The organism is Komagataeibacter sp. NFXK3 (assembly GCF_054182245.1).
This window is the reverse complement of record NZ_JAPIVJ010000006.1, coordinates 1-55,212: the sequence shown is the minus strand read 5'-3', so window position 1 is coordinate 55,212 and position 55,212 is coordinate 1. Positions and strand designations below refer to the sequence as shown.

General features: G+C 65.5%; 57 protein-coding genes (1 of these 57 only partly in view). 34 read left to right on the top strand and 23 right to left on the bottom strand.

What is annotated here, in order from left to right:
• From xdhB to uraH, 12 genes are all read left to right on the top strand, one after another.
• Positions 1-909, top strand: partial view of a xanthine dehydrogenase molybdopterin binding subunit gene (gene xdhB, locus OQZ28_RS08320; protein WP_458135795.1) — the final stretch only. Its footprint begins 1,458 nt before the window's first position; only the last 909 of its 2,367 coding nucleotides appear in the window; the start codon falls outside the window, past its left edge; the stop codon is at positions 907-909.
• Positions 910-913: 4 nt separating this feature from the next.
• The gene (gene xdhC, locus OQZ28_RS08315; protein WP_458135794.1) at positions 914-1,768 is read left to right on the top strand and encodes a xanthine dehydrogenase accessory protein XdhC; all 855 of its coding nucleotides are present in this window, start codon (positions 914-916) and stop codon (positions 1,766-1,768) included.
• Positions 1,765-2,721 (top strand): LysR family transcriptional regulator, encoded by a 957-nt coding sequence (locus OQZ28_RS08310; protein ID WP_061272588.1) that lies wholly within the window; start codon positions 1,765-1,767, stop codon positions 2,719-2,721. Before xdhC ends, OQZ28_RS08310 begins: the two co-directional genes overlap by 4 nt.
• Positions 2,722-2,891: 170 nt before the next feature.
• A complete protein-coding gene (locus tag OQZ28_RS08305) occupies positions 2,892-4,340 on the top strand; it encodes a SidA/IucD/PvdA family monooxygenase (RefSeq protein WP_458135793.1) in 1,449 nt (482 codons plus the stop codon).
• A 42-nt stretch (positions 4,341-4,382) separates the two neighbouring features.
• A complete protein-coding gene (locus tag OQZ28_RS08300; RefSeq protein WP_130730002.1) occupies positions 4,383-4,619 on the top strand; it encodes a DUF4089 domain-containing protein in 237 nt (78 codons plus the stop codon).
• Complete coding sequence (locus OQZ28_RS08295) at positions 4,616-5,989, top strand: AtzE family amidohydrolase (protein ID WP_458135792.1); 1,374 nt, start codon at positions 4,616-4,618, stop codon at positions 5,987-5,989. The genes OQZ28_RS08300 and OQZ28_RS08295 overlap by 4 nt, the downstream gene beginning before the upstream one ends.
• Positions 5,983-7,575: a gamma-glutamyltransferase family protein gene (locus OQZ28_RS08290; RefSeq protein ID WP_130730000.1), complete on the top strand. Its 1,593-nt coding sequence runs from the start codon at positions 5,983-5,985 to the stop codon at positions 7,573-7,575. Before OQZ28_RS08295 ends, OQZ28_RS08290 begins: the two co-directional genes overlap by 7 nt.
• Positions 7,569-8,840, top strand: a complete 1,272-nt coding sequence (locus OQZ28_RS08285) for an allantoate amidohydrolase (RefSeq protein ID WP_458135791.1) — start codon at positions 7,569-7,571, stop codon at positions 8,838-8,840. Before OQZ28_RS08290 ends, OQZ28_RS08285 begins: the two co-directional genes overlap by 7 nt.
• Positions 8,837-10,066, top strand: a complete 1,230-nt coding sequence (locus OQZ28_RS08280) for a pyridoxal-phosphate-dependent aminotransferase family protein (protein WP_458135790.1) — start codon at positions 8,837-8,839, stop codon at positions 10,064-10,066. The genes OQZ28_RS08285 and OQZ28_RS08280 overlap by 4 nt, the downstream gene beginning before the upstream one ends.
• A 20-nt stretch (positions 10,067-10,086) precedes the next feature.
• Positions 10,087-10,998, top strand: coding sequence for an allantoinase PuuE (gene puuE, locus OQZ28_RS08275; protein WP_130729997.1), 912 nt, complete (start codon positions 10,087-10,089; stop codon positions 10,996-10,998).
• The gene (gene uraD / locus OQZ28_RS08270; RefSeq protein ID WP_130729996.1) at positions 10,995-11,522 is read left to right on the top strand and encodes a 2-oxo-4-hydroxy-4-carboxy-5-ureidoimidazoline decarboxylase; all 528 of its coding nucleotides are present in this window, start codon (positions 10,995-10,997) and stop codon (positions 11,520-11,522) included. The genes puuE and uraD overlap by 4 nt, the downstream gene beginning before the upstream one ends.
• On the top strand, positions 11,519-11,875 hold the full coding sequence (gene uraH, locus OQZ28_RS08265) for a hydroxyisourate hydrolase (RefSeq protein WP_130729995.1): 357 nt from the start codon (positions 11,519-11,521) through the stop codon (positions 11,873-11,875). The genes uraD and uraH overlap by 4 nt, the downstream gene beginning before the upstream one ends.
• A gap of 65 nt (positions 11,876-11,940) precedes the next feature.
• Here the strand turns inward: uraH and OQZ28_RS08260 are convergent, their stop codons facing one another.
• The 6 genes from OQZ28_RS08260 to OQZ28_RS08235 form a co-directional block, all read right to left on the bottom strand.
• A complete protein-coding gene (locus OQZ28_RS08260) occupies positions 11,941-12,201 on the bottom strand; it encodes a MafI family immunity protein (protein WP_458135789.1) in 261 nt (86 codons plus the stop codon).
• A gap of 132 nt (positions 12,202-12,333) precedes the next feature.
• Positions 12,334-13,362 (bottom strand): isocitrate/isopropylmalate dehydrogenase family protein, encoded by a 1,029-nt coding sequence (locus OQZ28_RS08255; protein ID WP_110566483.1) that lies wholly within the window; start codon positions 13,360-13,362, stop codon positions 12,334-12,336.
• A gap of 173 nt (positions 13,363-13,535) precedes the next feature.
• Entirely contained in the window at positions 13,536-15,308 is a 1,773-nt protein-coding gene (locus tag OQZ28_RS08250) for a M24 family metallopeptidase (protein WP_458135788.1), read from the bottom strand.
• 26 nt (positions 15,309-15,334) lie between these two features.
• Positions 15,335-15,853, bottom strand: a complete 519-nt coding sequence (locus OQZ28_RS08245; RefSeq protein ID WP_458135787.1) for an N-acetyltransferase family protein — start codon at positions 15,851-15,853, stop codon at positions 15,335-15,337.
• Positions 15,846-16,748 carry a 50S ribosomal protein L11 methyltransferase gene (locus OQZ28_RS08240; protein ID WP_458135786.1) on the bottom strand — a complete coding sequence of 301 codons (903 nt, stop codon included), beginning with the start codon at positions 16,746-16,748 and terminating at the stop codon, positions 15,846-15,848. The genes OQZ28_RS08245 and OQZ28_RS08240 overlap by 8 nt, the downstream gene beginning before the upstream one ends.
• The gene (locus OQZ28_RS08235; RefSeq protein ID WP_458135785.1) at positions 16,749-18,962 is read right to left on the bottom strand and encodes an ATP-dependent helicase; all 2,214 of its coding nucleotides are present in this window, start codon (positions 18,960-18,962) and stop codon (positions 16,749-16,751) included.
• Positions 18,963-19,025: 63 nt separating this feature from the next.
• Between OQZ28_RS08235 and OQZ28_RS08230 the strand changes: the two genes are divergently transcribed.
• Positions 19,026-19,721 carry a JAB domain-containing protein gene (locus tag OQZ28_RS08230; protein ID WP_458135784.1) on the top strand — a complete coding sequence of 232 codons (696 nt, stop codon included), beginning with the start codon at positions 19,026-19,028 and terminating at the stop codon, positions 19,719-19,721.
• On the opposite strand, the gene OQZ28_RS08225 is transcribed toward OQZ28_RS08230, so the two are convergent.
• Positions 19,718-20,410, bottom strand: coding sequence for an HAD hydrolase-like protein (locus OQZ28_RS08225; protein ID WP_458135783.1), 693 nt, complete (start codon positions 20,408-20,410; stop codon positions 19,718-19,720). The two genes, OQZ28_RS08230 and OQZ28_RS08225, sit on opposite strands and share 4 nt — an antisense overlap.
• 83 nt (positions 20,411-20,493) lie before the next feature.
• Here OQZ28_RS08225 and OQZ28_RS08220 point away from each other — a divergent pair, with 83 nt between their 5' ends.
• On the top strand, positions 20,494-21,165 hold the full coding sequence (locus tag OQZ28_RS08220) for a JAB domain-containing protein (RefSeq protein WP_458135782.1): 672 nt from the start codon (positions 20,494-20,496) through the stop codon (positions 21,163-21,165).
• Positions 21,166-21,257: 92 nt separating this feature from the next.
• Here the strand turns inward: OQZ28_RS08220 and OQZ28_RS08215 are convergent, their stop codons facing one another.
• Genes OQZ28_RS08215 through OQZ28_RS08205 form a run of 3 tightly spaced genes read right to left on the bottom strand, consistent with a single transcriptional unit; the run spans position 21,258 to position 23,150 of the window.
• Entirely contained in the window at positions 21,258-22,418 is a 1,161-nt protein-coding gene (locus OQZ28_RS08215) for a 5-(carboxyamino)imidazole ribonucleotide synthase (RefSeq protein ID WP_458135781.1), read from the bottom strand.
• Positions 22,415-22,924: a 5-(carboxyamino)imidazole ribonucleotide mutase gene (purE, locus tag OQZ28_RS08210; protein ID WP_275100946.1), complete on the bottom strand. Its 510-nt coding sequence runs from the start codon at positions 22,922-22,924 to the stop codon at positions 22,415-22,417. The genes OQZ28_RS08215 and purE overlap by 4 nt, the downstream gene beginning before the upstream one ends.
• Positions 22,925-22,949: 25 nt before the next feature.
• Positions 22,950-23,150: a YdcH family protein gene (locus tag OQZ28_RS08205; RefSeq protein WP_061272640.1), complete on the bottom strand. Its 201-nt coding sequence runs from the start codon at positions 23,148-23,150 to the stop codon at positions 22,950-22,952.
• Between the two features lie 159 nt (positions 23,151-23,309).
• On the opposite strand from OQZ28_RS08205, the gene OQZ28_RS08200 reads away from it, so the two are divergent.
• A complete protein-coding gene (locus OQZ28_RS08200; protein ID WP_078526835.1) occupies positions 23,310-23,480 on the top strand; it encodes a YdcH family protein in 171 nt (56 codons plus the stop codon).
• Between the two features lie 52 nt (positions 23,481-23,532).
• Here OQZ28_RS08200 and OQZ28_RS08195 read toward each other — a convergent pair whose 3' ends face one another.
• The 3 genes from OQZ28_RS08195 to rpmE form a co-directional block, all read right to left on the bottom strand.
• Positions 23,533-24,120, bottom strand: a complete 588-nt coding sequence (locus tag OQZ28_RS08195; RefSeq protein ID WP_130729986.1) for a DUF1013 domain-containing protein — start codon at positions 24,118-24,120, stop codon at positions 23,533-23,535.
• 302 nt (positions 24,121-24,422) lie between these two features.
• Positions 24,423-24,929 carry an Hsp20 family protein gene (locus tag OQZ28_RS08190; RefSeq protein WP_458135780.1) on the bottom strand — a complete coding sequence of 169 codons (507 nt, stop codon included), beginning with the start codon at positions 24,927-24,929 and terminating at the stop codon, positions 24,423-24,425.
• 185 nt (positions 24,930-25,114) lie between these two features.
• Positions 25,115-25,345, bottom strand: coding sequence for a 50S ribosomal protein L31 (gene rpmE / locus OQZ28_RS08185; protein WP_061272648.1), 231 nt, complete (start codon positions 25,343-25,345; stop codon positions 25,115-25,117).
• A 249-nt stretch (positions 25,346-25,594) separates the two neighbouring features.
• Between rpmE and mscL the strand changes: the two genes are divergently transcribed.
• Entirely contained in the window at positions 25,595-26,104 is a 510-nt protein-coding gene (mscL, locus tag OQZ28_RS08180) for a large conductance mechanosensitive channel protein MscL (RefSeq protein ID WP_078526841.1), read from the top strand.
• Between the two features lie 237 nt (positions 26,105-26,341).
• Positions 26,342-26,794, top strand: coding sequence for a hypothetical protein (locus OQZ28_RS08175; RefSeq protein WP_458135779.1), 453 nt, complete (start codon positions 26,342-26,344; stop codon positions 26,792-26,794).
• A 74-nt stretch (positions 26,795-26,868) separates the two neighbouring features.
• Here the strand turns inward: OQZ28_RS08175 and secF are convergent, their stop codons facing one another.
• Both secF and secD read right to left on the bottom strand, forming a co-directional pair.
• Complete coding sequence (gene secF / locus OQZ28_RS08170) at positions 26,869-27,819, bottom strand: protein translocase subunit SecF (protein ID WP_130730221.1); 951 nt, start codon at positions 27,817-27,819, stop codon at positions 26,869-26,871.
• A gap of 13 nt (positions 27,820-27,832) precedes the next feature.
• The gene (gene secD, locus OQZ28_RS08165; RefSeq protein ID WP_130729983.1) at positions 27,833-29,383 is read right to left on the bottom strand and encodes a protein translocase subunit SecD; all 1,551 of its coding nucleotides are present in this window, start codon (positions 29,381-29,383) and stop codon (positions 27,833-27,835) included.
• Between the two features lie 292 nt (positions 29,384-29,675).
• On the opposite strand from secD, the gene OQZ28_RS08160 reads away from it, so the two are divergent.
• Positions 29,676-30,677 carry a Gfo/Idh/MocA family protein gene (locus OQZ28_RS08160; RefSeq protein ID WP_458135778.1) on the top strand — a complete coding sequence of 334 codons (1,002 nt, stop codon included), beginning with the start codon at positions 29,676-29,678 and terminating at the stop codon, positions 30,675-30,677.
• Here the strand turns inward: OQZ28_RS08160 and OQZ28_RS08155 are convergent.
• From OQZ28_RS08155 to OQZ28_RS08145, 3 genes are all read right to left on the bottom strand, one after another.
• On the bottom strand, positions 30,665-32,491 hold the full coding sequence (locus tag OQZ28_RS08155) for an ABC-F family ATP-binding cassette domain-containing protein (RefSeq protein ID WP_458135777.1): 1,827 nt from the start codon (positions 32,489-32,491) through the stop codon (positions 30,665-30,667). The genes OQZ28_RS08160 and OQZ28_RS08155 overlap by 13 nt on opposite strands.
• A gap of 53 nt (positions 32,492-32,544) precedes the next feature.
• Positions 32,545-33,924 (bottom strand): alpha,alpha-trehalose-phosphate synthase (UDP-forming), encoded by a 1,380-nt coding sequence (locus OQZ28_RS08150; RefSeq protein ID WP_458135776.1) that lies wholly within the window; start codon positions 33,922-33,924, stop codon positions 32,545-32,547.
• Positions 33,925-34,049: 125 nt separating this feature from the next.
• The gene (locus OQZ28_RS08145) at positions 34,050-34,790 is read right to left on the bottom strand and encodes a response regulator (protein ID WP_061272669.1); all 741 of its coding nucleotides are present in this window, start codon (positions 34,788-34,790) and stop codon (positions 34,050-34,052) included.
• 139 nt (positions 34,791-34,929) lie between these two features.
• Between OQZ28_RS08145 and OQZ28_RS08140 the strand changes: the two genes are divergently transcribed.
• The 11 genes from OQZ28_RS08140 to thiL all read left to right on the top strand — a co-directional run bounded on the left by OQZ28_RS08140 (position 34,930) and on the right by thiL (position 46,277).
• Positions 34,930-35,409, top strand: coding sequence for a sigma-70 family RNA polymerase sigma factor (locus OQZ28_RS08140; protein ID WP_458135775.1), 480 nt, complete (start codon positions 34,930-34,932; stop codon positions 35,407-35,409).
• A gap of 105 nt (positions 35,410-35,514) precedes the next feature.
• Positions 35,515-36,087, top strand: coding sequence for a sigma-70 family RNA polymerase sigma factor (locus OQZ28_RS08135; protein ID WP_130729978.1), 573 nt, complete (start codon positions 35,515-35,517; stop codon positions 36,085-36,087).
• A gap of 148 nt (positions 36,088-36,235) precedes the next feature.
• Positions 36,236-36,418, top strand: a complete 183-nt coding sequence (locus OQZ28_RS08130) for a hypothetical protein (RefSeq protein WP_061272675.1) — start codon at positions 36,236-36,238, stop codon at positions 36,416-36,418.
• Entirely contained in the window at positions 36,419-38,224 is a 1,806-nt protein-coding gene (locus tag OQZ28_RS08125) for a sensor histidine kinase (RefSeq protein WP_458135774.1), read from the top strand.
• A 98-nt stretch (positions 38,225-38,322) separates the two neighbouring features.
• Positions 38,323-40,038: a thiol reductant ABC exporter subunit CydD gene (cydD, locus tag OQZ28_RS08120; RefSeq protein ID WP_458135773.1), complete on the top strand. Its 1,716-nt coding sequence runs from the start codon at positions 38,323-38,325 to the stop codon at positions 40,036-40,038.
• Positions 40,035-41,732 carry a thiol reductant ABC exporter subunit CydC gene (gene cydC / locus OQZ28_RS08115; protein ID WP_458135772.1) on the top strand — a complete coding sequence of 566 codons (1,698 nt, stop codon included), beginning with the start codon at positions 40,035-40,037 and terminating at the stop codon, positions 41,730-41,732. Before cydD ends, cydC begins: the two co-directional genes overlap by 4 nt.
• Before the next feature lie 134 nt (positions 41,733-41,866).
• Positions 41,867-42,241, top strand: coding sequence for an OmpA family protein (locus tag OQZ28_RS08110; protein ID WP_130729974.1), 375 nt, complete (start codon positions 41,867-41,869; stop codon positions 42,239-42,241).
• 23 nt (positions 42,242-42,264) lie between these two features.
• Complete coding sequence (recQ, locus tag OQZ28_RS08105) at positions 42,265-44,097, top strand: DNA helicase RecQ (RefSeq protein ID WP_458135771.1); 1,833 nt, start codon at positions 42,265-42,267, stop codon at positions 44,095-44,097.
• 47 nt (positions 44,098-44,144) lie between these two features.
• Positions 44,145-44,651 carry a transcriptional regulator NrdR gene (gene nrdR / locus OQZ28_RS08100; protein WP_130729972.1) on the top strand — a complete coding sequence of 169 codons (507 nt, stop codon included), beginning with the start codon at positions 44,145-44,147 and terminating at the stop codon, positions 44,649-44,651.
• A gap of 72 nt (positions 44,652-44,723) precedes the next feature.
• Positions 44,724-45,269 carry a transcription antitermination factor NusB gene (gene nusB, locus OQZ28_RS08095; protein ID WP_130729971.1) on the top strand — a complete coding sequence of 182 codons (546 nt, stop codon included), beginning with the start codon at positions 44,724-44,726 and terminating at the stop codon, positions 45,267-45,269.
• A 21-nt stretch (positions 45,270-45,290) separates the two neighbouring features.
• A complete protein-coding gene (gene thiL, locus OQZ28_RS08090) occupies positions 45,291-46,277 on the top strand; it encodes a thiamine-phosphate kinase (RefSeq protein WP_458135770.1) in 987 nt (328 codons plus the stop codon).
• 254 nt (positions 46,278-46,531) lie between these two features.
• Here thiL and OQZ28_RS08085 read toward each other — a convergent pair whose 3' ends face one another.
• Positions 46,532-47,692 (bottom strand): hypothetical protein, encoded by a 1,161-nt coding sequence (locus OQZ28_RS08085; protein WP_458135769.1) that lies wholly within the window; start codon positions 47,690-47,692, stop codon positions 46,532-46,534.
• Between OQZ28_RS08085 and OQZ28_RS08080 the strand changes: the two genes are divergently transcribed.
• The 3 genes from OQZ28_RS08080 (at position 47,691) to glk (ending at position 49,876) form a co-directional block, all read left to right on the top strand.
• On the top strand, positions 47,691-47,852 hold the full coding sequence (locus tag OQZ28_RS08080; protein ID WP_458135768.1) for a hypothetical protein: 162 nt from the start codon (positions 47,691-47,693) through the stop codon (positions 47,850-47,852). The genes OQZ28_RS08085 and OQZ28_RS08080 overlap by 2 nt on opposite strands.
• Entirely contained in the window at positions 47,849-48,646 is a 798-nt protein-coding gene (locus tag OQZ28_RS08075) for an SDR family NAD(P)-dependent oxidoreductase (protein WP_458135767.1), read from the top strand. Before OQZ28_RS08080 ends, OQZ28_RS08075 begins: the two co-directional genes overlap by 4 nt.
• 255 nt (positions 48,647-48,901) lie before the next feature.
• Positions 48,902-49,876, top strand: coding sequence for a glucokinase (gene glk / locus OQZ28_RS08070; protein WP_458135766.1), 975 nt, complete (start codon positions 48,902-48,904; stop codon positions 49,874-49,876).
• 119 nt (positions 49,877-49,995) lie between these two features.
• Here the strand turns inward: glk and OQZ28_RS08065 are convergent, their stop codons facing one another.
• Positions 49,996-50,454: a hypothetical protein gene (locus tag OQZ28_RS08065; protein WP_130729966.1), complete on the bottom strand. Its 459-nt coding sequence runs from the start codon at positions 50,452-50,454 to the stop codon at positions 49,996-49,998.
• Between the two features lie 319 nt (positions 50,455-50,773).
• Here OQZ28_RS08065 and OQZ28_RS08060 point away from each other — a divergent pair, with 319 nt between their 5' ends.
• Positions 50,774-52,474, top strand: coding sequence for a thiamine pyrophosphate-binding protein (locus tag OQZ28_RS08060; RefSeq protein ID WP_458135765.1), 1,701 nt, complete (start codon positions 50,774-50,776; stop codon positions 52,472-52,474).
• A gap of 39 nt (positions 52,475-52,513) precedes the next feature.
• On the opposite strand, the gene OQZ28_RS08055 is transcribed toward OQZ28_RS08060, so the two are convergent.
• Positions 52,514-53,011, bottom strand: coding sequence for a hypothetical protein (locus tag OQZ28_RS08055; RefSeq protein ID WP_458135764.1), 498 nt, complete (start codon positions 53,009-53,011; stop codon positions 52,514-52,516).
• A gap of 168 nt (positions 53,012-53,179) precedes the next feature.
• Between OQZ28_RS08055 and OQZ28_RS08050 the strand changes: the two genes are divergently transcribed.
• Positions 53,180-54,004 carry a hydroxyethylthiazole kinase gene (locus OQZ28_RS08050; RefSeq protein WP_458135763.1) on the top strand — a complete coding sequence of 275 codons (825 nt, stop codon included), beginning with the start codon at positions 53,180-53,182 and terminating at the stop codon, positions 54,002-54,004.
• A 1-nt stretch (position 54,005) separates the two neighbouring features.
• Here the strand turns inward: OQZ28_RS08050 and hpxZ are convergent, their stop codons facing one another.
• Together hpxZ and OQZ28_RS08040 are read right to left on the bottom strand one after the other, a co-directional pair.
• Positions 54,006-54,395 (bottom strand): oxalurate catabolism protein HpxZ, encoded by a 390-nt coding sequence (gene hpxZ / locus OQZ28_RS08045; RefSeq protein WP_130729962.1) that lies wholly within the window; start codon positions 54,393-54,395, stop codon positions 54,006-54,008.
• A 28-nt stretch (positions 54,396-54,423) separates the two neighbouring features.
• Positions 54,424-54,876, bottom strand: a complete 453-nt coding sequence (locus OQZ28_RS08040) for a hypothetical protein (protein WP_130729961.1) — start codon at positions 54,874-54,876, stop codon at positions 54,424-54,426.
• Between the last annotated feature and the right edge of the window lie 336 nt (positions 54,877-55,212).

Below are 55,212 nucleotides of genomic sequence, written 5' to 3'. Positions count from 1 at the left end.
CACGGCGGCACCGAGATGGGCCAGGGCCTGCACACCAAGATGGTGCAGGTGGCCATGCGCGAATTCGGGCTTGGCCCCGATCAGGTGCGCATTACCGCCACAACCACCGGCAAGGTGCCCAATACATCGGCCACGGCAGCCTCGAGCGGGGCGGACCTCAACGGCATGGCGGTGCTTGATGCCGTGCGCCGCATCAAGCGCAGGCTGGTGGAATTCGCCGCCAGCCACTGGAACGTGGGCGAGGACGAAGTGCGTTTCGCGCCCGATGGCGTGCATGTGGGCCATAAGGTCATCGCGTTTTCGCACCTGACCCGGCAGGCGTATTTCGCGCGTGTGTCCATGTCGGCCAACGGGTTCTACAAAACGCCCAAGATCTCGTGGAATGGCGATACGGGGCAGGGGCGGCCCTTCTATTACTTCGCCTACGGGGCCGCATGTTCGGAGGTGGTGATCGACCTGCTGACCGGCGAGACGAAGATCGACCGCGTGGACATCCTGCATGATGCAGGCCAGTCGCTGAACCCCGCCCTCGACATCGGCCAGATCGAGGGCGGCTTCGTGCAGGGTGCGGGCTGGCTGACCTGCGAGGAACTGGTGTGGGACGATGCGGGCCGCCTGCGCACCCATGCGCCCAGCACCTATAAAATCCCCGCCTGTTCCGACCGCCCGCGCGTGTTCAATGTCGAGCTGCTGGAAAACGCGCCCAACCGCGAGCACACCATTTTCCGCTCCAAGGCGGTGGGCGAGCCGCCTTTCGTGCATGGCGTGTCCGTGCTGCAGGCGATATCGGATGCGCTGGCCAGCCTTGATGGCTACCGCACCTGCCCCCGGCTCGATGCCCCCGCCACGCCGGAGATGATCCTGCGCACGGCAGATCGCCTGCGCCGCGGCCAGCCCCCCGCCTGCTGAACCCATGGGCACGGACATGCGCGCCGATCTGGCCCGGTGGCGGCTCATGGGCCAGCCGGTTGCCCGGATCAGCGTGTCAGCCGCGCGCGGCTCCACCCCGCGTGAGGCCGGTACCTTCATGCTGGTGACAGCCACGGAGCAGTCCGGCACGGTGGGCGGCGGGGACCTGGAATGGAACGCCATCCACCACGCCCGCGCCCTGCTGGCCACGGGTAGCGGGACGCAGGACCTGCGCATCGACCTTGGCGGCCACTCCGGGCAGTGCTGCGGGGGTGAGGTGATGCTGTGCATCGATGTGCCCGAGGGCAGGGGGCTGGACGCCGTCATGGCGGAACTCGAGCGCCAGCGCAGCGAGGCCCCGCTGCTCCTGCTGTTCGGGGCGGGGCATGTGGGGCGCGCGCTGGCCCATGTGCTGGCCCCGCTGCCGCTGCGGCTGGCCTGGTGCGATTCGCGCCCGCATGAATTCGGCCCCGTCATTCCCCCCGGCGTGGCGGTGCATGATGATGGCGACTGGCAGCGCCTTGTAACCGATGCGCCCGCTGGCTCCGGCGCGCTGGTGCTGACACAGAGCCACGCGCTTGACAGCCTGATTGTTGCATCCATCCTCGAACGGGGCGACTTTCGCTATGTGGGCCTGATCGGCTCGCACACCAAGCGCCGCCGCTTCGAGATGGCCTTCCGCGCGCTCGGCCTGCCCGAAGACCGCATCAATGCCATGGTCTGCCCCATCGGGGGGGAGGGCGTGCGCGACAAGCGGCCCCCGGTCATCGCGGCGCTGGTGGCGGCGGAAATTGTCACGCGCTTCCTGCACGCGCCGCGGGGAGAGGGTGATGCAGATGGGGATGAGAGACGCTTATGAACGATCCGCTTTCGCGCACGCCCCGCATGATGCGCCTGCATGCGCGGGGCATTTCCTACTTCAATGCGGTGCGGGAATGCCGCTCCATCCGCGAGGCGGCGCGCAGGCTCAATGTCACGCCCTCGGCGCTGACGCGCCAGCTTGCGCAGATGGAGGCCGAAATTGGCGCGCCCCTGTTCGACCGCCTGCCCGAAGGCATGGTCCTGACCGAGGTGGGCACCATCATGGCCCGCCATATCGTGACCGTGATGCAGGATGCCGCCCGCACGGAGGAGCAGATCAACGCCCTGTCCGGCCGGCATGACGGCAGGCTGCGCATCATGGCGGTGGAAGGCATAGCAGGCCAGCTCCTGCCCGCGCTGCTCGAGCGCATCATCTCCGCCTTTCCCACCGTTGAGCTGCATGTGGAGGTCGGCGCGCCCAAGACCATCGTCTCGGCCCTGCAGGATGGGCGGGTTGACCTTGGCATTGCGTTCTCGCTGGCCCTTTACCCCGAATTGCGGCGGGTGGCGGTGGGGCATTTTCCCGTTGGTGCCGTGGTGCGGGCCGACCACCCGCTGGCGCACCTGCGCACCGTGACGGTGGAGGAATGCGTGGCCTACCGCCTGATCCTGCCCACGCGCACGCTCTCGCTCTACCGCGTGATGGAGCCGATGCTGCGCCCGTGGCAGGACCGCCTGAACGTGGTGCTGCATACCGGCTCGATCGAACTGACCAACCGCATGGTGCTTGCAGGCGCGGGGCTGGCCTTCCAGTCGCCGCTGGCCGTGGGCGTGCAGCCCGGCCAGGACAGCCTGCGCCACGTGCCGTTGCGTGACACCCGCGCCGTGACCGATCTCGGGGCGTATGTGCGCGAATCCCGCTGGCTGCCGCCCCTGCTGGAAACCGTGATCGAGGAGCTGCGCCTTGAGCTGCGCCGCGTGCAGGGCGTGAGTGACGAACGCGCGGTCTGACCTCTGTTGCGATTTAAGCAACGGAACGATGAAATCATTCTACTGGACGAAACAGCCTGCGGGCTGATTAGATCAACCCATCGTGGTGCGGTTGGGGGATATCCGTATGGCGTCGGGGGACGTCATACGGGGCTGCATCAGCCAGACAGAAAACAGATGGGGACCCGCAGATGGATACCAACATGCAGCCGAAAGACGGGGGGCTGGCGGCACTCGATGCAGCCGTGCGCCGTGACCTGGAAATCATCCGCTACCCGCGCAAGGAATGGATTCCCCCCATCGAACGCGATGGCCGGCGCGTGCTTGACGTCGCGATCATCGGCGCGGGGCAGGGCGGGCTTGCCACGGCCTTTGCGCTCAAGCGCAACAACATCACCAATGTGCGTATTTTTGACCGCGCCGCGAAGGGCGGCGAAGGCCCGTGGGTGACATTCGCGCGCATGATCACGCTGCGCACCCCCAAATACGTGACCGGCCCCGACCTGGGCGTGCCCTCGCTCACCCCGCGCTCATGGTATGAGGCGCAGTACGGTGCCACCGCGTGGGAGAAGCTGGACAAGATCCCCCGTGGGGACTGGCAGGCCTATCTCGACTGGTACCGCGACATCCTCGACCTGCCGGTGGCCAATGACCACGAGTTCACGGGTGTTACGTGGGAAGACGGCCTGCTGCGCCTGACCTTCCGCCGCCCCGATGGCACGAGCCACGTGCATTATGCCCGCAAGCTGGTGCTGGCCACCGGCATCGAGGGCTGCGGCACGTGGCACGTGCCCGACTTCATCCGCAACGACCTGCCGCGCGAGCGCTATGCCCATACATCCGAGGCGATCGATTTCGCGGCGCTGAAGGGCAAGCGCATCGGTGTGCTGGGCGCCGGGGCCTCGGCGTTCGATAACGCCGCCACGGCACTCGAGGACGGTGCCGGCAGCGTGACGCTTTGCCTGCGCCGCAAGGAAATCCCCTCCATCAACCCGTATCGGTGGATGGAGAATACCGGCTTCCTCGCCTACTACCCCGCTCTGTCCGATGAGCTGCGCTGGGGGTTCATGCGCCGTATCTTCGAGCTCAACCAGCCGCCGCCGCAGGATACGTTCTGGCGGTGCCGCCGGCATGAAAACTTTTCCTACCGCACCGGCTGCCCCTGGACGGGCGCCCGCATGGAGGGTGATGAAATCGTTGTCGATTCGCCCACCGGCGAGATGCGCTTTGACTTCGTAATCATTGGCACGGGCTTCGCCACCGACCTGTCCCGCCGGCCCGAGACCGCATCCTTCGCCCCCTCCGTCTCCCTGTGGGGCGAGCGCTACAAGGCGCCCGCAGGGGCCGAGAGTGCGGTGCTGGAAAGCTATCCCTACCTGGGCGACTGCTACCAGTTCCTGCCGCGCGAGCCGAATGACCCGCTGGCGCCCATGCTGGCCAACATTCACAATTTCACGTTCTCGGCCACGCCCAGCATGGGGCTGTCGGGGGCTTCGATCAGCGGCATGCGCTTTGGCGTGGAACGCCTGGCCCACGGGCTGGGGCGTGACCTCTACGTGGCCGATGGCCAGCAACACCTTGAAAGTCTGCTGTCCTATGACGTGGCGGAACTAGTCAGTCTCGATCCTCCTGTTGCATGATACGCCCCGGGTAGATTTATCCATTCGGGAGAGAGTGAGTAGATGAGCAGCGCTGTAAGCCTTTCACCTTCCGCGCCGGGTGTTGCCGGCGCGGGGGCAAGCAATGACCACAAGGTTCCCCCCGTGGCAGACATGGCCCGGATCATCGGCCTGAGCATTCCGGTGGCCTGCCTGCCCGATGTCGTGGCCAATACGGCGTTGCTGCATGGCTATGCCGACCTCGTGGCAGGCTTCGTGCTGCCTGATGACTGCGAGCCAGCCTACGAGTACGCGCCATGACCGCCCACGCCATGGGCGCAGCGCTTGGCATCGCCGCTGACATACGCGCAGGCCGCCGCAACGCCGTGGGCGTGGTCACGGCGGTCATTTCGGATATCGAGGCGCGTGACACCCGCTTCAACAGCGTGACCCGCATCCTTGGCCCCGCCGCCGTGGCGCAGGCCGAGGAAGTGGACAAGGCCATTGCCGCAGGCCGCGACCCCGGCCCGCTCGCCGGTGTGCCCTTTGGCGTCAAGGACCTGTTTGACGTGCGCGGCGAGGTGACCACCGCAGGCTCCATCGTGCTGCGCGACAACCTGCCCGCTTCCGAGGATGCAACCGTCATCGCCCGCCTGCGTGCCGCCGGCGCCGTGCCGGTGGCTACCCTGAACATGGATGAGTTCGCCTACGGCTTCTCGACCGAGAACGCGCATACCGGCACAACCCGCAACCCGCATGATCACGCCCGCCTGGCCGGTGGCTCGTCGGGCGGGTCGGCTGCGGCCGTGGCGGCGGGGCTGCTGCCCTTTACGCTGGGGTCGGACACCAATGGCTCGATCCGCATCCCCTCCGCGCTGTGCGGGGTGTGGGGGCTCAAGCCCACCTATGGGCAGATGCCGCTGCGCGGGGTCTATCCGTTCGTTGCCAGCCTCGACACCGCAGGCCCCATGGCCGATACGCTCGAGGACCTGATGGCGGTGTACGGCATCATGTCGGGGCGGGACGTGTCAGCCCTGCCCGATGTGGCATCCGTAAAAGTGGCGCGGCTGGGGGGCTGGTTCGCCCGCAATGTCAGCCCCGAGCTGACGGCTGCGATCGATGGCGTGATGGCGCATCTGGGCCATGACCCTGTCATCGAGCTGCCCGAGGTGGCGCGCGCGCGGGCGTCGGCCTTCCTCATCAGCGCTGCGGAGGGCGGCAACCTGCACCTGCCCCGCCTGCGCAGGCGTTCCATGCAGTACGACCCCGCCACCCGCAGCCGCCTCATGGCAGGCGCCATGCTGCCTGCCGCAACCTATCTGCAGGCGCAGCGCTTCCGCCGGTGGTTCCGCGCCCAGGTGCACGCGGCCTTCACGCAGGCCGATGTGCTGGTGGCGCCCACCACGGTGGGTGTCGCGCCGCGTATCGACCAGCCTTCCATCATGGTGGATGGCAGGAGTGTTTCCGCGCGGGCCAATCTGGGCATCTATACCCAGCCCATCAGCCTGGCCGGGCTGCCGGTGCTCGCAACTCCCCTGGCCGTGGACGGCCTGCCGCTGGGCGTCCAGCTGATCGGCGCGCCGGGGGCCGAGGCAAAACTGTTTGCCGTGGCCGCCGAACTGCAGCGTGCGGGCCTTGCCGCCTGCCGCCCGCTTGATGCGGGTTACGCGCGGAAGGAAAAGGCATGCTGAACACGCCGCGTTCATGCCGGGGGATGGTCACATCCCCCCACCACCTTGCCAGCCAGGCCGGGCTGGACGTGCTCAAGGCAGGCGGCACGGCCATCGAGGCCGCTGTCGCTACCGCCGCGGCACTGGCCGTGGTCTATCCGCACATGACCGGCATTGGCGGTGACGCCTTCTGGCTGACCATGTGGCCCGATGGGCGGGTCGAAACCATCGATGCCTGCGGGGCAGCCGCAGGCAAGGCGGATGCCGCATTCTATCACGCGGCGGGCCATGACACGATTCCGTGGCGCGGCCCGCTTGCGGCCAATACGGTCGCGGGCACGGTATCGGGGTGGGAGATGGCCCTGTCATGGAGCCACGCCATGGCGCCGGGCCTGCCGCTTGGCCGTGTGCTGCGCGATGCGCTGTACTATGCCGAGCAGGGCGTGCCCGTTACTGCGGGAGCCGCCGAGATCACCCGCCAGAAAGTGGAGGAACTCAGGAACGTGCCCGGCTTTGCCGCGCAGTTCATGCCCGGCGGCAAGCTGCCGCAGGCAGGCGACATCCTGCACAACCCGCGCCTGGCCACGACCTTGCGCCAGCTGGCCGATGAAGGACTTTCCAGCTTCTATCGCGGCACGGTGGCGCGTGAACTCGCCGCCGACCTGGAGGCCCTTGGCAGCCCGCTTACCCTGGCCGACCTGCAGGCCCACAAGGCGACGCACCAGCCAGCGCTCCATGCCCGCATTCACGGCGCGGACCTGTACAACATGGCCCCCCCCACGCAGGGCGTGGCCTCGCTGCTGATCCTGGCGCTGTTTGACCGGCTCAAGGCCGCGAACGCGGATGATTTCGATTACCTGCACGGGCTGGTTGAAGCGACCAAGCAGGCTTTCCGCTATCGCGACACGCATGTGGGCGATCCCGCCTACATGACCGTGCAGGCGCAGGACATCCTTGATGACCGCAAGGCGCTCGACCGCATGGCAGCGAGCATCGACCCCAACAAGGCGGCCCCCTGGCCGTGGCAGTCGCAGCAGGGCGATACGGTGTGGCTGGGCGTGATCGATTCCGACGGGCTGGCCGTGAGCATGATCCAGAGCCTGTATTTTGAATATGGCTCGGGCGTGGTGCTGCCGCGTACGGGTGTGGTGTGGCAGAACCGGGGCACCAGCTTCGGCCTTGACCCGCAGGGGTGGAACGGGCTGCAGCCGGGCCGCAAGCCTTTCCATACGCTCAACCCGGCGGGCGCGCGCTTCGAGGATGGCCGGACCATGGTGTACGGCACCATGGGCGGCGAGGGCCAGCCCCAGACACAGGCCGCCCTGTTCACCCGCTACGCGCGCTACGGCATGCCGCTGCAGCGCGCGATCACGGCGCCGCGCTGGCTGCTGGGCCGCACATGGGGGGAATCCAGCGTCAGCCTGAAATATGAGGACCGCTTCGACCCCGAGGTGATTGCCCGCATGAGTGCCGCAGGCCACCAGATGGAACGCGTGGCGCCGTTTTCCTCCATCATGGGGCATGCGGGCGCGCTGGTGCGCCATGAATCCGGCCTGCTGGAGGGGGCGACCGACCCGCGCAGCGATGGGTGTGTCGCAGCATGGTAAACGCAGGAGGCAGCATGGATCAGCCTTCGGGCCAGCGCGCGGTGGCGCGGTGCGCCGAACTGGGGCGCGCGCCGTATTCCGAGATGGAGGGCGGGCTGTTCCGCCCCTATCTCGGCCCATCCTACCGCGCCACCTGCGACCGGCTGGCCACGTGGATGCGCGCGGCAGGCATGACCACGCGCATGGATGCGGCAGGCAACCTGCTGGGCCGCTATGAGGGCCAGACGCCTGATGCCCCGGTTCTGCTGCTCGGCTCGCATATCGACAGCGTGCGCGATGGCGGCTTTTTTGATGGCATGCTGGGCGTCATCCTTGGCATCGAGGCCGTGGCCCATTTCGCGGCAGCGGGCAGACGCTTCCCCTTCGCGCTTGAAGTGATCGGCTTTGGCGATGAGGAGGGCTCGCGCTTTCCCTCGGGCATGCTGACCTCGCATGCCGTGGCGGGCGTGCTCGAACCCCCTGACCCCGCCATGAGCGACTGGGCCGAGACGGCAACCCTGGCCAGCGCGCTGGAAGGCTTCGGGCTGGATGTGGGCCAGATGCACAAGGCATCACGCAGGGGCGAAAACGTCCTCGCCTATGTCGAGGCGCATATCGAGCAGGGGCCGGTGCTCGAGGCCGAGGGCCGGGCCCTTGGGGTGGTCAGCGCCATTGCCGCCCAGCACCGCTACCGCATGACCCTGCGCGGCATGGCCGGGCATGCGGGCACCGTATCGATGGACCTGCGGCGCGACGCGCTGGCAGGTGCCGCCGAGATCATCCTCGCCGCCGAGCGCATTGGCCGCGCGGGCACCGACGGGCTGGTGGCCACCGTGGGGTCGCTTGACGTGATGCCGGGTGCGGCCAACGTGGTGCCGGGCGAGGTGGTGTTCACCCTTGACGTGCGTGCTGGCACCAATGCCGTGCGTGACCGCGCGGCACGCGAAATCCTTGCCGTGGCCCAGGCCGTGGCAAAGGCGCGCAGGCTGGAGCTCGCCATCAGCATGCAGCAGGATCTCGACGCCACCCCGTGCGACCCGCGCCTGACATCCTTCATGGAACAGGCCGTGCGCGACGTGACGGGTGCTGACCCGCGCCTTGTGGTCAGCGGGGCCGGGCATGATGCCATGATCATGGCGCATCTGGCCCCGGTTTCCATGCTGTTCATCCGCTGCGCGGGCGGCATCAGCCATAATCCGGCGGAATCCGTAACCGATGCGGATACGGATGCGGCGCTGCAGGCCATGATTGCCTTTATTGGACTTTTTGAGAGACCTTTCGGATGACCCAGACATTTTTCGGCCAGATCAACCCTCCCGCCCGGCTGCTCATGGGGCCGGGGCCGGTCAACGCGCATCCGCGCGTGCTGCGCGCCATGGCCGCCGACATGCTGGGCCAGTTCGACCCCGAAATGACCGACTACATGAACCAGACGATGGACCTCTACCGTCAGGTGTTCATGACCAACAACCGCTGGACCATGCTGGTCGATGGCACGGCGCGCGCGGGCATCGAGGCGGCCCTCGTCTCGCTGGTCGAGCCGGGCATGAAGCTGCTGATCGTGCGCGCGGGGCGTTTTGGCCTGCTGCTTTCCGAGATCGCCCAGCGCATAGGCGCCGAGATCGTGACGCTGGACCTGCCCTGGGGCGAGGTGGCCAGCCTTGACCAGATCGAGGAGGCCATCATCACCCACCGCCCGCATGTGCTGGCGTGCATTCATGGCGATACGTCCACCACCATGGCCCAGCCGCTCGATGGGGTGGGGGCGCTTTGCCGCAAATACGATGTGCTCTCCTATGTCGACACCACGGCAACGCTGGGCGGCATGGAAGTGGCCACCGACCGCTGGGGCGTGGACGTGGTGAGTTCGGGCCTGCAGAAATGCATGGGCGGCCCGCCGGGCTCGGCCCCCATCACCATCTCCGACCGCGCGGCCGAGCACATCTTCGCCCGCCGCCATGTCGAGGCCGGCATTCGCGGCAGCGACACCACGGACGGCACGCGCGCGCGTATTCCCTCGAACTATTTCGACCTGGCCATGATCATGGATTACTGGTCGGAAAAGCGGCTGAACCACCACACCGAGGCCACCACCATGCTCTACGGCGCGCGTGAAGCCGCCCGCGTGGTGCTGGAGGAAGGGCTGCAGGCCCGTTTCGCCCGCCATGCCAAGGCATCGCGCGCGGTGTGCGCCGGGCTGCGCGCCATGGGGCTGGAACTGTTTGGTGGCGACGAACACCGCATGACCAACGTGACCGGCGTGTACATTCCCGAGGGCATTGATGGCGAAAAGGTGCGCGGCCGCATGCGCGAGGATTTCGAGATCGAGATCGGCTCCGCCTTCGGTCCGCTGCAGGGTAAAATCTGGCGCATTGGCGCCATGGGCTACAATGCCGAGAAGCACAAGGTGCTGCTGACCATGGGCGCACTCGAAACCGTGCTGCGCCATGAGGGCCACGGCTTTGGCGCAGGCGCAGGCGTTGATGCCGCCCTCGCCGCCTATAACGACTGATGACAGGAGACCACGGCGTAATGTCTGATACAGGTGCCTATCCGCGCGACATGGTTGGTTATGCGGGCAACCCGCCAGATGCAAAATGGCCTGGCGGGGCGCGGATCGCGGTCCAGTTCGTCATCAATTACGAGGAGGGGGCCGAGAATTCGGTTCTCCATGGTGATCGTGGGTCGGAGGCATTCCTGTCCGAGATGGTGGGGGCGCAGTCCATTCCCGGCGCCCGCGCCATTGCGATGGAAAGCCTGTATGAATACGGTTCGCGTGCCGGGTTCTGGCGGCTGCACCGCATCTTTACGCAGCGCAAGCAGCCGCTCACGGTGTTTGCCGTGGCCGCCGCCATGGCGCGCAACCCCGCAGCGGTTGCCGCAATGAAGGATGCCGGGTGGGAAATCGCCTCCCACGGGCTGCGCTGGATCGACTACCAGCACGTGCCCGAGGCGGTGGAGCGTGCCCACATTCTTGAATGCATCGCGCTGCATGAAAAGCTGACCGGCTCGCGCCCGCTGGGCTGGTACCAGGGCCGCACCAGCCCCAACACCGCCCGCATCGTGGCGGAGGAGGGCGGCTTTGTGTACGACGCCGATTCCTATGCCGATGACCTGCCCTACTACGACCGCAGTTCCGGCCGGGCGCAGCTGATCGTGCCCTATACGCTCGATGTGAATGACATGCGCTTCGTGGCGCTGAACGGCTTTACCGAGGGCGAGCAGTTCTTCAACTACCTGCGCGACACGTTTGATGAACTGTACGAGGAAGGGGCGGACAGGCCGCGCATGATGTCCGTCGGCCTGCACTGCCGCGTGGCGGGTCGCCCCGGTCGTGCGCGGGCGGTAGCGCGCTTCCTCGACTATATCGCCCAGCGCGAGAAGGTCTGGGTCGCCACCCGTCTGGACATTGCCCGTCACTGGCTGGAGACGCACCCGGCATGAACCGCATCTTTGACCGGGTGAATTCACTCTCCGCCGTGCGGTTTGTCGAGCTGTTTGGCCCGATTTACGAGCATTCGCCATGGGTGGCCCAGCGCGCCCATGGGCATGCGCCCTTCAGTGGGCACGAAGCCATGCTGGCCGCCATGGCGCTGGTGCTGGAACAGGCGGATGAGGCCGAAAAGATGGCCCTCATCCGCGCCCATCCTGAACTGGCACAGCGCATGGGGGTGGACCCCACGCTCACCTCGGCCTCGGCTGCGGAACAGGCTTCCGCCGGGCTGGACCGGCTGACGCCGGATGAGTTTTCCAGCTTCCGCGCGCTCAATGAGGCCTATGCGGCCAAATTCGGCATGCCGTTCATCATCTGTGTGCGACGCTCGGACAAGCAGGCCATCCTGAACGGGCTGCGCAGCCGGCTGGAAAACACGCCCGAGGCCGAACAGCAGACCGCACTGGCCGAGATCAACAAGATCGCAGCACTCCGCCTGGCCGATGTGCTCGAACGCCTGGAGCATGACCTATGAGCACGCTTTCCACCCATGTGCTTGACCTCGTATCGGGCAGGCCTGCTGCTGGCATGGCCATCAGCCTGTGGGCGGGGCAGGACTGCCTGTTCCGTGGCGTGACCAATGCCGATGGCCGCTGCCCTGAACTGGGCGAGCAGATGGGCGAGATGCGCCCCGGTGCCTACCGGCTGGAATTTGCCGTAGCCGCCTATTTTCGCGCGCAGGGCGCAGCCTTGTCCGAGCCGCCTTTCCTTGACGTGGTGCCGATTGCATTCGGCATGGCGGCAGCGGGGGCCGATGGCAGGGGCGGTCATTACCACGTGCCGCTCCTGGCCTCGCCGTTCGGCTTCTCGACCTATCGCGGTAGCTGAAAACCAGACGTTTCTGGTGAAGCTTTTTTCAAAAAGCTTCAAAGGACATAACGCCTCACCGTGCCTCAGCGCGGCGGGGGCGCGGTGGGCGTATCGACAACCAGTCTGGCCAGATAGATCAGGCTCAGTGCACCAACGCCGCCATTGGGCAGCCGGGCCTTGAGCGCCACGATCTGCGCGAGTTCCCTGACAGACAGGGGCACAGTCTCATCACACAGGTGATCGCATAATATCCCGAAGGCCAGCGGGCATTCATTGAAATCGACATATTCCAGGGCGGACAGGCGTTTTTTCCTCTGGCATCCGCCCTGCAAAAAGGTGGCCAAAGGCCCGGATGTCTTTCCTGATATCCGTCATGCTGCCTCCATTCCATCATCAAAAAAGGGCCGTGGCGGTCATGCCACGGCCCTTTTTGCATGTACCCGCGGCAGGTTGCCCCGCCGCAGGCCATGGCAGGATCAGGAAACAGCCTGCTTCAGCGCCGCCGTCAGGTCGGTCGTGCTGGCCTTGCCACCAAGGTCGCCGGTGCGCACGGCGCCAGAGGAGATGACCTTCTCGATGGCCTTGTCGATACGGGTGGCCAGGTCCTGGCGGCCCACATGCTGCAGCATCATGTTGGCAGCAAGCAGCAGCGAGGTCGGGTTGGCCTTGTTCTGGCCTGCAATGTCGGGAGCCGAGCCATGAACGGCCTCGAACACGGCGGCCTTCTCGCCAATATTCGCACCCGGTGCGAGGCCAAGCCCGCCAACCAGGCCGGCGGTCAGGTCGGACAGGATGTCACCAAACAGGTTGGTGGTGACAATGCAGTCATACTGCCAAGGATCGGTCACGAGCTGCATGGCGCAGGCGTCAACGATGCGCTCGTTCACTTCCACGCGGCCCTCATATTCCTTGGCGACCTTGCGGCCTTCTTCAAGGAACAGGCCGGTCAGCAGCTTGAGGATGTTGGCCTTGTGCACCAGCGTCACGCGCTTGCGGTTGTTCTTGACCGCGTATTCAAAGGCATAGCGCACGATGCGGTTGCATTCCGCGCGCGAGGTGTAGCCTGCGCTGGTGGCGATGGCATGCGGGTCATCACCAACGGGAATGTAGTTTTCGAGTGCGGCGTAATAGCCCTCGAGGTTCTCGCGGAAGATGACGAGGTTGATGTTCTCGAAGCGGCCGCCCGGCACGATCGTTTTTGTGGGGCGCACATTCGCGAACAGGCCGAACTCCTGGCGCAGTGTTACGTTGATGGACTTGAAGCCACCACCGACGGGCGTGGTCAGCGGGCCTTTCAGCGCAAGGCCGGTGCGGCGGATGCTCTCGATCGTCTCCTTGGGCAGCGGGCTGCCGGTCGCCTCAAGGGCGGAAACGCCACCAAGCGCCTTTTCCCATTTGAAGGGGGCGCCAACCGTATCAAGGATCTCGACAACGGAGTCGACAATTTCAGGCCCGATTCCATCACCGGGAATCAGGGTAGCGGGAATTGTTTTTTCTGCGGACATTCTCGAACGTCTCCCTTTAGTGCTTGCTACTGAAAAGCGTTTCAGCATGCGCACCGGCTTGGCGGACCCGGTTCGTTGCCGGGTGCCCCGTCGGAACTGGTTAAAAGTCCTAGGCCCCCCAGTCCGGCGTGACAATCGGGCCACGGGGCCGGGCTGGCGGTTTTACAGTCACATTATCCGGCGTGCAGCGGTGCGCAGGCCGCCGCAAGCCATGTGCGCGCCGGAGTTTGCAGATGCGGTGCGATGCTTTCAAAAACCCGTGCATGATAGGTATCGAGCCACGTCGTTTCGGCGGCTGACAGGCTCGCCGCATCGATCAGCCGCCTGTCAAAGGGGGCCAAGGTCAGCACCTCGAATTCCATGAATGACCGGCCGGCCTCGCCCACGGTGCTGGGCTGGACCAGATGCAGGTTTTCAAGCCGGATGCCAAACGCGCCGGGGCGGTAATAGCCCGGCTCGTTGGACAGGATCATGCCCGCATGCAGTGCTACAGGCCGGAACACGGGCGAGATCGTGGCCGGTCCCTCATGCACCGACAGGTAGCTGCCAATGCCGTGCCCGGTGCCGTGATCGTAATTCAGCCCGCCCTCCCACAGGGCATGGCGGGCCAGCGCATCGAGCGCATGCCCGGTCACACCGGTGGGGAAGCGCGCGCGGGCAAGGGCGATATGCCCGCGCAGCACGCGGGTAAAGGCATCGCGCACATCTGTATCGGGCATGCCCGGCCCGGTCCATATGGTGCGGGTGATGTCGGTGGTGCCAAAGGGGTACTGCCCGCCGCTATCAATCAGGTAGACCTCGTTGGCGTGCAATGCGCGGTTGCTTTCGGGGGTGACGCGGTAGTGGATGATGGCCCCGTTCGGTCCCGCGCCGGAGATGGCGGGAAAGCTCTCCTCGCGGTAATCCGGGCACTCCTTGCGGAAGGCATCGAGCTGCTGTGCCGCGTCCAGTTCCGTGGTGCGGGCCGCATTGTCATCCAGCCAGTGCAGGAAGCGGCAGATGGCCACGCCATCAAGCAGGTGGGCACGCCTGCTGCCGTCCTGCTCGGTCGGGTTCTTGATGGCCTTGGGCAACTGGCACGGATCATCCTTGCGGATGACCGTGGCCCCAGCCTCCTCGAGTACCTGCATGAACCATATCGCGTTGCGGGCGGGGTCCACCTGCACGCGGGCCGGGGCGAGGGCGCGCAGGCCCTCCTCCAGTGCTGATGGCGGCAGCAGGGTCACGTCGGCACCCAGCCAGTCATGTGTCTGCCGTGCTACCTTGGCGGGGTTGATGAACAGCGTCACCCGCCCGTCATCACGCATGATGGCAAAGCTCAGGCTGAGCGGGGTGTAGGGCACGTCGGTGCCACGAATGTTGAGCAGCCATGCAATCGAGGCCGGGTCGCTCAGCACCAGCGCGTGCTCGCCCGCGGCACGCAGGCTGGCGGCAATGGCTTCGCGCTTGGTCGCACTTGCCTGCCCGGCCCAGGCCTCGGGCTGGGGCACGCAGGGCGTGCAGGGGGCAGCAGGGCGGTCGGTCCAGATCTGGTCCACCGGGTTGTGGGCCAGTGGCACGAGCGTCAGTCCGGCATCACTGAACGGACGCAGCGCGCTCTCGGCAATCAGGCGCGGGTCGTAGCCGATGCGCAGGCTAGCCCCATGCTGCGCCAGCCAGCCTGCGGGCGGGGTCCGGGTAATGTGCAGCCGCTCCCACATCGTGCCATTAACCTGCTGGTCCATCTGGGTAATGTAGCGCCCGTCGGAGAACACGGCAGCGCGGTCGGGCAGGATGGCCGCCAGCCCCGCGCTGCCGGTAAAGCCGGTGAGCCAGGCCAGCCGTTCCGCGCAGGGGGCGACATATTCGCCCAGATGCTCATCGCCACGCGGCAGGATGAAGCCGTCCACGCCCATCCGGCTCAGGGCGGCGCGCAGGGCATCGGGGCGGTTCGGAGCAGGCGACATGGGCGTATCCTTGATGGGGTTGGAACTCACACCGGCGACATGATGCGGTACAGGAACAAAAGGTCCATCCAGCGGCCATATTTGGTGCCGCATTCAGGCAGCAGGCCCCCATGCTGGAAGCCAAAGCGCTCATGCAGCTTGCGCGAGGCGATGTTGGTCGAGGTAATGCCCGCGATCATCACATGCACGTCCGCCGCCTTCGCCCGCTCGCACAAGGCCTGCAGCAGGGCGCTGCCAATGCCCTGGCGCTTGTATGCGGGCGCGATGTAGAGCGAATGCTCCACCGTATGGCGGTAGCCTGAAAACGGGCGGAACATCTTCCAGCTACTGTAGCCCGCGACATTGCCATCGGGCATCTGCGCCACCAGCACGGGAAAGCCGCTGGCCTGGCTGGTGTGCAGCCACTCCAGCCGGGCCTCGAGCGTGGTTTCCTGCGTTTCCCACATCGAGGTGCTGTTGCGGATGGCGTGGTTGACGATCTCGACAATGGCCGGGATGTCATCATCCATCGCATCGCGGATCAGGAGGGCAGGCGTGTCAGCCATGGGGTTTGCGCAGGATCAGCGTGCCCCAGTCTCCCTCGCGCAGGTGGCGCTCGAGCACCAGCCCGTGGCGTCTGTGGGCGGCCAGCACCATGCGCACCTGCGTGTTGAGCAGGCCTGCCAGGATGGCGGTGCCACCGGGCATCAGGTTGAGCGCGAGGTCGGCGGCCATGCTGCATAGCGGGCGGGCGAGGATGTTGGCGAACACAAGGTCATAGGGCGCATGGTGGCGGATGGCGGGCGTGGACCAGCCATTGCCCAGATGGCAGTCAACCAAGTTGGCCAGCCCGTTCATGGCGGCGTTGCGCCTGGTCACCCGCACCGACCACGGGTCGATATCGGTGGCCAGCACCGGCTGGTGCAGGAGTGCCGCCGCCGCCATGGCCAGGATGCCCGAGCCGCAGCCAAGGTCGAGGATGCGCCGGGGCTTGCGGTAGGCCACCATCTCGAGTGCGCGCAGGCAGCCGCGCGTGGAGCCGTGCTCGCCCGAGCCGAAGGCCACGCCCGCATCGAGTGTTATGGTAATGCGCTGCGGGTTGGGCGCATCCTCAAGGTGGGTGCCGCGAATGGCGAAGCGCTTGCCCGCAAGCTGCTCGGGGAAGGATTCATACGTGCGGGCCAGCCAGCCTTCGGCCTCGGTGTGGCTGCGCTCGAGTTCGGCATCCACGCCGCTGGTCAGGGCGGCGAGGATCAGGGCCGCGCGCAGCTCGTCCTCGCCGCTGCCGGTGTCCTTCACCCCTTCCACGCGCCACAGGGTCTGGCTGTCATCAAGTTCGAAGATGCCGATGGTGGCGCACACGGTGGCGAGGGCGGATTCATAGGCCTCGACCGCATCGGGCGGAACAGTGACCGATATGGTTTCAAGTTCGGTGGCGTGACGCCGGGGGGAAAGGCTCATCTATACCTGCTCAACAAATTTATCGATCACCCGCTTGGGGCCTGCTTTTTCAAACGCGACTTCCAGCCGGTTTCCCTCGACCGAGGTAATCGTGCCGTAGCCGAATTTCTGGTGGAACACACGCACCCCCACCTTCATGCCCGGCGTGGCGGCGGCGGCAGGGGTGACATCATGCACCCTGCGCGCCGCCACGAGCGGGAAGGGGGATGAGCCGAACACGGCGGGGCGGCCGAGAAAATTGCGGCGGCTGTTGGCGCTGTCGCCCCGGCTTTCAATGTGCTCGGCGGGGAGTTCTTCTACAAACCGGCTGGGAATGGCGGACTGCCAGCTGCCATAGATGAGCCGGTTGGCGGCATGGCTGATGATGGCCAGCCTGCGCGCGCGCGTAATGCCCACATAGGCCAGGCGGCGTTCCTCCTCCAGCCCTTTCAGCCCGCCTTCATCAAGCGTGCGCTGGGAGGGGAACACCCCTTCCTCCCATCCCGGCAGGAACACGGTGTCGAATTCCAGCCCCTTGGCGCCATGCAGCGTCATGATGCTCATGCTGTCATCGCCCGCCTTCGCCTCGGTATCCATGACGAGGGCGACATGTTCGAGAAACCCGCCAAGGTTTTCATAGTCGGCCAGCGAGCGCACCAGTTCCTTGAGGTTCTCGATCCGGCCCGGCGCGTCGGGTGACTTGTCGGCCTTCCACATCTCGACATACCCGCTTTCATCAAGCAGGTGGTCGATGGCCACGACATGCCCCTCGCGACCGGCCTGCTCGCGCGCGGTGGCCAGCGCCTGCATCAGTGCGGTGAGCTGCTCCTTCGCCCGGCCCCTGATCTCGCCGGTGGCGAGCATTTCCAGCACGGCGGCGGTCAGCGGTACCTGGCGCTCGCGGGCGTGCATGTGCAGCTTCTGCAGCCCCGTTGCCCCCACGCCCCGGCGCGGCACGTTGATGATGCGCTCGAACGCCAGGTCATCGGAGGGCTGGCTGACCACGCGCATATAGGCAATGGCGTCGCGGATTTCGGCGCGCTCATAAAAGCGCAGGCCGCCCACCACGCGGTAGGGCAGGCCAAGGGTGATCAGCCGTTCCTCGAACGCGCGGGTCTGGAAGCCCGCGCGCACGAGGATGGCGATCTCGCTCATGGCGTGGCCATCGGCGCGCAGGCGTTCGATCTCGGCGCCGACCATGCGGGCCTCGTCATCGGAGTCCTGCACGGCAATCACACGCACCTTCTCGCCTTCCGCATCCTCGCGGCCGGGGTGCAGCGTCTTGCCAAGGCGTTCCTCGTTATGGGCGATCAGGCCCGAGGCCGCGCCAAGGATCTGGCGGGTGGAGCGGTAATTACGCTCAAGCCGCACCACGCGCGCACCGGGGAAGTCGCGCTCGAAGCGCAGGATGTTCTCCACCTCCGCCCCGCGCCATGAGTAGATGGACTGGTCATCATCACCCACGCAGCAGATGTTGGACGGCTGGCCTTCCCTGTGGGCCAGCAGGCGCAGCCACAGGTACTGGATGGTGTTGGTGTCCTGATATTCATCAACCAGGATGTAGCGGAAGTAGCGGTGATACTGCTCCAGCACGGCAGGGTGTTTGCGCAGGATTTCCGTCATGTGCAGCATCAGGTCGCCAAAGTCGCAGGCGTTGATCTGCTTCAGCCGGTTTTGATAGTCGGTATAGATCTCGGCGCAGCGACCGTTGGCGAAATCCGTGTCCTCGGCGGCCGTGATGGCGTCGGGCACGAGGCCGCGATCCTTCCATCGCTGGATCACGCCCATGATCGCCTGTGGCGGCCAGCGCTTGGTGTCGATACGGTAGGGCTCGAGCACCTGCTTGAGCAGGCGCAACTGGTCATCGGTATCAAGGATGGTGAAGCTGCTGGTAAGCCCCACATATTCCGCATGGCGGCGCAGCATGCGCGCGCATAGCGCGTGGAAGGTGCCCAGCCACAGTCCCTCCGCCGGCTCGCCCAGCAGCGCGCTCACGCGCTCGCGCATTTCGCGCGCGGCCTTGTTGGTAAAGGTCACGGCCAGGATCTGGTTGGGCCGCGCCCGGCCCGAGAGCAGGATATGCGCGAACCGCGTGGTCAGCACCCGCGTCTTGCCCGTGCCCGCGCCGGCAAGGACCAGCAGCGGGCCATCGGTTGTCTCGATCGCGTCACGCTGCTCGGGGTTGAGGCGGTTGAGGTATTCCGGCGCGTTGCCGGTAGGGATAAGGCTGTCCATCACGCTTTCTTCTATACCAATCCAGTCAGTGCGCACCAATGCTATCGGACGTGGGGAGGGGTCATGACAGAAACAAAACCCGCAAAAACACCGGCACGGGTGGGCCCCGGCGGCCACAGGGCACGCATGCGCCAGCGCATTCGCGTGGCGGGCGCGCACTCCCTGGCCGATTACGAACTGCTGGAGGTGCTGCTGTTCGCATCAACCCCCCGGCGCGACACCAAGCCGCAGGCCAAGGCGCTGCTGGCCACGTTTGGCAGCCTCGAGGCGGTGCTTGAGGCAACCCCTGCCGCCCTGCGGGCCGCAGGGCTGGGGCCGCGCGGGGTAGCGGTGATGGGCGTGCCGGGCGAGGTGGCGCAGCGCCTGGCCCATGCCGACCTGCGCGGACAGGTCGTGTTTACCGACATGGCGGTGCTGCTCGATTACTGCGACCGCCTGCCTGCCACCGAGCCTGATGGCATGCGGCTGTTCTACCTTGATTCAGCCCGCCACATGCTGGCCGATGAGGTCGTGCCCGCAGGCCTGGCCCCCGCGCAGTGCCGCACGGTGCTGGCCCGTGCGCTGGAACTGCATGCGGTCTCGCTCATTGCGGTGCGCGACATGGGCCAGCACGCGCCGCCACCGCCACAAAGCCTGCCCGAACTGCGCTTCCTGCGCATGCTGCATGCCCATGCCCGCCTGCTCGGCCTGATGTTTCAGGACTGCCTGCTGCGCGGGGCGGGGCAGGTGGTGAGCATGCGGGCGCTGATGGAGCACTAGGTGTGGGGATGGGCCTCGGCTGCCGCGAATTGCTGGCGGATGGCGGCCAGCAGTTCGGCAGGCTGGCTGACCAGCGCATCCGCACCGGCCTGCACCAGTTCCTCGCGCGTGCCGTAGCCCCACAGCACGCCCAGCGCGCGCACGTGGTTGGCATGTGCACCGCTGATGTCAAAGCGGCGGTCGCCAATCATCAGCGCGTCCTCGCGGTTGACTGCGTATTCGCGCAGCACGGCGGCGATCAGTTCGGGCTTTTCGGCTCCGCTTTCATCCTCGCGCGCGCCGGACAGGCCATCAAAATACTGCACCAGCCCCCGCATGTGCAGGATCTTGCGTGCCAGGTAGCGCGGCTTGGAGGTCGCCACGAACAGCCGTACGCCTTCTGCCGAGAGGGTCTCGATCACCTCGCGCATATGCTCGAAAACCGGACTCTTGTGCATGCCTGCCGATTCGTAGTGCCTGCGGTACAGCGCCATTGCCTCCTGCACCCGGTCATCGCCATACTGGGCCAGGATGTGGCCGATCAGTTCCTCGAGCGGCGGCCCGACCACCCAGCTCAGGTCCATCGACAGGTCGGGCTCATGCCCGAGGTCGCGCAGCACGGCATGGATGGATTCGACAATGCCATCACGCGAGCGGATGATGGTGCCATCAAGGTCAAAAAGTACGGTATGGGACTGATGAAGACGCATGCAGGTTCATAACCTCCTTATTTTGTCGCCATCATGCACCATGGCGGCGCGTTCTGTCCTGCAATTGTTGGGGAAGGGCCGTTTTGTCCGACCATAAGCCACCCGCCCCCGCATCGGTGCCGCTTGGCGGCAGCATCAGCCGCGCGCAGGACCATGCCTTCCTGCATCGCCTCATCCGCACGCTTGATACGGCGCATCCCGCCCCTGACCGGCTGGCAGCCAGCCTTCTGGCCCGTTTTGGCTCGGCGGGCATGGCGCTGTCGGCGCATGTGGGTGGGCTTGATGAAGTGGCGGGGCGCGAGGCCCTCGTGCCGCCGCTGCTGGCGGTGGCGCGCGAGGCGGCACTCAGGCTGTATCGGAGCCGGGTGCGGCGCACGGATGTGCTTGCGGGCCGCAGGGGGCTGGAGGCCTACCTGCAGGCCTGCATGGGCCATGAGGTGGTCGAGCAGTTCCGCGTGCTGTTCCTTGATGGGGCATGCCACCTGCTGGCCGATGACCTGATGGGCACCGGCACGGTCAACCATTCCCCCGTCTACCCGCGCGAGATCATGCGCCGCGCCCTGCAACTGGGCGCCGAAAAGCTGGTGCTGGCCCATAACCACCCCGCAGGCCGCCCCGAACCGTCGGGCGCCGATATCGAGATGACCATGCGCATTGCCCAGATCGGCAAGCTGATGGGCGTTGTGGTGCATGACCATATTATCGTGGGCAACGGGCGCACCCACAGCTTTCGCGCCATGGGGCTGATTGCCTGAGCAATTGCGGTCGGGATAAAGTTCTGGGTGCCGCCTTTTTTAATAAGGCGGCGTTTTTTGAAGCTTTTTGCAAAAAGCTTCACCAGAAACTTCTATGTGCCAGCCGCGTCGTCTTTTGGGTTCACGGGCGTTGCCAGTGGGCCAAGGGCGGCTTCAACGCCAAACTCACCGGGCAGGCTGCCGAGCGGAAAGATCACGTTTACATGCCCCATCTTGCGCCCCGGCCGGGCCTCGGCCTTGCCGTAATGGTGGGCCAGCAGGTGCGGGGTGGCCATGATGTCGGGCCACAGCGCCATGTCATCGGGGCCGATCAGGTTTTTCATCACCGCGTCGCTATGGCGGGTGGCAGGTGGCAGGGGCAGGCCGGTGACAGCGCGCACATGCATCTCGAACTGGTCCACCGGGCAGGCATTCATGGTCCAGTGGCCGGAATTGTGCGGGCGGGGCGCGATTTCGTTCACGCGCAGGCTGCCGTCATGGTCCACGAACATCTCCACGCCCAGCAGCCCCACAAGGCCAAGGGCCGTGGCAATGCGCCGGGCCAGGTCACGGGCCTGCGCCGCAAGGTCTGGGCTGATGCGGGCGGGGGCCAGGCTGATGTCGAGAATGCCGTTGCGGTGGCGGTTCTCGGTCACGTCAAAGGTGCTGACATCGCCGCGTTCGTTGCGGGCCACCATCACGCTCACCTCGCAGGCGAAGCGGATCATGCCTTCGGCCACCAGCGGGTGGGGGCGTAGCGTATCGAAGGCATGGTCGAGGTCGGCCGCGCTGTGAATGCGGGCCTGCCCCTTGCCGTCATAGCCCAGCCGCGTGGTCTTGAGGATGAAGGGATAGCCCAGCACGTCCGCCGCGCGGTCAAGGTCGGCCTGGCTTTCAACCGCGTGCCAGGGGGCGACGGGAATGCCGTGCTCGCCCATGAAGCTTTTCTCGGCAATGCGGTCCTGGCTGATTCGCAGGATCGCGCCCGCCGGGTGAACCGGCCGCAGGCTCGAGAGCAGGTCCAGCCCGTCGGCGCTGATGTTCTCGAACTCGAAAGTGATGACATCTACCGCACCGGCAAAGCGGCGCAGGGCATCATGGTCATCATAGGCGCCAAAGGTCACGGCATGCGCCACCTGGGCTGCCGGGCCATCGGCCTCGGTGGTCAGGATATGGGCGCGGTAGCCAAGGCGTGCAGCGGCAATGGCGGACATGCGGCCAAGCTGGCCACTGCCCACAATGCCCAGAACGGAACCGGGGGGCAGCATGCTCATCGGGTCGGCTCATCCGCCACGGCCGCCGTCTGGGCCGCGCGCCACGCTGCCAGCCGCGCGCCCAGCGCCGGGTCGGACAAAGCGAGGATGGCAGCCGCCATCAGGGCGGCGTTGGTCGCCCCCGCCTTGCCAATGGCCAGCGTGCCCACGGGGATGCCGCCGGGCATCTGCACGATGGAAAGCAGGCTGTCCATGCCCTTGAGCGCATGCGATTCGACCGGAACCCCCAGCACCGGCAGCGCCGTCCAGGCCGCGCACATGCCCGGCAGGTGGGCCGCTCCACCCGCGCCCGCGATGATGACCGAAAGCCCGCGCCCCTGCGCGGCTTTTGCATATTCCGCCAGCCGGTCGGGCGTGCGGTGGGCGGAGACGATGCGCACCTCATGCGCAACATCAAGCTTTTCCAGCACGGCGGTGGCGTGGCGCATGGTTTCCCAGTCGGACTGGCTGCCCATGATGATCCCCACGCGGGGGGAGGCGGAAGAGGCGGGGGAAGGGTGGCTCACGGTTTGAAATACTCTCGTCAGGTCGTCAGGCAATACTGTCGGGGATCAGGCGGCTTTCCAGCCAGGTGATCTCGTCCTTGAGCAGCAGCTTGCGTTTTTTCAGCCGTTGCAGCTGCAACTGGTCTGATATCTGCAGCGCCATGCGGCTTATGACCGTATCAAGGTCACGATGTTCGCTGCGCAGTTCATGCAGCTTGCGAAGGAGGGTCTCGCGATCTGTCAGCATGGCGGCTCATCTGTTCGGTGGGCAGGGCCCTAGTCTAAGCATATCCGCGCCAAAAGGCGAAATGCGCACCCTGCCCCACGACCTGCAATTTTAACATGGAATTTGCCTGCGCGTCTGGTCTAGCCTGATCGGGTCGTAGCAAGGACGCTGGAGGGTTCCATGTCGTATGAAGCGCGTATCAACAGCCTCAAAACTCGCCATGCGCGGCTTGATGCCCGCATTTTTGATGAAGACCGCCGCCCGCTGCCCGATGAGGGCGCGATCAGGCGGCTCAAGCTGGAAAAACTGCGCGTAAAGGAAGAAATCGAGCGACTGGCTAGGCTGGGCTGAAAAAAAAGCCCTGCTTTCCGCCCGGTGGCTGATGCCGCCGGGCGGTCAGGGCTTACAGCGCGTGCTCGCTGTCGTCATCAAGTTCAAGCGGCGGGGGAACGGCCTGGCCTTCACGGGCAAGGCGTTCATTGGCGGCGGCCACCATGGCATTGAGGTCGGTCTGGCTGCACAGGCCCAGTGTTACGGGGTCGCGCGGCTTGATGTTGGGGCTGTTCCAGTGCTGCTTGCTGCGCACTTTCTCGATCGTGTCCTTGGTGGTGCCCAGCAGCTTGCTGGTCTGCTGCTCGGACAGCTGCGGGAAGTTGCGCAGGATGAACGCAATCGCATCCGGCCGGTCGTTGCGCTTGGCCACCGGCGTGTAACGCGCGCCCTTCGAGCGGCGGTTGATCGGGTTGGCAGGCGGCAGGATCTTGAGGCGCGACTCAGGATCTTTCTCGCAGCGGTCGATTTCCGCCTGGGTCAGCTGGTGGTTGGCAATCGGGTCATAGCCCACGATTCCCTGCGCCACTTCGCCATCGGCGATGGCCTGCACCTCAAGGGGGTGCATTCCACAGAATTCGGCAATCTGGGTAAAGGTCAGCGCCGTTTTTTCAATAAGCCACACGGCGGTTGCCTTGGGCATCAGGGGCAGGGCAGTCATTGTCACTCAGGTCCTACAGCGTGTGGCGCCACACGCAGGCACCTGAAAGGGTGTTTGAAACGGCTCCATCCCGAAGCGGGAACCGTGCGTACCTGCTGGCGCGCCAGAAACGGAAAACACTCGTGGAAGTGATATGAAGGTTGAGGACGCCAAAGGTCAAGACTTCAATCTGCCCGCGCCGGATGTTTCGCACCCATCAGCCCCGGCTATTGGCAATGCGCCGCCCGCCCGGCCAGGGGCAGCCTGCACGACAGGAGGGGCAAGCCGGTTGGCCTGCCCCTGCCATTGCCTGATCGGCCTGTTCAGGCCGCGCAGCCACACGCGGCGGGCTGGGCCGTCATGGCAGGCGCTGCAACGGAGTCCGGCGCGGGCTGCGCGGCCTCCATGACCTGCCCTGAGGAGATGGGAATGCGGCGTGGCTTGAGCGCCTCGGGCACGATCTGGCGCACGGCGATGCGCAGCAGGCCGTTGGTCATGTCCGCCTTTTCCACCACCACATGGTCGGCGAGCACGAAGCGGCGCTCGAAAGCGCGGGTGGCGATGCCGCGATGGAGCATCTCGCGGTCCTGCGTGTTTTCCGCCACGCGACCGGCCACGATCAGCGTATTGTCCTGCACGGTCAGTTCGATGTCATCGGGGCCGAAGCCTGCGACCGCCATGGTCAGGACATAGCGGGCATCGGACAGTTTTTCGATATTATAGGGCGGGTAGGACGGACTGACCGGATTCTGGGCCGCCGTATCGACCAGCTGGGCCAGCCGGTCAAACCCGATCGCGCTGCGAAACAGCGGTGCGAAATCATAAGCCATGTTCAAAACCTCCATGAAGCAAGGTCTGCGGTAGGCGGCTCCTCGGTCGAGCGAGCCGCACTTTGGGAAAGATGCGAACCCGCTCGGGCGTTCGCATGGTCCAGACATGGGAATGCCCGGCCCCCCGTTCAAGGGACCGGGCATTGCCCGTAACCGCAGTGTATGTTCGGTGGAGGTAAGGGTTATCAGCCCTTCTTGCGCTGGCCCAGCGCGCCGAACTTCTTGTTGAACTTGGCGACCTGGCCCCCGGTGTCCATCATGCGCTGCACGCCGGTCCACGCCGGGTGGGACTTGGTGTCGATGTCGAGGCGGAGCGTGTCGCCCGGCTTGCCGTAGCAGGAGCGGGTCTTGTACTCGGTGCCATCGGTCATGATGACATTGATTTCGTGGTAGTCGGGGTGGATGCCGGATTTCATTTCAAACAACTTTCGCGCTGGGCCCACCGATGCCGACCGGGGGCGTATGTTCGGCTGGCCTATAGACGAGATGGGCGCCCGAGATCAACACCCGATGGCAAGAAAACCCACGCCTGTTGCGGGCGGGCAGGGTGTTACCGCGTTGCATCAGGGGCGCGGAATGGCAAAAAAGCAGCGTTGATGCAGTCGTCACGCGCGCCCAATGTTGCTAGGAGTAAATATCTTCTGAGAAATAAAGGATTGGCGTTAATGGCAAAACTGCCGGATCACGTGCCTGAACTGCACGTCAAGGACATTCATGTACCCGGTTGGCTGGGCGAATTCCGCAACTTCCTCATGCGTGGCAATGTGGTTGACCTCGCGGTCGGTGTTATCGTCGGCGCGGCTTTCACGGCCATCGTGAACAGCCTGGTGAAGGATATCTTCACCCCCATCCTTGGCCTGCTCATTGGCGGCATCGACTTCACCAACCTGTTCATCACCCTGCGCGGCCCGCATCTGGCCACGCTGGCCGATGCGCAGAAGGCAGGCGCCGTTACCCTGAACGTGGGCCTGTTCCTCAATGCCGTGATCCAGTTCGTCATCATCGGCTTCGTGATTTTCTGGGTGGTCAAGGTCATCAACCGCCTGACCGCGAAGAAAGAAGCCGAGAAGCCGGCAACGCCGCCCGCACCCCCGCGCAGCGAATTGCTGCTGCAGGACATTCTCGACGTGCTCAAGACCGAAGCCGCCCAGAAGGGCGAGGCTCCCAAGGCCTGAACGCACGCCCCGGGCGCAGCGCAAGGAACGGGCACCCTGTAAGGGGTGCCCGTTTTTTTGTGCCCTCTCGGGCCCTTGTGCCCGGTGGCCTGCGTGCCCACTATCGCAGGCGCGGGTTGATCGGATGCGGCGTTTGTGTAACCCGATGGCCATGACGTGCTCCCCGGGCCTGGTCACGGCGCGGGGCATGCATTGTGCATGAGAGAGTTTTCACAGCCGTTACAGGGTTGGCGCTACATGATTGATATTCGACGACATGTCCGTTCCGGCATGCTGCTTGTGGCCGTAGCCAGCCTGCTTGCGGGCTGCCATGGCCCGCAGCGCCCGGACATGGCGCGCCTGCCCGGCCCGGCCCAGGATTACCTGCTGGTCTCGACCTATTTCATGGCCGAGGGCAGCCTTGTCAGCCGCCTGCAGGATGGCGGGCTGTCGGGCCAGCAGGTGTATGACATGGCGGCCTCGCTCAAATACGGCAAGCACACGATCATGGCCGTGCTGCAGAAGCCCTCGCGCCACGCGCGCCGCGAGGGCCAGCAGGCCGTGGCCCTGATGGTGGCCTGCGCCAACCAGCCCGATCCCTCAACGCTCAATGGCGTGGCGCCCCCGCGCTGCCTTCCCGGTGCGCCGCTCATGCCCGTCAATGCAAAAGGGCAGGTCGTGCCGCCATCGGCCGGACCTGCCCCCAGATAGTGTGAAAAGTTTTTTGGTGAAGCTTTTTTAAAAAGGCGGCACCCAGAAACTTTTACTTTTTATCGGTCATATTCTCAGGAGCGCGCGGGCGGTCGTGCATCCCGCCGCAGCCGCTTCTCGCCCATCAGCAGCAGCAGGGGCGCTGCGATGAAGATGGAAGACGACGTGCCCACCACGATCCCGAACAGCATCACCCACGCAAAGCCGGACAGGCTGGCCCCGCCAAACAGGGCCAGCGGTAGGGCGGCCAGAAAGACGGTGCATGACGTGCCCAGCGTGCGGCTCAGCGTCTCGTTGATCGAGAGGTCGATCAGCTCGGCCAGCGGCATGGTGCGGTATTTGCGCAGGTTCTCGCGCACGCGGTCATACACCACCACCTTGTCGTTGGTGGAATAGCCCAGGATGGTCAGGATGGCGGCCACCATCACCAGATCGAACTCGAAATGCGTAATGACCAGGAAGCCGATGGCCTTGGTCAGGTCCAGCACCAGCGTCACCACCGCGCTGACCGCGAACTCCCACTCAAAACGGAACCAGATATAGGCCAGGATCATCAGCAGGCTGATGCCCAGCGCCAGCATGCCGTTGCGGAACAGTTCCTTCGATACCGAGGCCCCCACCGCATCCGCCCGCAGCACCTGGGCTCCGGGCAGGGTGGCGATGGCATGGCGCACGGAGTCGACCATGGCCTGCGTGCGGGCCTCGTGGTCGGGCTCGCTGTCAGGCGGCGTGTCGAGGCGGATCAGCACGTCATCGGGGCCGCCAAAGGACTGCACGCCCGCAGCCGAGACATGCTGGGCGGCAAGGGCCGCGCGGATGACGTTGAAATCAGCCGGTCCCTGCGTGCGGGCCTCGACCACGATGCCACCGCGGAAATCCAGCCCCAGCGTCAGCCCGGGGTGGAAGAACAGGATCAGCGAGGCGATGGACAGCACGGCGGACGTGGCCAGCCCGATAAAACGCCCGCGCATGAAGTTGATTTTCGTGCCACGCGGCACGAACCGAAGGAGGGGACGATCAAACATCATTCGGCGCGCCTCAGACCGGCAGGGTGCTGGGGCGTGTGCGGGCATACCAGCGCACCATCAGCATCCGGGAAAGGAGAAGGGTGGTAAACAGGGTCGTCACGATACCAATCGTGATGGTCAGCGCGAAGCCGCGCACCGGCCCGGTTCCGAAAACGAACAGCATCACATGCGCCAGCAGGGCGGTTGCGTTACTGTCCACGATGGTGGCGGTCGCGCGTTCGAAGCCTGCCTGCATGGCCTGCAGCGCGCTGCGGCCACGGGCCACTTCCTCGCGGATGCGCTCGTTGATCAGGATGTTGGCATCCACCGCCATGCCCAGGGTCAGCAGCATGCCCGCCATGCCCGGCAGGGTCAGTGTGGCCTCGAAGAGCGAGAGGATGGCGGTCATCAGCACCAGGTTGGCCAGCAGGGCAATGTTGGCGTACCAGCCGAACCGGCCATAGAACAGCGCCATGAACGCGATCACGAGCACGAAACCGGCTGCAAGGCTGTAGCCGCCCGCCCGGATCGAATCAGCACCGAGCGAGGGGCCGATGGAGCGCTGCTCGATCACGTTGAGCGGGGCGGGCAGGGCGCCCGCGCGCAGCAGCAGGGCGATGTCGGTGGCCTGCTGGGCGGAGAAGCCACCCGTAATCTGGCCGTTGCCGCCGGTAATGGCGGTGCGGATGACCGGGGCCTCGATCACCTTGTTATCGAGCACGATGGCGAAGCGCTTGCCCACATTGGCGCGGGTGACATCGCCAAATTCCTGCGCGCCGGTCGAATCGAAGGTGAAGTTCACCGCCCATTCGCCGCCCTGCGGGTCGATCGAGGCGCTGGCATTGGTCAGGTCGGCGCCATCCACATCCACGTGCGAGAACACCGGCAGCGTGCCCTGTCCATCGCTCATGGGCAGCATTTCCACGCCAGCGGGCGGCACGGCGGAGCCAATGGCGGAATCGGCCACGAGGTGGAAGGTCATCTTCGCCGTGGTGCCAAGCAGGTTTTTCACCCGCTCGGGGTCGCTGATGCCGGGCAGTTCCACAATGATCCGGTCCTCGCCCTGGCGGGTGATCTCGGGGTCGATGGCGCCGGTGGCGTCAATGCGGCGGCGCACGATCTCGATGGACTGGGTGACCGCATCATAGGCGCGCTGGCGGGCGGCATCGGCGGAGAGCGTGATGGCGATCTGGCCGCCTTCGCCCTGTTCCACCTGGAACTCGCCCGGCGCGTTCATCGGCATGGCGCGCAGCGCCTTGAGGTCGGGCTGGGCCTCGTCGGGCGTGCGGGGCGTGAAGGTCACGTCATGCGGGCCGGTGGCGAGGTTGCGGTAGCCCAGCCCGGCCTTGAGCAGGGTCTGGCGGGTTTCATCCTGCAGGCCGCGCAGCCTGTCGGCGGTCACGCTGGCCATGTCCACCTGCAAAAGCAGGTATGAGCCGCCACGCAGGTCAAGGCCCAGGTGGATCTGGCGCCAGGGCAGGGCGGGGCTGGGCTGGCGGATGAAATTGGGCAGGCACAGCGCCAGCCCGACCAGACATACGCCAATGACCGAAGCCATTCTGAGCCGACTGTAATACATCATGACTTGATGGAAAGCTCCCTGCGCCCGGCTGAGCCGGTTCCCTTGCCCGGCATGGTCAATGTGTCGTGTGCACGTAAAATCAGTGCGGGAACATGCCGCCCCACGCCCGATGATGCAACCGCTGATGCGCCGAGCGCCTGCCCGGCGTTGCCGTTTTGCCGCATTGGGGGCGGCAGGCGGGCAGGACGGGGGTGGGCTATCGCCGTGCTGGCTGCTAATCCGGCAGGGGTGTTTCAAAGGCATGGTCGTTTTGAAACGACCCCGGAAGAACGGCACGCAGGAAAGGCAGGACATGGTGCAGGCAGCACGGCGGTTACGCATCGGCATTGCGGGGGCGGGGCATTTTGGCCGCTTCCATGCGCTCAAGGTGCTGTCTGGCGCGCGGGAGGAACTCGTGGGCATCCATGACCCCGACGCCGCGCGGGCGCGCAGGGTGGCTGATGAGGCCGGGGGCGTGCCGGTGCTGTCCTACCCCGACCTGCTGGCCCGTTCCGATGCGATCATCGTGGCGGCGCCGGCGGAATATCATTTCGACCTGGCCCGCGAAGCCCTTGCGACCGGAAAGCACGTGCTGGTGGAAAAACCCATGGCCGCGACGCTGGAGCAGGCCGATGAGCTGATGCACCTGGCGCACAGGCATGGCGTGGTGCTGCAGGTGGGCCACCTGCTGCGCTATTCCGCCGAGCACCGGGCCATTACCGAGCGCATCACCCGCCCGCTCTATATCGAAGCGACCCGCATCGCGCCCTACAAGCCGCGCGGCACGGATGTATCGGTCATCCTTGACCTAATGATCCATGACCTTGACCTGGTGCTGGCCATTGTCGACAGCCCGATCGAGAGCGTGGACGCGCTGGGGGCGGCGGTGAGTTCGCCGTTCGAGGATATCGCCAATGCCCGCGTGCGGTTTGAAAATGGCTGTGTCGCCACGATTGCGGCGAGCCGCATCTCGCTCAAGACCGAGCGGCGCATGCGCGTGTTCTCGCAGGAGGGTTATCTCTCCGCCGATTTCATGAAGCGCGAGCTGACCATGATCGGGCGCGAGCGCGGCCTGCCGCTGCCGGGCACTGGCGGCTTCCGCCGCGAATCGGTCACATGGCGCGACCATGACACGCTGGCCGCCGAGCATGCCGCCTTTGCCGCATCCTGCCTTGATGGCGCAAAAGTGCTGGTTGATGGCGCGGCAGGCCGCCGGGCGCTGGCGGCAGCCCTTGCGGTAACGCAGGGCATTGCCGCGACACGGGCGCGGATGGAGGCGTCGGGGCTGATCATTCCCCCCGTTCAGGAGGACTGAAGCGTCTCGCGCAGCATTTCAAGTTCCAGCCAGCGTTCCTCGGCTGCCGTAAGGTCGGCCTGCGCCTTTTCCAGCGCGGCCGTCGCGGCGGTGAAGGCCGCGGGGTCGCGGGCATAAAGCCCGCCATCGCTCAGTATGGCCCGCAGGCGTGCGATTTCCGCCTCAAGGGCTGCCATCTGTCCCGGCAGCTGCTCGAGCGCATGCTTGTCCTTGTAGGTCATCTTGCGGGCAGGCTGGCGGGGCGAGGCGCTGGGCGTGACATCGGTCTGGGCGGGGGCGGCCTCACTGCGCTCGGCGCGGGGGCGGGCGGCGAGGGTTGCATCCTGCCGCTGGGCCAGCATGTCGCTGTAGCCACCGGCATATTCCACCCATCTGCCACCCCCTTCGGCCATCAGGATGGAGGAGGCGACCCGGTCGAGGAAGTCACGGTCATGGCTGACAAGCAGCACCGTGCCGGAATAGGCGGCGAGCATCTCCTGCAGCAGGTCGAGCGTTTCAAGGTCGAGGTCGTTGGTCGGCTCATCGAGCACCAGCAGGTTCGACGGCCGCGCCAGCGCGCAGGCCAGCATCAGCCGCCCGCGCTCACCACCTGAGAGCACGCCTACCGGGGTGCGTGCCTGCTCGGGGCGGAACAGGAAGTCCTTCATGTAGCCAATGACATGACGCTTCTCGTCGCCCACCTGCACCATGTCGCCACCGCCGCCGGTCAGCGTATCGGCCAGGGTGGCCCTGGGGTCGAGCGTGCGGCGCTGCTGGTCCAGGGTTACGACCGAGAGCGCGCTGCCAATATTGATCGTGCCCGAATCCGGCTGGTCCTGCCCGGTGAGCAGGCGCAGGAGCGTACTCTTGCCCGCGCCGTTCGCCCCCACGATGCCCAGCCTGTCGCGGCGCAGCACGCGCAGGTCAAGGTGGCTGACCACGGGGTGGGCGGGGTCGTAGGCGCGGCACACATCCTCTGCCACCGCGACCAGCTTTCCCGAAAGGTCGCTCTCGCGGGCTTCCATCTTCAGGCCACCTTGCGGGCGGATGGCAGTGCGGCGCTGGTTGCGCAGTTCGGCCAGCTCGGCCACGCGGCGCACGTTGCGCTTGCGGCGTGCGGTCACGCCGTAGCGCATCCAGTCTTCCTCGCGCGCGATCTGGCGGTCGAGCTTGTGGCTGTCGCGTTCCTCCTGCTCCAGCACCTCCTCACGCCAGGTCTCGAAGCGGGCAAAGCCCTGGTCGAGCCTGCGGGTCACCCCACGGTCAAGCCACACCACCGAGCGTGACAGGGTTTCAAGCAGGCGGCGGTCATGGCTGATGATGACCATGGCCGATGAGAGCGAGAGCAATTCACGCTCCAGCCATTCAATGGTGGGCATGTCGAGGTGGTTGGTCGGCTCATCGAGCAGAAGCAGGTCCGGCTCGGGGGCCAGCGCGCGGGCGAGCGCGCAGCGGCGTGCCTCGCCCCCCGAGAGGGTCGAGGGGTCTTCCGTGCCGTTCAGGCCGAGTTCGCCCAGCAGCAGTTCGGCGCGGTATTCCGGGTCGTTCGGCCCCATGCCCGCGCGCACGTAATCCAGCGTGGTGGCAAAGCCCGACAGGTCGGGCTCCTGCGGCAGGTAGCGCACCGTGGTGCCGGGCTGGAGGAAGACCGTGCCGGAATCGGCCTGGATCTCGCCCGCCGCAATGCGCAGCAGGGTGGACTTGCCGCAGCCATTGCGCCCGACAAGGCAGACCCGCTCGCCGGGGCCGATGCCAAACCCCGCGCCATCAAGCAGCGGCGCGCCGCCAAGGGTCAGGGTAATATCCTGGAGGAGGAGAAGGGGAGGAGGAGCCATACCCGCTTATGTCGTGTCACACGGGCGGGGCGCAAGGTCCGTGTGGGCAACCCCTATTTGCGCGCGGTGCTTTCGAGCAGCCTGAGGAAGGACAGCCCCCAGCCCAGCGCGGTGCGGTTGGCGATGGCGTTCCAGCACGCCTGCCAGCGTTCACGCTTTTCGGCAGCGGACATGGCCAGCGCCTGCTCGAGCGCATCGGCCATGCCGTCATGGTCGAGCGGGTTGACCAGCAGGGCCGCGTCAAGCTGGTTGGCTGCGCCTGCCAGCCGCGACAGGATGAGCACGCCGGGGTTCGCGGGGTCCTGGGCTGCGATGAACTCCTTGGCCACGAGGTTCATGCCATCGCGCAGCGGGGTGATGTAGCCGATATCGGCCAGGCGCATGTAGCCTGCCACCGTGGGGCGCGGGCTGCCGCGGGTGAGGAAGCGCAGCGGCGTCCAGTCCGCCTGGCCGCGATGGGCGTTGAGCTTGCCGATCTGGTGCTCGAGCTTCCTGCGCAGCGCCTTGTAGGATTCGACCTCGGTGCGGCTTTCGGCCGCGATCTGCAAAAAGGTGACCTGCCGCTCGCGTTCGGGGTAGGTCTCGAGCATGCGCTCGTAGCCCGCCAGCCGGTGGTCCAGCCCCTTGGTGGGGTCCATGCGGTCCACGCCAAAGATCAGCTTGCGCCCCGCCAGCGAGCCTGAAAGGCGCTTCAGGTCCTGCGAATCGGCGGTCGCGGCGGCAACGCGGGCAAAGGCCTGCGGGTCGATCTCGACGGGAAAGGTGCCCACGCGCACCGTATGGCCTTCGAACACCAGCGTGTCTTCACCTTCAAGGACCGCGCCTGCCGTGCGGGTGGCGGCAAAGATGAAATTGGCGGTGTCATCGGCGGTCTGGAATCCCAGCAGGTCCGCCTTGAGCAGGTCGCGCAGGAAGGTGCCGCCATCGGGCGCGGTGGCCAGCATGTCGGGCGCGGGGAAGGGCGTGTGCAGGAAGAAGCCGATGGGCTGGCGCACGCCATTGCGGCGCAGCAGGGCGGGCAGCGGCAGCAGGTGGTAGTCGTGAATCCAGATGATGTCATCAGGCCGCAGCAGGGGCAGCAGGTTCTCGCAGAAGCGCTGGTTGACCGACCAGTAGGTTTCAAGCTCGCGGCGCTCGAAATGGATGTGCTCGGGCAGCGAATGCATGAGCGGCCACAGCGTGGCGTTGGAAAAACCGGTGTAATAATTGCGGTGCTCGGCGGGGGTGAGGCCGATGGTGGCGTATTCCACCCCTTCGGCCAGCTGGTGTTCAGGCGGCAGGTGGGCGGCGTCGGGGTGGCAGGTGCCGTTCCAGCCAAACCACATGCCGCCCTGGCGGGCCAGCAGGTCCTTGAGCACCACCGCGAGGCCACCGGGCCGCAGCCCCTCCTTGGGAACGGGAACGCGATTGGAGACGATGACCAGCCGTTTCATTCTGCCCTCTCTTCACTCAGCAGTCGCATGGCGGCCCAGCTTCGTCCGGCAGCACGACAGGGGGAGCATACACATCTGGCCGGCCAGCGGGATGCCGGTTGCGCCGGGACTGGCATGCGGCTTTGTCAGTTCAGCGGCACGCCGCCCGATACGGCCTGATAGGTGGAGACCGCCAGCGTCAGCGGCTCGAACGGCTTGGTGATGACAAAGGCCGGCTCGATCGTATCGCCCGTGAGCAGCCGCTCGGGGTAGGCGGTGACGAAGATGATCGGAATATCCTGGTGCTGCAATATGGCCGAGACGGCCTTCATCCCGTCGCCGCCATCGCCAAGGTTGATGTCGGCCAGGATCAGGCCGGGCCGGGTCTCGCGCGCAAGGCGCACGGCCTCTTCCTCGCTGCTGGCAACACCGGCAATGGTGTGGCCGCACTGGCGCACCAGTTCCTCGATATCCATCGCGATGATCGGTTCATCCTCGATGATCAGCACGCTGGTCTGGGCGCATGAGCGCAGGCGGGCATGGGCATCCTCCAGCATGGCGGCGGCCTGCGGCTGGGCAATGGCCAGCACGCGGGCGGCGTCCGCCACGCTGAGTTCCTCGAGCGAGGTGAGCAGGAGCAGCTTGCGCGCCAGTGGCGGCATGCCGCCCGCCTTCGCGTCCTGCGCGCCGTGCTGGGCATGGTGGCGCGAAATCCATTGGTAAAGGCGTAGCCGCGGTGGCAGGGTGGGGTCATCCACCGCCATGAGTTCGCGCAGGCTTTCGGCCACCAGAAGGTCGCCGCTCGACTGGCTGCCACATAACGCACGGGCGTAACGCCGGGCATAGGGCAGGGCGCGAAGCAGGTCTTGACGCCGTGATAGCGGCATGAGGCATTCATCTCCCCAGATAAACTGTTACACTCCGGATCATGACAGCGTTAGGCTGTGCTGCAAGAGTTGAAGAGTAAACAAACTGGAATCAAGAATACCATCTGATCCGGCACGGGTCACGCACTTGCGTGGGGAGATGCTGTCTCTCCTGCCACAATTGCGTGGTTTTGCCCGTTTCCTGACCGGACAGCCCGCGGCGGCGGATGACCTGGTGCAGGAAACCGTGCTGCGCGCGCTCGGCGCGCTCGAGCAGTTCACGCTGGGCACCAGCATGAAGGCGTGGCTTTATACCATCGCGCGCAACCTGTTTTACGAGCAGGCGCGCAAGGGGCGGCGCGAGCGTGATGTGATGTCGGATTATGCCCTGCGCCCCGACCAGGCCGAAAGCGGCACTGGCGCGGGGGAGGCCGACGTGCTGCGCGACCTCAATGGCGCGATCTGGCAACTCACCCCCCGCCTGCGCGAGGCGCTGGTGCTCGTGGGCGTGCAGGAAATGACCTATGCCGAGGCCGCCCATGTATGCGGTGTTACGGTGGGTACGCTCAAGGCCCGCGTGTCACGCGCGCGAGCCCAGATCATGGACTACATGCAGGCGGGCTCCGGCGGCGAAGGCTGAAGGGAACTGTCGCGCGGTGCTCGCGTTTTCGTTACATGGAAAATGTAACCTTTCATTCCTCCCGTTCATTGCACTGGCATGAACGACGAAACAGGGGAGATGAAAATGACCAGCAGCTTTCATGACCAGATGATTGCAATCCTGCCCCGACTGCGCGTGCAGGCCCTGTCGCTCACGCGCAACCGGGCGGCAGCCGATGACCTGGTGCAGGATGCCGTGTGCAATGCGCTGGCCGCCCAGCACAGCTTTACGCCGGGCACCAATTTCTCGGCCTGGATGCACCGCATCCTGCGCAACCGTTTCATTTCCGACCTGCGCAAGAAGCGCGAGACCGGCAATATCGAGGATGTGCCCGCATCCAGCATGGCCGGCAGCGGCGCGCATGAAGAACGCCTGATGGTCAAGGAACTGGCCGAGGCCATGAACCGCCTGCCCGCCGACCAGCGCGAGGCGCTGGTGCTCGTGGTGATGCAGGGCATGAGCTATGACGAGCTTGCCGCCGCAACCAGCTGCGCCGTGGGCACCGCCAAGAGCCGCGTGTTCCGTGCCCGCCGCCAGCTCGCCACGTGGCTGTATGGCGAGGAGCGCGATATCTCCACCGTTGAACTGCGCGGGGCGGTGCAGCGCCTGCGCTCGCGCACGCAGGCCCGTGTGGCTACGAACACGGCATCGGCCTGAGACGGGAATTCCCACTTTGAATTATGGCGTGAATATGGCACTGACACGGATACCTTCGTCAGTGCCTCGGGAGTCTACAGGGTAATGATGCGGCCCTGGCATACAGGCAGGGGTTGTGTGAAGTGGGAATTTACTTCGGGATAATGCGATGGCTCTGAAGGACAAGTGTCCTCCCAGGCAACCAGGAAAGAAGTCCACAAGCAGATCGGATGATGCGTTCGAGCTATGGCTGAGGCGAGGGCTGCACCAGTTGTTCGATGATGTGACCAAAGAGCCTGTTCCCGAGGAGCTGCTGCGTCTTATTGAGGAAGACCGGAAGCGGACAAAATAGATGTCCGTTCCACCTTCCTCCGGTCGGGGCGGCAGGCAGGGGCGCCATCGCAGCCTGTTTACGCGGGTCGGGCGCGTGTTCGACGCCGTCCGTGGCCGGATGATGGCGATCATCCTGCTCGCGGCCATGCCCATCGCCCTGATCGGGGCCGTGCAGGCGTGGCACAGCTATCGTAATACGCTCGAGGCCCCGGGCTACCGCACGGACATGGCCGTGGCGCGCATCGACCTTGAACTGCATCATGAATCCGAGCATGTCGCATCTCTTCTGCAGGCGGTGGCGCGCATGCGGCTCGACAGTGGCGGGCTTGCGCGCATGCTCCAGCTTGTCGAGTCACTGACCGGGCGGCATTACAGCCAGATCGCGCTGGCCGATGACCGGGGCAATATCGCCGCCGCCGTCGGCCCCGATCATGACGCGACATCCCTGACCATTGACGAGATGCCGCGCTTTCAGGGTGATGTGAAGCTCGTGGCCATACCCGATGCGCTGACTGGCGTGCCCGATCATTTCCGCATCACGGTTGCGGCGATGATTGGCGATGATGCGGGCAGGCCCGCGCGCTCGGGCTACCTTACGGCCATCATGCCGCTGTCATGGCGCAGCGCCATGCTCCAGAGCAGCGACCCCCGGCTTGATCTGATGCAGCAGAACGGCCCGATCGAAATCTGGGTCATGGACAGCCACGCCCGCGCCACGGCCCCGCTGTGCGCGGATTGCAACTGGCGCGACCACCCCCCGGCGCGGATCATGCAGTGGGCGCGCTTCGAGGTTACGCATGGCGTGGAGCACGACCACATCACCCTGCCGGAGGGCTCGTATTCCATCGGGCGGGTGCAGGGCGGCGTGTATGTGCTCACCATGACTCGGCGCAACGCCAGCGAGCGGCATGCGGTGGTCATGTTCGCCATCTCGCTGGTCACCAGCGGGGTGCTGCTGCTCGTGGGGCTTCTGGGGGCTTCGAAAAGTGCTGACGTGCTGGTCATAACGCCGCTGCGCCAGCTTACGGCCTCGGTCAACCAGTGGCAGCTTGGGGGCGTGTATGACGTGCGCTCGAACTGGGCCATGCCGCTTGAGGTCAGGCAGCTTGCGCATGCCTTCAGCAAGGCCACGCGCAGGCTGGCGCGGCATGAGAAGCGCCTCGAGCGCGCGCAGGTGCGTCAGGAGCTGCTGCTCAAGGAAATGCACCATCGCGTCAAGAACAACCTGCAGATCGTGGCCTCGCTGCTCAACCTGCAGGCGGGCCGCATCCGCCAGCCCGGCGCGCGCGAGGAATTTGCCCAGGCGCGCGACCGCGTGCGCGCGCTGGCAACCCTGCATCGCTACCTTTATGCCGATGGCGAACTGTACAGCCTGAACATGCAGAGCTTCGTGCGCGAACTGTGTGGTCAGATCATGCACGCCATCGGTGAATCCGATGAAGGCCGCATCACGCTCGATATCCGCGTCGATGACCTGCTCATGGTGCCCGACCAGGCCGTGCCGCTGGCCCTGATCGTGACCGAGGCGGTCAGCAACACCATCAAATATGCCTTTCCCGACCAGTTGCACGGCACGCTTGAAGTGGGCCTGCGCGCGCTTGATGGCGGGCGGGCGTGCCTGTGGATTGCCGATAACGGCGTGGGCATGGCGGCGGGCCGCAACCTTACGGGCGCGGAAGACGGGCGCAGCGGGATCGGCATGCAGCTCATCCGCGGCTTTGCGCGGCAGCTGGGCGGCACGTTGCAGATGTTTGAGGAGAACGGCACCCGCTATGTGCTTGTTTTTCCGTTAAAGCAGCCCGATCAGGACGAGCTGGCCGACTGAATGCATGCAAAAATGCATGGCAGAGTTATCTCACGGGCAGTTTATGGCGGCGCATGATGGCTGTCCCTGTGTCGTGTCATTCGGTATAGGGAGCGGTCATGAGTGATGACAAGACAGTGATGAAGGCGTGGACCCGGGCACAGTCGCGCCTGGGACGCAGGCAGGCCATGCCTGTCGTGTTGCTGGGTCTGGGCATATCCGCCATCGCCGTGGGGCAGGTGTGGTGCATCGCCACCGTGCTGGCCTGCGTGCTGGTGCCCGGTGGCATGCCGGTCGTTGCGTGGCCGCTGGCCGGGCTGGTCGGGCTGGCAGTGGTGCGCGCGGGGTTGCAGGCGGCATCGGACACGCTGGCCGCGCGCGCGGGCATGAAGGGCCGCGCCCGGCTGCGCGGCGGCGTGATCGAGGCCATCATGCGGGGCGGGCCGGGGCTTTTGCGCCAGCACCATACGGGCGAGCTGACCGCGCTGGCCGTTGACCGGATCGAGGCGCTGGACGGATTTTTTGCCCGCTGGCTGCCCGCTTCCGTGCTGTGGGTGGCGGCACCGCTTGTCATTGGCGTGCTGGCGGCGTTCGTGCAGCCGGGCTCGGCGCTGATCATGGCCGTGTGCGGCCTTGCCGTGCCGTTTGGCCAGGCGCTGTTCGGCATCGGGGCGGCGGTGGCCTCGCGCAACCAGTTCCTGGCCATGACCCGGCTGCAGGCCCGCTTCCTTGACCGGGTGCGCGGCATCGCCACCATCGTGCTGTCGGGCCGCACGGAGGATGAAACCCGCAGGCTTGCCGCAAGCGCCGAGGAACTGCGCCTGCGCACGATGAAGGTGCTGCGCGTGGCCTTCCTGTCTTCCGCCTCCATCGACTGCGCCATGGTCGTGGCCCTTGTGCTCGTCGCCCTGCGCAATGGCGCCCACCTGATGGACCTGCATGAGCAGGGCGTGCCTGCCGCCATCATGGCGGGGCAGGTCGCGCGCGGGCTGTTCGTGGTGCTGGTGGTGCCGGAATTCTTCGCCCCCTTCCGCAGCCTTGCCCTGGCCTATCAGGACCGGGCGCATGCCTCCGGTGCCGCGAGCGCCATGCGCATCCTGCCCGATGATGCCACGCCCGCGCGGGTGGGCGGCCAGGCGGTGTGCGACATGACGGGCGGCGTCGCGGTCGCCTTCGAGCATGTCAGCTTCGCATGGGACGCCGCACGTGGCATGGCCGTTGATGATGTTTCCTTCAGCGTGCCCGCGGGCCAGACGCTGCTGCTGTGCGGTGCGTCGGGTTCGGGCAAGTCCACCATCATCGAACTGCTGCTCGGCTTCATCCAGCCTGCCAGCGGGCGCATTACGTTCAACGGCGTGGACATGGCCACGCTGGCGCCTGAAGCGCTGGTGGCCATGACCTCGTGGATCGGGCAGAAGCCGGTGCTGTTTGCAGGCACGCTGCGCGAGAACATCCTGTTTGCCCGCCCCGATGCAACGCAGGCGCAGCTTGACGCCGCAGTTGCTGCCGCAGCGGCCGGGGATTTCGTGGCCAGCCTGCCCAACGGGCTCGATACCTTTATTGGCGAGGGGGGCTTTGGCCTGTCTGGCGGCCAGGCGCAGCGCGTGGCGATTGCGCGTGCCTTCCTCAAGGATGCGCCGCTTGTGGTGCTTGACGAGCCAACCGCGCATCTCGATCCGGATACCGAGGCTGATGTGTTTGAAAGCCTGCGCCGCCTTGCCGCCCGGCGCACCGTCATCCTGGCCACCCATTCCAGCGCGGTGGCGGGGTTTGACGGCCAGCGGATCGACCTGGCGCAGGGCCATGTCGTGACCAGTGGGGAGACAGTATCGTGAAATCCTCACAGACAAGGGAACTGAACCGTCAGGCGCAGCGCGAGGGCGTGCTCGCCCCCGTGGGCCGCATCCTGCAGATCTGGCAGCGGCGCGCGCCGCTGCTTACGGCAGGCGCGCTGCTGTCGCTGCTTGCGCTCATCATCGGTCTTGTGCTGATGCGCGAGGCAGGCATCCGCGTTGCGGCCATGACCATGGGCATGATCGTGGTCACGACCGGGGCGCTGCGCATCTTTGGCAGTGCGCGGGTGATCCTGCGCTATGCGGAGCGGCTGGTTGCGCATGATGCCATGTTCCGCGCGCTGGCCGATGTGCGGGTATGGTTCTTCCGCCACCTTGCGCGCGGGGCGGCGGCGGGGCTTGGCTTCCGCCGCGCGGGCGACCTGCTCTCGCGCCTCGTGTCCGATGTCGAGACGCTGGACGGGCTTTACCTGCGCATTATCCTGCCGCTGGCGGGCGCGTGCCTTGTGCTGCCGTTCCTGTTCATTGCCATCAACATGGTCTGCACGGTGCTGGCCGTGGTGGTGTGCGCCCTGTTCGCCGGCGGGGCCTTCGTGCTGCCGCTGTTCGCTGCCATGCTGGGGCGGCGCGAAGGAGGTCTGGTCAACCATGAGGCGGCCCAGCTGCGCGTGGGCGTGCTCGACATGGTGGGGGGGCTGCGTGAAATCGCGACCTTCGGGGCGGAGGGGCGCATGCTCGACCATGTGCGCGACCGCGATGCCGCCCTTTACCGCGCGCAGATGAAGCAGGCCCGCATGTTCGCCCTGGCTGGCGCTGCCTCCTACCTGTGCGGGCAGGCGGCGGTTGTGGCGGTTCTGGCCGCGGCCCTGGGGCTGGGCCTGCCGCGCATTCCCGCGCTGCAGGCTGCCGCCGTGCTGTTCCTTACGGTTGCAGCCTTCGAGAGCATTGGCGGGCTGACGCGCGCGGGCGCCCTTGCGGGCAACATCACTCGTGCCGCCGCGCGCGTGGTGGCGGTGGGCGACCTGCCCGAGCATGCCCCGCCCGAAGGCACGCAGCCTGCGCCTGATGGCACCGATATCCGCTTCGAGCAGGTTTCCTTCCGGTGGGATGCGGCGCGTGCGCCCGTGCTCGATCATCTTGACCTGAGCATTCCCGCAGGCCAGCGCATTGCGGTCATGGGGCCTTCCGGGGCGGGCAAGTCCACGCTGGCGGCATTGCTGCTCAAGGTGGTGGGGCCGCAGGCGGGGCGCATTACGCTCGGCGGCGAGGATATCGCCACCATCCGCGACGAGGCGCTGCGCGAGCGGATTGCCTGGCTGTCCCAGGCGACGCATCTCTTTACCGATACGATTCGCGCCAACCTGCTGCTGGGCCGCCCGGACGCCACCGAGGCCGAGCTGTGGGCAGCACTCGAGCAGGCCCGTGTGGCCGATGTGGTCCGCGCCCTGCCCGATGGGCTGGATAGCTGGCTGGGGGAAGGGGGCGCGAGTGTATCAGGCGGGCAGGGGCGGCGCCTGGCGCTGGCCCGCGTGCTGCTGTCGCATGCGCCGATCCTGATTCTGGATGAACCGGCCACCGGGCTTGATGCCCAGACCGAGCGTGAATTCCTGCTTACCCTCAATGAGGTCACGCAGGGGCGCACGGTCATTCTGATTGTGCACCGGCTGACGGGTGTGGAAAAGCTGGATCAGGCATGGCGTATCGTGGGTGGTAAAACCGTGGCGGCTACGGCATGAAGGGGCCGCCATGCCCGCTGAAAGGATTGACGTGCCCCGCCCCAGCGGGCACGAAGTAGCGGAAAACCGGATCGGACACACCTCAAGGCTGGGCGCGGTCCGTCATGCATATCTGAAACGGGAGTAACTCCATCATGCGTCGCCTGTCCCTTCTTCTTGGTCTTGGTCTGCTGACAGGATGCGCTGGTGGCCATCCGGGCAAGTATGTCGTGTTCTTCACCCCCAATTCGGCCCAGCTTGATGCCCCGGCCCAGACCGTGATCTCGCAGGCGGCCCAGCGTGCGGTGGCCAACAATTCCAAGGTGCGCGTTGAAGGCTATGCCGCGGCCAGCCATGACCTGTCGGCTGATGAGCTGCTGGCCATCGACCGCGCCAAGATCGTGGCCCGCCAGCTTGCGGTTGATGGCGTGGATGCAGGCCATATCAGCCAGCAGCCGCGTGGCCCGATGAACAACGAGGACGGTGCGCTGGCCTCGCGCCGGGTCGAGATCGAGGTCGGCGGACACTGAGCGAAGACCCCGCTTTTCATGATATGACAGCGCCCGACGGCACCACGCGCGACCCGCGCGTGGTGCTGGCCGAGGTTTTCGGCTTCCCCGATTTCCGTGGCCTGCAGCAGCAGGCGGTTGACGAGGTCATGGCCGGGCGCGACTGCCTGGTGCTCATGCCTACCGGCGGCGGCAAGAGCGTGTGCTATCAGGTGCCCGCCCTTGCCCGGCCCGGCACGGGGCTGGTCATATCCCCCCTGATCGCGCTGATGGATGATCAGGTTGCCGCCCTGCGGCAGCTTGGCGTCAATGCAGGGGCCCTGCATTCCGAGCAGGAACCCGAGGACGCCGCCCGGGTGCGCTCGGACCTGATGGCAGGCCGGCTCGACATTCTCTACGTCTCGCCCGAGCGCCTGCTCTCGCCGGGCATGCTCGACCGGCTCGGGCGGCTCACGCTCTCGGTCATCGCCATTGACGAGGCGCACTGCATCTCGGCCTGGGGGCATGAATTCCGCCCCGAATACCGCGAACTCGCGGCCCTGCCGCAGCATTTTCCCAATGTGCCGCGCATAGCGCTCACTGCCACGGCGGATGCGCGCACGCGCAGCGACATTCTTGAAGCCCTGGCCATGCCCGATGCCACGGTGCTCAAGGCCAGTTTCCATCGCCCCAACCTCGATATCGCGGTCAAGCCCAAGACATCGGAAATCCGCCAGCTGACGGCCATCCTCGACCGGCACAGGGGGGCTGCCTCCATCGTGTATTGCGGCAGCCGCAGCAAGACCGAGCGCGTGGCGCGTTCGCTGGCGGGCAAGGGCTATGCGGCGCTGCCGTTCCATGCCGGTCTTTCCCCAGTGGAAAAACGCGCGGCGCTGATGCGCTTCCGCTCGGGCGAGCCGGTGGTGATCGTGGCCACCATCGCCTTTGGCATGGGCATCGACCGGCCCGACGTGCGCGCCGTGGTGCATCTGGACATGCCGTCCTCGCCCGAAGGGTATTACCAGCAGATCGGTCGTGCCGGGCGCGATGGCGAGCAGGCGGAAACCGTGCTGCTGTATGGCGGCGATGACATGGCCCGTGCGCGCTACTGGCTGGAGCAGTCCAATGCGCCAGATGCGCAGAAACGCATCATGAGCGCGCGGCTCGAGGCCATGATCGCCCTGACCGAGACCACGGGCTGCCGCACCCAGGCGCTGCTGTCGTGCTTTGGCGAGGAACTCGACCAGCCCTGTGGCCATTGCGACAACTGCCGCAGCCCGGTGGCCACGTTTGATGGCACCGTGGCGGCGCAGAAGGTGCTCTCGGCCATCTACCGCACCGGCCAGCGCTTTGGCGCGGTGCATGTGGCGGGCGTGCTGCGGGGCAAGACATCGGACATGACGGCGCGGCACGGGCATGAAAAACTGAGCGTGTTCGGCATAGGCCGCGACCGGCCCGAGCCGTTCTGGCGCGGCGTGATCCGCCAGCTCATTGCGCGCGGCGCCATCAGGGTCACGGGCGAATATAACGCCCTTGCCCTTGAGGAAGGCCGCGCGCGCCCCATATTGCGGGGCGAGGAACCGATCATGCTGCGCGAGGACGCGACCGAGGACCTCAAGGCCGCGCGTGGCGCTGGCGGCGGCACGCGCCCCGCCATGGCCGACCTCACGCCCGAGGCCGCCACCCGCTACGAAGCGCTGCGTGCATGGCGGCTGGGCGAGGCGCGTGAGCAGGAAATTCCGCCCTATGTCATTTTTCATGATGCGGTGCTGCATGATATTGCCCTCGAGCGCCCGACCACGCTGGATGAACTTGGCATGATCCGTGGCGTGGGCGGCTCGAAGCTGGCCCGCTATGGCGAGGCGGTGCTCGATGTGCTGGCGCAGACCGGGGCCTGAGGTCGCGCCATGCGTGTTTTTGCCTCCAGATCAGGAACAGCTTGCCCATGCGTTGCCCTTTTTGCGGACATGACGACACACAGGTAAAGGACAGCCGCCCGCATGAAGATGGGGCGGCCATCCGCCGCAGGCGCATCTGTGGCTCATGCGGGCAGCGCTTTACCACCATCGAGCGCGTGCAGCTGCGTGATCTGGTTGTGATCAAGGCCGATGCGCGGCGCGTGCCCTTTGAGCGCGACAAGCTGGCGCGCTCGGTCAAGGTCGCGCTGCGCAAGCGCCCGGTGGATGCCGAGCGGATCGAGCGGATTGTCAACGGGCTGGTGCGCAGGCTCGAGGCGATGGGGGAGACGGACATCCCCTCGCGCGATATCGGGCGGCTGGTGATGGAAACGCTGCGCGAAATTGATTCGGTCGCCTATATCCGCTTTGCCAGCGTGCACTGGGATTTCCGTGAAACCAAGGATTTTGCTGATATTCTGGCCACGATTTCAACCGCAGGGCCGGGCGGGAGCAGCGAGGACTTTCCCCCTTCCGGCCCGAAAGACAAAGATTGAACTGGACCCCGCCGCCCAAAGAGGCGATGAAGCCGTGATTTTGCAGCAACGCCACAGCAGGAGTAACGCGCCATGACACAGACAGACGGCGACCGGCAGCCCAAGGTCCGTTCCCGCACCGCTTCACGCGTGGCAGCGGTGCAGGCCCTGTTCCAGATCGAGCAGGGCCATGAAGGCGCGGAGCAGGTCATCAACCAGTTCAACCGCCACCGGCTGGGTGGGGCCGGGTCCGAATATGCCGAAGGCCAGGTGCCCGAGGCCGATGCGCGGCTGTTCGGCATTGTGGTGCGCGGGGCGATGGCCCGGCAGGAGCGCATCGACGCGCTGCTGCACGAGATCCTGCCCGCATCGTGGCCGCTGGGCCGCCTTGACCCGGTGCTGCGCGCCATCATGCATGCGGCAGGCGGCGAGATGCTGGCCGCTGACCCGGCACCCGCGCGCGTCATCATCAATGAATACATGGATATCGGCCATGGCTTCCTGGCTGGTGATGAGCCGCGCATGCTCAACGGCGTGCTCGATGCCCTGTCACGCCGCGTGAACGAACCGACTCCCGCAGCCCCCGTCGAGGTGGTGCAGGAAATTGTTGATGAAGCACCCGACAGCCCGGCTTCCTGAAACGGAGTAAGGAGGGCGGCCATGGCACCGGATCGCGCCGAGGAGAACGGCCTGCCGGCTGAATTCGGCTTTATTGCCCGTGTGTTCCGCCCGCTGGCCGGCAACGGCGCACTGGACCTGCGCGATGACGCTGCCGTGTTCACGCCGCCTGCCGGGCGGCAGCTTGTCGTTGCGGCGGATGCCATGGTCGAGGGCGTGCATTTCCTGCCCGATGACCCATCGCACACCATTGGCCGCAAGCTGCTGCGCTGCAACCTGTCCGACCTTGCGGCCATGGATGCGACGCCTCTGGGCTACCTGCTGACCGTGTCCATGCCGCCTGCGCGTGACGAGGCCTGGTTTGCCGGTTTTGCAGCGGGCCTCGCACAGGACCAGCAGCAGTTTGCCATTACCCTGCTCGGTGGCGATACGACCGCAACATCCGGCCCGCTGGTGCTCTCGCTCACCATACTGGGGCATGTGGCGCCTGGCATGGCGCTGCGGCGCAGTACCGCGCGGGCGGGTGATGGCATATGGGTAACCGGCACGATTGGCGATGGCGCCATGGGCCTGCTGTCCCGGCAGGGGCAGGTGCCCGACCCCGATGGCTTCCTGGCCAGCCGCTACCAGTTGCCGCGCCCGCGGCTGGGGCTTGAACTGGGTGGCATTGCCTCGGCCGGTATGGATGTGTCGGACGGGCTGGTGCAGGATCTGGGCCACATGGCACGCGAGAGCGGGGTGGGTGCCGTGATCGAAGCTGCACGGGTACCGCTTTCGGCTGCCGTGCGCGCGCTTGGCCCCACATGGTTGCTGCAATGCCTGACAGGCGGCGATGATTATGAACTGCTGCTGGCCGTCCCGCCCGCACAGGAAGCCCGCCTGCTGGCCCATGCGGCCCGCGTGGGCGTTGCCGTGACCCGTATTGGCCAGATCGTGCCGGGGAGCGGCGTGCAGGTGCGTGATGGGCAAGGTCGCGACATGAAGCTGGCCCGCCGGGGCTGGAGCCACATCGCCAACCCTGAAACATAAAGAAGTCTTTTGTGAAGCTTTTTTCAAAAAGCCTCGAAGCAACGCTGCCATTTTGAAAAAAGGGCAGCACTCGAAAACTTTTGTTTTCCCTTGAAGACCGTTTGAAAAGTTAGCTCGGCAAACATTCAGGAATCAGAGGAAGTTTTTGGTGAAGCTTTTTTCAAAAAGCTTCAAAGAACACCGCCTTTTTGAAAAAAGGCGGCACCCAGAAACTTTTATCATTTTCTATCAATGAGTTGTTTTCAAACAGTCTCTTACTCTTCCAGAGGGCGGTCATACACCCGGTAGCGCTTGCATGGCTCAGGCGTGATGCGCTCGATCAGGCGGCGCATCGATGTGTTGGTTTCCAGCACCCAGCCCAGTTCGATGGTGCGGTAGGGCAGGCTGCGGCCACGCTTCATGAGTTCGGTAATGGCAAGGGCCGGCATGATCGCGCCAAGGGCGGTGCCATCAAGCACCGAACTCACGCCAAGCAGGATCACGCGGGCGGAATGGAACTCGTGGCGCAGCAGCCGCTTGCCCAGCTTGAGCCAGCCCAGCGGCGAGGGGTCGCCGTTCAGGTCGGCCGAGATGTCGAACACGTTGGGCACCACCAGCGCCACGCAGACCGGCTTGCCCGCCTGCTCGATCAGCACGAAATGCTCGGGCTTGAGCAGCGGCTTCATCTCCACGATCATGGATTCGATGTCTTCGCGCGCCAGCGGGATCGAACCCCAGTTATTGCGCCAGGCATCGTTGTAAAGCTGGCGCAGGATCTCGCCATCTTCCTTGATGCGGTCCATGCGCAGGCCGCGCGTGGTGACATTGCCCAGCCTGCCTTCACCCAGCCGCAGGCTGGCGGGCACGAGATGGGCTTCCTCCGCATCGGGGCCAGTGTGCATCTGGTAGGCCACGAGGTCGCGCACCTTGGTGCAGCCGCAGGCCTCCATCATGCCGGGCAGCCATTTGGGGTGCCACGGCATGGCCACCATGGGCAGCGCGTGGTGGCCTTCGAGCATCATCCCGAACTCGCCACTGCTGTCCAGCGTCTGGGGGCCGCGCATGGTCTTCATGCCGCGCTGGCGCAGCCAGGTGCCGGCGGCATCGAGCAGGGCGGAAACCACTTCAAGGTCGTCAATCGCATCGAGCGCGCCAAAAAAGCCGATCGGCTCGCCATAATGTTCCATCGAGATGGGGTCGATCTGCGCCGAGATGCGGCCCACGGGCCGCCTGCCGCGCATGGCCAGGAAATACTGCGCCCGCCCGTTGCGGAAAAAGGAGTTCTTGCGCGGGGTGAGCAGGTCGCGCTGGGTCAGGTCGAGCGGGGGCACATAACCCGGCAGCCCCGCATAGAGGTGGCGGGGCAACTGGATGAAGGTGGTCATCTGACGAAAGCCGGAAACGGGTATGATAGTAAGACGATCGGTTTCGTTCATGACCGGTTCGTTGCATCCTGAACATTACCGGCATCGACCTTCATTCCGTGGCGAAACGGGGCAGGCTATGCAGGCATGGGTTGAAAGAAATGATTCGGTGGTCCGTCCTGTTGTTGTGCTCATGGCACAGATGGACCCTGAAAAGGAAGATGGACAATGACAGTAAGCTCTGCATCACGCACGGATGAAGGCCGATATGTGCTGATTACGGGGGCCTCGAGCGGGATAGGAGCGGAACTGGCATGGCTCTATGCAGCTCAGGGGCGGCCGCTTGTGCTGTGGGGGCGCGACGCGGGGCGGCTTGAGGCGGTCGCCACGCGCGCGCGTGGTTGCGGCGTGGCGGTCGAGACCCGCGTGCTTGACTTGGCGGATGGGGCGGCCGCCATCGCGGCCCTGCGCGCCGATGATGCGGCCCACCCCATCGGCATCGCCATCCTCGCTGCCGGACTGGGTGACATGCGCCGCAGCGATGAGGTGGTGGAAAAGGCGGAGGACGTGCTGCGGCTGGGGCTGGTCAATTACGCCACCCCTTCCGCCATGGCGGCGGCGGCGGCGGAATGCATGGTGCCGCGCGGGCGGGGGCATATTGTCATGCTCAGTTCGGTCGCGGCCTTTCATGCGCTGCCGTTTGCGGCGGCCTATTCCGGCTCCAAGGCTGGGCTCAAGCGCTTTGCCGAGGCCCAGCAGATGGCCCTCGCCCCCTTGGGCATCGGGGTAACGCTGGTCTCGCCGGGGTTTGTCGATACGCCCATGAGCCGCCGCGTGGTGGGGGCCAAGCCCTTCCTGCAGGGCGCGCCCTCTGCTGCCCGCCGCATTGCGCGCGCGGTGGCGCGTAACCAGCCGCATCTGGTCTTTCCGTTCGTATTCTCGGTGCTGCGGCTGATCGACACATTGGTGCCGTGGCCGCTCAAGCGGCGCATCCTTGCCGCCATCAGGGCGGACCAGACGGACTGATTGCGCCCATGCGCGGGGGTTATAAAATGTATTTTAGTCCTGATCGCGGCGATTATGGCCATTTTGTGACCTCGATCAATGAAATGCCGACCCGGCTGGTCTCTTTTCAGGCCTGAGATGTGAATCCACGGGCCTGCGAAGCCTCAATTCATCCGCCTGTTGCATGCAATGCCGAGGGCGGGCACACTTGCAGGCTATTTTTATTACAATGATGCGGGCAGCAAGCTGCCGTATGGCCACGGAGCGTGACCGGACATGAAAGAGATCGTAGCAGTTGACATTGGCGGAACCCATGCGCGGTTCGCCATTGCCCAGGTGGACCAGGGGCGTGTCGTCACGCTGGGAGAGGCCACGACCCTGAAATGCGCCGACCACGCCAGCCTGCAGCTGGCATGGGAAGCCTTCGCGCGCGTGGTCAACCGCCCGCTGCCCAAGGCGGCCGGCATTGCCGTGGCATGCCCGATCAAGGGCGATATCCTCAAGCTGACCAACAACCCGTGGGTGATCCAGCCCGCGTGGCTGCCGGTCAAGCTGGGGGTGGATGAACTGATCCTGGTCAATGACTTCGGCGCCGTGGCCCATGCCGTGGCGCAGGTGGGGGCGGATAGCCTCCAGCATATCTGCGGGCCTGACGTTCCGCTGCCCGAGCAGGGTGTGACCACAGTGGTGGGGCCGGGCACGGGGTTGGGCTCGGCTTACATCGTGCGGCGCAAGAATGGTTACTTCGTGTGCGAGACCGAGGGCGGGCATATCGACTTCTCGCCGCTCGACCAGTTGGAAGACCGGATCCTGACCGTGCTGCGTCGCCGTTACCGCCGCGTGTCGGTCGAGCGCGTGGTGTCCGGGCCGGGCCTGCTGAACCTGTATGAGGCGATTGCCGAGATGGGCGAACTCTCGGTCAAGGCGCGTGATGACAAGGCCCTGTGGACCATGGCGCTGGAAGGCTCTGACCCCGTGGCGGCGGCGGCCCTCGAGCGGTTCTGCCTCAGCCTGGGCACCGTGGCGGGCGACCTTGCGCTGGCGCAGGGCGGCAGTGCGGTGGTGATTGCAGGCGGCCTCGGGCTGCGGTTGGCCAAGCACCTGCCCAATTCCGGCTTTGCCGAACGCTTCGTGGCGAAGGGCCGGTTCGAGGGCATGATGTCGGAAATGCCGGTGAAGCTGATCACCTACCCGCAGCCCGGCCTGCTGGGTGCAGCCGCGGCCTTTGCCGAGGCTTACCGTCAGGACTGAAAGCCGGTTTGAACAATGGCTGACTGATAAAAAAGAATAAAAGCATCCCGATGCCGCCTCTTTGCAAAAAGGGCGGCATTTTTTTTAGGGATTGGCTGAAGCCCGCGCTGCCACCAGCTTCAGCCGCGCCACAGATGGCCGGGCATGGCATCGTAATGCCGGGTCAGGAAATCAAGCAGCAGGGCGAGAACCTGCCCCATGTGCTTGGGATCATGGCGGGCATGGCGGGCGAGTTCTGGCAGGGGGCGGTGATCGATCATGGCGGCGATGAGCACGCGCTCGTAACGCGTTCCGATGATGTCATGGATATGCCGGTACCGGTTGATCGATCCGCTCCGCCCGTTGAGCGGGCGGCGCGACAAGCCGAGCGATGTCCGGTCAAACAGCGGGTCTTCAAGCCCCATCACGCCAATGCGGTAATCCGTGGCCCAGAACCGAGCCGCCGCGACCTGGCGGGCGGTAATGATGCCATCATGGCGCAGGGTCTCGATAAGGGGGGGAAGTGCCGGGTCATGATCCGCCTGCGTGCCATGGGCGGTTGTCTGGGCAGTCAGGGGCGCGGGACTGTCGGCAGGCAAGGGGCGTACTTTCATGATCGCGTAAGGGTGTATCATCTTCGCGTTGCGGCGGGTGGTCAATCACATGATGTATGCCGGTGCCGCCTTCCCATAAAAAACGGCATCACCCTAGTGCAGGTGATGCCGCAAGTTTCCGTGGGAAGGGTTGGGAAATCGACGGTTGGGATTCTGTCGGGTGACCCACGGGTTGCATTCTTGATAATGATAATCACTATCATTATCAAGATAAAAATTGACGCCAGCTTCCCCCGCTGCTGCTGGACCCGCACCCCAAAACGTGTTGCCATGACCCACACCTTCAAAGCAGGCAGGGAACAGCATGGCCATTACACCGCTTGAGGTCGCGGCAAGGGGAACAGGCGGGCGGCGCGGCGCCGACATCCTTCTGGAAATTCTGGAAAGTGAAGGGGTCCGCTATATCTTTGGCAATCCCGGCACGACGGAACTCCCCCTGATCGATGCCCTGCAGCGCCGCCCGGACCTGAAATACATCCTGGCCCTGCAGGAGGCGAGCGTGGTGGCCATGGCCGATGGCTATGCGCAGGCGGCAGGCCGCCCCGGCTTTCTCAACCTGCACACGGCGGGCGGGCTGGGGCATGGCATGGGCAACCTGCTCAATGCCAGCGTATCGCAGACACCGCTGGTGGTGACGGCGGGTCAGCAGGATTCGCGGCATACCATTTCCGACCCGCTGCTGTTTGGCGATCTGGTCAGCATCGCCACCCCGGCCGTGAAATGGGCGCAGGAAGTGCTGCATGCCGACCAGTTGCCCGTGCTGGTGCGCCGGGCCTTCAACGATTCGATGGCAGCGCCGTCGGGGCCGGTTTTCCTGTCGCTGCCCATGGATGTGATGGAGGAGGCCAGCGATATCGACATTGGCAGCCCCTCTGTCATCAACCGCGAGGCCATAGCAGGCGGCCTGCCCGAACTGGCCCGCGCGCTGGCGGGCATTGCGCCGGGGCGGCTGGCCATCATCGCGGGCGATGAGGTGCATGGGGCGGATGCCGCGGCACAGGTCGCCGCCGTGGCCGACATGCTGGGCGCGCCGGTTTATGGCGCGTCATGGCCCTCGCGCATTCCGTTCGCCACGTCGTGCCCGCTCTGGGCAGGCAACATGCCCACGCGCGCTACCGATATCGCCACCCGCCTTGCGGATTATGATGCGATCTTCGCGCTGGGCGGCAAGTCGCTCATCACCATCCTCTATTCCGAGGGCTCACCCGTGCCGCCGGGCTGCGCGGTCTATCAGGTCTCGGCCGATGCGCGTGACCTTGGCCGCACGTTCCAGACGCCGCTCTCCCTCGTGGGCAATATCCGCGCCTCGCTCGATGTGCTGCTGCCGCTGTTGCAGCACGAGACCGAACCGCGCCGCAAAGCCCATGTCGCCGCCCGTGAAAAAGTCGTGGCCGCCCGTGCCCACAGGCGCCTCGAGGCCGAGGCGCTGGTGGCGGCCCACCAGGATGATGCGGTCATTGCCCCATGCGTTGCCGCCCACGAGGCCGTGCGCGCCATTGGGTCACAGGTTGCCATTGTGGATGAGGCGATCGCCACGTCGTCCTATACGCGCATGTTCCTCAACAGCGACTGGGCAGCGCAGTATTCCTTCCTGCGCGGTGGCGCGCTGGGCTGGGGCATGCCGGCTGCGGTCGGGGCCTCGCTCGGGCTAGGGCGCGAGCCTGTGGTCTGCCTGGTGGGCGATGGCGCGGCCCTTTATTCCCCGCAGGCGATCTGGACCGCAGCGCATGAGCAACTGCCCGTGACATTCGTTGTGATGAACAACCGCGAATATAACGTGCTCAAGGGCTTCATGCGCGGGCAGACGCATTATGTCTCGGCCCGGCAGGGGAATTTCCTGGCGATGGATCTGTGCGATCCGCCCATTGATTATCAGGCGATGGCGACTTCATACGGGCTGGAGGCCCGGCAGATCACGCGGGCTGCCGATATTGCCCCGGCCATTGAGGCCGCGATGGCATCGGGGCGGCCCAACCTCGTCGAGATCGTGATCAGTACGCTCTAGCGGATTGGGGCGCCTTTGAAAAAAGGCGCCCCAAAACATCTAGCGGATGGGGAAGCTGCAGGCCGCGGGCATGGCCTCGGCCCGCTCGCCACCGGGATTGACCTTCAGGGTCAGGCGCATGACGGCAGCCGCCAGATGCGCCCCGCTCGTGCGCATGCTCGCCTTGATGTCAACGCCGTGGTTGTTATCAAGCACCGTCACGTTGCGGCCCCGGCCAATCGTGCCTTCGGCCCGCACCGACCAGTACGTGCCGTTGATGTCGGACAGGCGGGCAAGGTTATAGACCTTTCCTTCGCCCCGTAGCGTGCTGTAGCCGATTCCCACGGCGCCACCGCCCGTGATCTTGACCGGGTAGGAATGGCCGTCAAAATAAAGCCGCCCCTTGCCCCATGAATAACCGCCGGCAAGGGCCGCGTCATGCAGGCGAAAGCAGAGCGAAGCCGTTGGCTGGCCCAGCGCGTCAGCCGCCCGGGCGGAGGGGGCGGCCAGTAGTCCTGCTGCAAGAAGGACAGGGGCGGAAAGAAGAACTGGGCGCACGATATGTTCCTGTTACGATAGGCTGGCTGGGAGCATGAAGGTCGTCACTGGGCTCCGGCATGGTTGACCGGCTTCGTCCTTTGTTTTTCAGTTGATTATCATCAAAAGGCAACCCCTGTCTGTTTCATGCCCTCTGCCTGCATGACAGGAAGGGAAGGAAACATACCGATGCATCCTGTAACATGTGCCCCGCGCCGCATGCAGCATGACAGTCCCGATTGTGGTCCCGTCCTGCGGCGCATTCGCACGCAGGCACCTTTTGTTTATGGGCTGACGAATTATGTCGCAGCCACCCTGAGCGCCAACGTGCTGCTTGCGGCAGGTGCCGCCCCCGCCATCGGGGCGGCGCCCGGCTGGCCCGCTGGGTTTGGGGCGCATGCCGGTGGGCTATGGGTGAACGCGGCGGGGCTGATTAATACGACAGGGCACGACATGCTCGCGGCAATCGATGCCGCCAATGCGGCAGGCGTGCCATGGGTGCTCGATCCCGTCGCCATGGGGGCGGGTGTTGCGGAATATGATGATATCATTCGCACCATGGCGGCGCGCAGGCCCACTGTCATTCGTGGCAATGCCAGCGAGGTCATGGCCCTGGCAGGTGGCGCTGCCACCGCGCGCGGGGTGGAAACAACGGCCTCGATCGCGCAGGCCGTGCCGCTGGGGCAGGAGCTTGCGCGCAGACTGGGCGCGATCGTGGCCATCAGCGGGCCGGAGGATCATGTCCTTTCCCCTGATGGCGCGCAGATCATCATACCAGGCGGGCATCGTTGGTTGACAACCGTAACCGGCGCAGGCTGCGCCCTCGGCGGCCTGATTGCAGCAGGGCTTGCGGTAACGCCCCGGCCGGATGAGCGGCTGATAACGGTTGCAGCCGTGCATGCCCTGTATGCCCGCGCGGCTGAAAAAGCAGCCGGGCCAGCGCAGGGGCCGGCCTCCTTCGCCACGGGGTTTGTCGATGCCCTGGCGCAGCTTCAGGGCGTGGCAGACGATTAAATCAGGAAATATCCGCCATGAGGGAAACGTGCGCCGCGATGATCTTCCAGCCATCGGGCATGCGCACCCATGTCTGGCTCTGCCGCCCGATGCGTTCGCTGCCGTGGCGGCGGAATTCCAGGTCAACCGTGCCCAGGTCCGCGCCAATGGCGGTAATGTGCCGGCGCAGTACGTCGCGTGGTGGCGAGCCACCCGTGCGGTTGCGACGGAAGGCTGCGATTTCGTCATACCCATAAAGCGTCTCGCCCACGCCATACCGCACCGTTTCAGGCCCGTGATAGAACAGGGCATCGAGTTCGGGGATGTCGTTTTCACCCAACGCACGCTCGTAGCGGTCGGACATGGCGGTCAGCTCCGCTACGATTTCATGGCGGTTCAGTTCCGGTGGCATACGGTTTTCCCTTAATAGATGTGACTGGTCAGGATGCCGGAGCAGGCGGAGTGGTATGCGGCGCCTCATCCGTCACGTTGATAACAGCCTCATCGGAAATCGACACCACTTCCGACGGCGGCCGATGGGCCACCTCATCCGTTTTGCGGGTCAGATCATTGATGACCGTTTTCAGCTCGGTCACCTCGTCACGCACGTCATTGAGAATTTCCATCAGCGCCGCGTGGTCTTCCGCCGCGCGCTGGTCTGCTCCACGGCTCAGAACCGCGTTGCCCACCATCAGTGCAGGCAGGGCCACAAGCTGGATGCAGTTGCTTATATAGAGCAGCGTGTTCTGCCATGCGGGGGCTGCCAGCGGAATGAGCGAAAAAACCAGAAAGCCATAAACGCACCAGATGCTGCCGAATATGATGGTCATGCGCACGGCAACGCGCTCATTGACCTCGCTCACGAGAGAAGATTTGGGGGACTGATTCGTCATGAGACCCTGCTTTTTGCAATGAATGACACTGATTGAGGCGGTATGTCTCAAAACATGTCACTTTGCGCCTGCCTTAAATGGATAGGATTTATGCCCTGAATGGGGGAAGCCCCTTTTTGTCGGTTGTTTTTTCATGGCTCGTAATCCGCAGTCTGGTGCCATTTTCTGGGTGTATTCCCGGATGCCGAAACAAGTTTTTTCACTTCTGCTGCGATTTTCTGATTGACGGTATGTGATGAGGGTCCTATATCCCCAATCACCGGCGGCGCTGAGGAAACTTCTTGAGCTTCTTTGGTGGATTTGCTAGGTTACTCGGCCCTGTTGGGTTGAGGGTTC

Bases quoted from the DNA above. Each gene is read 5' to 3' on its own strand.
- OQZ28_RS08215 (WP_458135781.1), bottom strand. From the start codon at position 22,418: ATGAGCATGCTGCCCCCCGGTTCCGTTCTGGGCATTGTGGGCAGTGGC.
- OQZ28_RS08280 (WP_458135790.1), top strand. From the start codon at position 8,837: ATGACCCAGACATTTTTCGGCCAGATCAACCCTCCCGCCCGGCTGCTC.
- OQZ28_RS08205 (WP_061272640.1), bottom strand. From the start codon at position 23,150: ATGCTGACAGATCGCGAGACCCTCCTTCGCAAGCTGCATGAACTGCGC.
- thiL (WP_458135770.1), top strand. From the start codon at position 45,291: ATGGCACCGGATCGCGCCGAGGAGAACGGCCTGCCGGCTGAATTCGGC.
- OQZ28_RS08145 (WP_061272669.1), bottom strand. From the start codon at position 34,790: ATGCCGCTATCACGGCGTCAAGACCTGCTTCGCGCCCTGCCCTATGCC.
- glk (WP_458135766.1), top strand. From the start codon at position 48,902: ATGAAAGAGATCGTAGCAGTTGACATTGGCGGAACCCATGCGCGGTTC.
- secD (WP_130729983.1), bottom strand. From the start codon at position 29,383: ATGATGTATTACAGTCGGCTCAGAATGGCTTCGGTCATTGGCGTATGT.
- rpmE (WP_061272648.1), bottom strand. From the start codon at position 25,345: ATGAAATCCGGCATCCACCCCGACTACCACGAAATCAATGTCATCATG.
- OQZ28_RS08195 (WP_130729986.1), bottom strand. From the start codon at position 24,120: ATGACTGCCCTGCCCCTGATGCCCAAGGCAACCGCCGTGTGGCTTATT.
- uraH (WP_130729995.1), top strand. From the start codon at position 11,519: ATGAGCACGCTTTCCACCCATGTGCTTGACCTCGTATCGGGCAGGCCT.
- nusB (WP_130729971.1), top strand. From the start codon at position 44,724: ATGACACAGACAGACGGCGACCGGCAGCCCAAGGTCCGTTCCCGCACC.
- OQZ28_RS08235 (WP_458135785.1), bottom strand. From the start codon at position 18,962: ATGGACAGCCTTATCCCTACCGGCAACGCGCCGGAATACCTCAACCGC.
- OQZ28_RS08255 (WP_110566483.1), bottom strand. From the start codon at position 13,362: ATGTCCGCAGAAAAAACAATTCCCGCTACCCTGATTCCCGGTGATGGA.
- OQZ28_RS08290 (WP_130730000.1), top strand. From the start codon at position 5,983: ATGCTGAACACGCCGCGTTCATGCCGGGGGATGGTCACATCCCCCCAC.
- puuE (WP_130729997.1), top strand. From the start codon at position 10,087: ATGTCTGATACAGGTGCCTATCCGCGCGACATGGTTGGTTATGCGGGC.
- OQZ28_RS08040 (WP_130729961.1), bottom strand. From the start codon at position 54,876: ATGACGAATCAGTCCCCCAAATCTTCTCTCGTGAGCGAGGTCAATGAG.
- secF (WP_130730221.1), bottom strand. From the start codon at position 27,819: ATGTTTGATCGTCCCCTCCTTCGGTTCGTGCCGCGTGGCACGAAAATC.
- OQZ28_RS08110 (WP_130729974.1), top strand. From the start codon at position 41,867: ATGCGTCGCCTGTCCCTTCTTCTTGGTCTTGGTCTGCTGACAGGATGC.
- OQZ28_RS08245 (WP_458135787.1), bottom strand. From the start codon at position 15,853: ATGGCTGACACGCCTGCCCTCCTGATCCGCGATGCGATGGATGATGAC.
- OQZ28_RS08135 (WP_130729978.1), top strand. From the start codon at position 35,515: ATGACCAGCAGCTTTCATGACCAGATGATTGCAATCCTGCCCCGACTG.
- OQZ28_RS08250 (WP_458135788.1), bottom strand. From the start codon at position 15,308: ATGTCGCCTGCTCCGAACCGCCCCGATGCCCTGCGCGCCGCCCTGAGC.
- OQZ28_RS08310 (WP_061272588.1), top strand. From the start codon at position 1,765: ATGAACGATCCGCTTTCGCGCACGCCCCGCATGATGCGCCTGCATGCG.
- cydD (WP_458135773.1), top strand. From the start codon at position 38,323: ATGAGTGATGACAAGACAGTGATGAAGGCGTGGACCCGGGCACAGTCG.
- OQZ28_RS08155 (WP_458135777.1), bottom strand. From the start codon at position 32,491: ATGGCTCCTCCTCCCCTTCTCCTCCTCCAGGATATTACCCTGACCCTT.
- OQZ28_RS08060 (WP_458135765.1), top strand. From the start codon at position 50,774: ATGGCCATTACACCGCTTGAGGTCGCGGCAAGGGGAACAGGCGGGCGG.
- OQZ28_RS08295 (WP_458135792.1), top strand. From the start codon at position 4,616: ATGACCGCCCACGCCATGGGCGCAGCGCTTGGCATCGCCGCTGACATA.
- hpxZ (WP_130729962.1), bottom strand. From the start codon at position 54,395: ATGCCACCGGAACTGAACCGCCATGAAATCGTAGCGGAGCTGACCGCC.
- mscL (WP_078526841.1), top strand. From the start codon at position 25,595: ATGGCAAAACTGCCGGATCACGTGCCTGAACTGCACGTCAAGGACATT.
- uraD (WP_130729996.1), top strand. From the start codon at position 10,995: ATGAACCGCATCTTTGACCGGGTGAATTCACTCTCCGCCGTGCGGTTT.
- OQZ28_RS08300 (WP_130730002.1), top strand. From the start codon at position 4,383: ATGAGCAGCGCTGTAAGCCTTTCACCTTCCGCGCCGGGTGTTGCCGGC.
- OQZ28_RS08125 (WP_458135774.1), top strand. From the start codon at position 36,419: ATGTCCGTTCCACCTTCCTCCGGTCGGGGCGGCAGGCAGGGGCGCCAT.
- OQZ28_RS08200 (WP_078526835.1), top strand. From the start codon at position 23,310: ATGTCGTATGAAGCGCGTATCAACAGCCTCAAAACTCGCCATGCGCGG.
- OQZ28_RS08240 (WP_458135786.1), bottom strand. From the start codon at position 16,748: ATGAGCCTTTCCCCCCGGCGTCACGCCACCGAACTTGAAACCATATCG.
- OQZ28_RS08085 (WP_458135769.1), bottom strand. From the start codon at position 47,692: ATGAACGAAACCGATCGTCTTACTATCATACCCGTTTCCGGCTTTCGT.
- nrdR (WP_130729972.1), top strand. From the start codon at position 44,145: ATGCGTTGCCCTTTTTGCGGACATGACGACACACAGGTAAAGGACAGC.
- OQZ28_RS08225 (WP_458135783.1), bottom strand. From the start codon at position 20,410: ATGCGTCTTCATCAGTCCCATACCGTACTTTTTGACCTTGATGGCACC.
- OQZ28_RS08050 (WP_458135763.1), top strand. From the start codon at position 53,180: ATGCATCCTGTAACATGTGCCCCGCGCCGCATGCAGCATGACAGTCCC.
- OQZ28_RS08175 (WP_458135779.1), top strand. From the start codon at position 26,342: ATGATTGATATTCGACGACATGTCCGTTCCGGCATGCTGCTTGTGGCC.
- xdhC (WP_458135794.1), top strand. From the start codon at position 914: ATGGGCACGGACATGCGCGCCGATCTGGCCCGGTGGCGGCTCATGGGC.
- recQ (WP_458135771.1), top strand. From the start codon at position 42,265: ATGACAGCGCCCGACGGCACCACGCGCGACCCGCGCGTGGTGCTGGCC.
- OQZ28_RS08230 (WP_458135784.1), top strand. From the start codon at position 19,026: ATGACAGAAACAAAACCCGCAAAAACACCGGCACGGGTGGGCCCCGGC.
- OQZ28_RS08305 (WP_458135793.1), top strand. From the start codon at position 2,892: ATGGATACCAACATGCAGCCGAAAGACGGGGGGCTGGCGGCACTCGAT.
- OQZ28_RS08150 (WP_458135776.1), bottom strand. From the start codon at position 33,924: ATGAAACGGCTGGTCATCGTCTCCAATCGCGTTCCCGTTCCCAAGGAG.
- OQZ28_RS08075 (WP_458135767.1), top strand. From the start codon at position 47,849: ATGACAGTAAGCTCTGCATCACGCACGGATGAAGGCCGATATGTGCTG.
- OQZ28_RS08140 (WP_458135775.1), top strand. From the start codon at position 34,930: ATGCTGTCTCTCCTGCCACAATTGCGTGGTTTTGCCCGTTTCCTGACC.
- OQZ28_RS08080 (WP_458135768.1), top strand. From the start codon at position 47,691: ATGACCGGTTCGTTGCATCCTGAACATTACCGGCATCGACCTTCATTC.
- OQZ28_RS08285 (WP_458135791.1), top strand. From the start codon at position 7,569: ATGGTAAACGCAGGAGGCAGCATGGATCAGCCTTCGGGCCAGCGCGCG.
- OQZ28_RS08160 (WP_458135778.1), top strand. From the start codon at position 29,676: ATGGTGCAGGCAGCACGGCGGTTACGCATCGGCATTGCGGGGGCGGGG.
- OQZ28_RS08190 (WP_458135780.1), bottom strand. From the start codon at position 24,929: ATGGCTTATGATTTCGCACCGCTGTTTCGCAGCGCGATCGGGTTTGAC.
- OQZ28_RS08130 (WP_061272675.1), top strand. From the start codon at position 36,236: ATGGCTCTGAAGGACAAGTGTCCTCCCAGGCAACCAGGAAAGAAGTCC.